We start from the raw sequence: 57671 nt of genomic DNA on the forward strand, positions 1-57671 counted from the left end.
TACCTTCTGAATTGCTGGAAAGAAGACCAGACATAAGAGCGGCCGAACAAAGCGTAGTTGCGGCCAATGCTATGGTCGGTGTAGCTACCACCAATCGATTTCCAAGTCTGTCATTGACCGGACGCTTCGGCCGTGAAAATGATGAGCTGGGTGAGTTTCTTAAGTCACCCTACTGGTTTATAGCGGGCGATGTGCTGGCACCAATATTTCAGGCTGGTAAGCTCAAGGCTCGTCAAAAAGAATCGGAAGCACGACTCGAACAAGAAGTATATGCCTATCAGCGATCTGTACTACAGGCATTTCAAGAGGCTAATACGGCTATTATGACCTTCAGAAAAGCGAAGGAGGTATACGATGCTCAAGCCAATCTTGAGGATGCTACCCGTAAATACCAGAAGCTGGCTGAATTGCAATACCTCAATGGTGTTATTAACTATCTGGATTTATTAGATGCTCAGCGTAATTTATTCGATGCGGAAATAAAACGCAATAATGCCCGGCGCGATGAACTGCTTTCAATGGTTTATCTTTATAAAGCACTAGGTGGTGGGTGGAACCTATAAGCAATAATTTGCCAGTGTTTCATAAAGCTATTACGAGTACTATAGGGTGTGAGAAATATTTCATAATACTATATGTTAAATAGCATTGGCGCACTCGCTCTATTGCGCTATATATTTTTCTTAGTTATTTTGATGATATTAAATAGATAGCCACTTTGGTAATGTTATTGATAATAGATTTGCTGTATATGAGACGTGTTTCGAGAATTAAAGCAATAATGTTGGTGGTTTTATATGTCTGCACTTTACAGGTGCAGGCAACTGAAAAAGATAGTATTCAGCAGAAAAAAAATCTGAGGTTTAGTATCCTTGGCGGTCCTGGCTATACACCTGATTATGGATTGGTCATTGGAGGAAGCTGCCTTTTCACCTTTTCTACCAATGTGGCAGATACCACCATGAAACGATCAGTTTTGCCTGTTGCTTTTGCCTATATGACCAATGGGGGTGGCAGTATGATTGTCAGACCACAATTGTTTTTTAATGAGGATCGCTTCCGGATTTTCGGGCAGTTCAGCATGAATAGTACCCTTGATAACTACTATGGAGTGGGCTATGAAACCAATTCCAGTACCGATAGGGGGGAGAAAACCACCCAATACAGAAGTGTCGGGTTTAAGATGAATCCTATTTTCTTATTCCGATATAGTGACACAAACTTGTTTTTAGGCGCGTCAATTGATGCCGGCAAACGTTCAATGGAGGAACCCAGCGAGGGAGTGATAAACGATCCGCATTTTATTGCACAGGGAGGAACTACTGAAGGACTTAGCTTTACTAATGTTGGTATTGGTGCCAATATCAGTTACGACACCCGTGATATACCGGCTAATGCTTATTCTGGTATGTTTGTCGAAGTTTCGGCGACGTATTATCCGAAGGCAATAGGAAGCACAATGGAATATGGTGTTTACAAGCTGGATTATCGCCAATTTAGAGAATTAAAGATGCTGGGAGAAAGGCGTGTATTAGCCTGGATGCTAAACGGACGATTTACTTCAGGTGATGTGCCCATCACTGAAATGTCGCTGGTTGGTTCGCCTTTTGACTTACGTGGGTATTATTTGGGGCATTATCGCGATCGGAATGCCTTGATGTCAGTCGTGGAGTATCGTCACATGTTTAATGCTGGTGATGAAACTAGGTTTAGAAGACTCCTTTCCAAATGTGGCTTTGTGACATGGGGTGGAGTTGGTTCTGTTAGTGATAAGTTTATGGATTCAAAGCATCTGCTGCCAAACTATGGCGCTGGTTTACGTATTGAAGTGCAGCCACGCATGAACTTCAGACTGGATGTAGGTCGGGATCCGACAAATAAGCAAAACCTCATCTATTTTAACATGACGGAGGCCTTCTAATAATATGCCGATGAGAATAACTAAAAAAGGCCACCTGTTGGCAGCCTCCATATGATTATACATTAACTGTTATCTATTGTCTGAATTGAAAAACGGTTTCAACAACTGCTAAAACGATTGCTCCACTTACAATGGCCAGTACGCCAATCAAGAAAAACTTTGCTAGTATCATATCATTTAGTTTTTAATTGTTTGTTACTGATATTGCAAGTGCCATACCAAAAAACACACATAGGCAGCTGGCTTAACATTCTTTATCAAATCACTTGCGTTTTTAAACTTTTCTAACGAATGATGAGCAATAGCTTTAGTATATCCTCATATAAAAAAGTCCCCAAGGATACCCTTGAGGACTTCATTATATAGTAATAAGTTTTGGTTATTAGTGACTTATTGTTTGGAGATCCACATTCTGGTAGTGATGAAATGACTACCATTTCCTACCTGGCCATACTCACTAATTTGGCGCTGTATGGCAGCCTCGATGTTTTCTGTGTTATTGGTTCTTTCCGCATTTGGATAGTTAATACGGCGAGGACGGTGTCCTTCTGTATCACCTCCATTGTGGAAAGGTTGACTAGTAAATTCACTGGTTGGAATCTCCATAGCAAATGCAGGATCTTCTACTTGCTCAGCAGTATACACAGGTATTTCGGTGAACTCAGTACCCGGGTAAGGAATCCCTTGAGGGATGATTGACAGGTTGGTGCGGTTCCAAAGAGTAAACGCATCGTAGGCAAAAGTGGTCATTAGCGATTTCCAACGCTCTCTCCAGATTAACTCCAGATCAATGGTTTCATCCATAACCTTGTCCATGTACTCAGCCTGCAAACCTTCGTAGCTCAAATCAGTACCTTCAGTAGCCGATTGCATAGCCAGGTATGTTTGAGGTGAATTAGATCCTTTCTGGAAGAGAACTGGATACTTTTCGAAGGTAAGCTCCATTGCCTTTTCCAGGTTAGATGCTACATCACCAGGTACGTTCCAGCCTCTTTCTTTGGCCTCAGCCAAAATGTAGTATGACTCGTCGCCACCAAATACTACAATAGGAGCTTCTCTGTGACCAACAGTTTCCGGGTTAATACCAGTTAAAGTATGGTATTGGGCATAATCGGCCGTGTGTGTATTTAAGTCAACGAACCAGTCGCCACCCACTTTAGTTTGATTACCATCTTCACCCTTTACGGCATACATAGCACGGATGGATAATGACTCGGTTCCTCCTGCCTTAACAGGCATAAAGGTGACTGGCTTCCATGGTTCACCGTATTGGGGTGCTTCCTCAAAAGCATCAAAGTTGCTCATACCTGTCCATGCCGACCAGTCGCTGTTATTAATAACCTGAGATGCCACATAAAAGATACGCGGATCGCGGTTGCGTTGCGCCAGACGCAGCCATTTCTCACCAACATAGGTATGTCCCCACTTGGTTGCGTTAGCTCCATTAATGTGGTTACCCCAATCACCACCGTTTACGCTGGTTTGAAGTATAAATGCATCTCCTATTTTAATGGAAGTGATGAATCCGGCTTTGTTATTGGCTGCCTCTTCAACTGTTGAGCGGGCCCATGATTCATCGGCAGCAGACGCATTCATGCCTAATCGCATGATTAAAGAGTTAGCGGTTCTGGCCCATGCCTTGTTTCTTTCCATCTCATCCAGATTACCAAAGAAAATATCATTCTTCGGCAGGAATGGTTCAGCATCGGTTTCCATTAATATATCACGGTGCTTCTTCAGGCTGTCTACCATCGACTTATAGATATCTTCCTGGCTGTCAAATTCAGGATAGAAAGAGCCTGTATTATAAGCATTACCGGCGTCGTGGTATGGTATATCGCCATACATATCGGTTAAGCGCTGAAATACAAACTGCAAGGAGATGTTAGCAATGGATGTCTTTGCCGTATTGTCATTTTCTTTATCAGTGTCGAGGTTTTTAAGTAACTGCACCCCGTTTTTCACTGCATCCTTATACATCTCTACATATTTGGCTTCATTATATTGATCATTGTTGCCATCGAAAGCTTGTCCGGTTCTATATGCCGATTGCACAATGCCTGATAATGGACCAGCCATAATCATGTTACCTCTCAGTTCTTCATGGGGCGTTCCGTTGTAACGCATCCAAACACGGGTTAGCAATAATCCCGGATCAATTTTCTCGCCCTGGTTAGGGTCGTTGTTGATTCTTTCAAAATCATCGGTACAGGCTGCCGAGAATAGCATTACGGCAGCGAGTAGCATATATGTTATTTTATTTCTCATTGTTCTTAGAATTTAATGTTCAAGTTGAATCCGTAAGTTGTTGGCAGGGCCATGTTACCCATTTCAACACCTGCACCACCATTAGCAATAGAGAAAGTAGCTTGTGGATCGATGTTATCAGTAGCACGCCATACATAACCCAGGTTTCGTACAAATAAACCTGCTGAAGCGCCTCTCATGAAGTTAACATTGTCGAACAGCTTCGATGGTAAGTGATACGTTATGTTGATTTCCTGGATAGCCACATAGGATGCGTCATACACAAATTGCTCATCTATATTGGCTACTGATTGGTAAAACTCCTGTGGCGTTGAGCTGGTGCCCTGTCCGTCAAGGATAGAAGGATACCAAACACCGCCATCGTAGCCATCACGATCTAATGTGCCTTGATGGCGACCGGTTGAGTAGGCCTGTGCTTCTGTTTGAGAATATACTTCTCCACCAAATTTTGCATCCATCACAAATGTAGCTGACCAGTTTTTGTACTGAAACTGGTTGACCCAGCCAAGCATTACTTTATGGTAGGCGTTGCCAATAACACTTAATCCATCATTGACCATTGGTCGGCCGTTCTCATCCAACAGGATGTTTCCGGCATCATCACGACGATAAGTAGTACCCATAATCTGACCGTACTCCTCACCAGGACGAGCTACCACACTAACGCTTCCGTTTGTTTCAAATAAGGTTAGCTGGTTAACCCCTTCTGTTAAGCTAAGCACTTTGTTTTCGTTGTAAGCGTAGTTAAGTGCTGTGTTCCAGTTGAAATTCTTGGTTTTAACAGGATCGGCATACAGGCTCATCTCAACACCGGCATTCTGAATAGCCCCAGCATTGATGATGGCATTGTCGTAACCCGCTGATGGCGCTGTTGCAACGCGCACAATCTGGTTGGTTGCTTTTGAGTTGTAATACGCTACATCAAGTCCCAGACGGTTGTTGAAGAACTTAAGATCAACGCCGAATTCATACGATTCGTTCATCGATGGTTTCAGGTTACGGTTGGGTACCGTACCACTGCCGATACCTCCACTTGGTGAATCACCTCCGGCTCCCGGGTGTAAAACGCCATCAATATTATAGTATAAGCGTGTGCGGTAAGGATCGGTATCGGAACCTACTTTGGCCCAAGAAGCACGCAGTTTACCAAACGATAACCAGTCTGGTGTATCCATAATCTCAGTAAACACAAAAGATGAACTAAGAGATGGATAGAAATAAGATGGTTGAGCGTCGATTAGTGTGGACGACCAGTCATTTCGGGCTGACACATCTAAGTACAAGAAGTTCTTGTAACGCAATTGTGCAGTTGAGAAAACTGAGTTGATACGTTTTCGGTTGTAATTCACAAAGCTGGTGGTTACCTCACCAAAACCAGGCTTTTGCATAGATGGATCCGAGAAGCGTTCGTCAAAGATTTGACGCTCATCAAATTCCTGATCCATACGTGCTGCACCCACATTTACAGTGAATCCCCAATCGGTAAAGTCTTTGTTGTACGACAGCATACCGTCGATGTTGGTTTCTGAGTTGATGGCACGTACTTCTGATGCTCTACCTTGTTGGTAGTGAGGTGTACCAATTGGCCAAATAGACTGTTGGTTGAAGAACGTTTTGTCATCTCCGTAACGAACCATCACACTTAAGTCGTTGGTGAAGTTATACTTCGCCTGAGCCATTGACATCACCCGGTCTTTATTATACAAGTGGCTTACTTCATACAGGTTCCAGTATACATTTGAGTTAAGGTTGCCAAAACCAACAGGTAATCCTGTTACCGGATCTTTGTAGTTTCTTAAGTCTGACAATGGCACGTTGTTGGGTGTACCCATCAGGTTGGCCGAAAACGGTGTGTTACCAATCATTGAATTGGTTGAACTCTCATTCACATATGAAATTTTTCCGGTTAACTCCAGCTTATTGTTCAATGCTTTTGTTGAACCGTTCATGGTCAATGTATTTCGGTTGTATTCCGTATTTGGCATCATGCCATTATTCTGCAGGTTGCTATACGACATACGCAGTGTCGATGACTCGGTGTTGTGGTTAATGGCCACGTTGTTGCTGGTAGTTACACCTGTTTCGTAGAAGTTATTTTCGTTGTCGTAAAAACGATACTCCGAGCTTTGACCTCTGTAATCAGTATACTTATTCACATCCGAATATCTGGCACCCCACATACCTGTGTTATCTTTGGCCTCCTGCATCGATGATGGTGCGTTACCAAAGTTACCTTGTCCGTAAACGTTTTGCCAGTCTGAATAAATACGGGCATTTTCAATAGTGGTAGTTGAGTTGAAATCGATGGTTGTACCTTGTGCACCTTTACCAGATTTGGTGGTAATCATTACTACACCATTAATGGCACGCGAACCGTACAAGGCCGTTGCCGAGGCACCTTTCAATACAGAGATGTTTTCGATGTCATCGGCTGCGATACCTGACATGCCGTTACCCGAATCAATACCACCACCGTCTTTACTGTCAGCATTGGAGTATTGGCTGTTGGAGATAGGAATACCATCTACCACATAAAGTGGCTCGTTAGAGCCATCGGCCAATGCATTACCACGGATAATTACCGAAGTAGAACCAGCAGCTCCTTGTCCGGTTGAGTTAATTTGCACACCCGACAGTCGTCCGGATAATGATGACATGGGGTTGGCTGCCTTAGAGCTTTCGAAGGCTTCATCGCCAACTTCTGCAACTGAGTAACCCAGCGCTTTCTTTTCGCGTTTGATACCTAAAGCTGTTACCACCACATCTTCCAGCAGCTCCGAGTCATCTCCTAAGGTTACGTTAATAACGGATTGGCTTCCAACTGCAATCTCCTGTGCTTCAAAGCCAATAAATGAGAAGACAAGGGTTGCATTGTCATCCTCAATTTCTATCGCATAATCTCCGTCAAGATTAGTGACAGTACCATTCATTGTTCCTTTAATCATGATATTTGCTCCCGGTAATGGTTCCCCGTCATCAGAACTGACACGGCCTGTTATAGTCCGTTGGGCAAAAGCATTGCCTGCCAACAGAACCAAAATGAGCACCCATAAACTTCTCATAAACTGTAAATTATTTGTTAGATAAATTTTTGTGTAATGACATATTTACTCCACAGGCAGTTAGATCCCAGCACAAGTATTAGCATTACTTCGTTATTTTATTAGAATGAGCTAGATTATAGATTCATGCATCTCTCGATGCGTTTCAATAGAAAGGGAGCAAGCCGATAAACAAATGATATGCCAATAATAAAATAGGTAAATAGGTACCACAAAAGTGATGGGGGAAATAATTTTTGTATTTGTTAAGAAACAAACTAAGTCAGGTCTATTGCCAGTCATTTGAAGAGCTTCAAAAACAGCACTATAGTTTATGAGGAGGGGGGTGTATAAATGTTCAACGTTAAAGAATTGTAAAAAAAGCGCAGAACCGTTAATGTTCTTTTAACGGTTCTGCGTTTTTTATCGATAACTTGAATGCACCTGTTTTAATGCACGATTATTTCATTGATTGCTGAAGTTTGATAGCCGATTCGAACAGCCCTTGCTGCGATTTTTCCTTTTGTTATTTTTATTGGCTCAGAATATAACTCCCAAAGGTTAGTGCCAATATTGTCATCCTTTTGGTAGGCAATCGAAGCGCCGGGTGTTGCGCAGGTCAGTGAGACATGTTGGTTGTTGGTACTGAACTGGACAGTTTCCGTTTGTGGCTGAATACCATTGGGCCACATCAGGTTAACCAGGTCATGCTCGGGAATAAAACCTTTATCATTCATCTCTAGTTGCCAATGGCATAAAGCGTTTCTGAGCTCTTCCAGCTTATCCTTATAAGCGGGATGATTAGTCAGGTTATGGACTTCATCCGGATCATGCTTCAGGTCATATAATTCTTCTCTGGGTAGGCTTTGCCGGAAGATATAGCTGGCATCACCATTTAAAAGACCTCGTTGGTTGAGTGCAATCAGTTCACGGGTCATCTCAATTTGCTCCCTGTAATACAGCGGATAGGTATAAGGCTGATCAAGCAGGTAGTTGCGAATGTAAACATAGTGGCCATCCAACACCGATCGGCTCATTTGGGTATGTTCATCAAAACGGTCTGCACTGCCAAAAGCATATTGATGCCCATTTTCGGCTTTGTATGCACCCAAGAAGGCCTTGCCATGCATGTAATCGGGTGGTTGAATGCCTGCCAATGATAAAACGGTTGGTCCTAAATCTATCAAAGATACAATGTCATTCACAACCGTTCCGGCTTGCCTTTTATCCGGAAAACGAACGATTAAAGGAACTCTTAGGCCCGAGTTGCCCACTGCCCGTTTTTGTCTCAGTAGGGGACCGCCATGGTCGCTCCAAAAAAAGATGATGGTTCTGTCAAGCAAATCCTCTTCTTCCAGCTTTTGCAGCCATTCACCAATTTGTGCATCCAGCGCTTCTATGTTGGAATACTTGCGTCCCACATCGCGGCGCACAATCGGAATGTTAGCGTAATAGTCTGGTATGCGTATCACATTGGTGTCAACTGTTAATGGTTCGCTTTGGCGTTTCCAAATTTGCGATTCGTGGGTGATACCATGATTGAATACGGCAAAAAACGGTTGTTCTTTAGGTCGGTGCTGATAATGTGCATCATTGCCCACTTCATCCCAGGCAGTGATGGGGCAATTAAACTGGTAATCGCACTTGGCATTATTGGTACAGAAGTAACCTGCTGCCCGCAGGTATTCAGTGAAACAACGGACCTCTACTGGTGGCACCACCGAGTATTGGGGCACGTTACGACCCGTTTTATCTTTTACTTTTATACTGGTTTGATAATGCTCGTCTTCTGGCGCATGAAATGCCCAGTGATCGCCTGTTCGCATATTATGCGCACCAATGCTGATGGGGTACATGCCTGTTATAATGGATGAGCGACTTGGGGCACAAACACCCACTGTGGCATAGGCTTTACTGAATAAGATACCTTCTTGGGCCAGCCTATCTATATTGGGTGTTTCAATACCATTGGTACCATAAGCACTTATAATGGGACCAATATCTTCGCAGCTTAGCCATAGAATATTGTAGGGCTTCTGAGCACTGCCCTGAAGGCTATATGTTACAACTATTGTAAAAAACAGGATGTATTTCAGGTGTTTCACTATCATGCCTTATCCTTTAATGAATTTGTGTATGCTGCGTTGCTGACCAATGCCTAGTTCAATAAAATAGATGCCTGCGGCCAAGGTAGAGATATCAACTGTATTTTGCACATCCCACTGGCGTATAAGCACCTGTCCTTTGGTATTCAGGATAGTTACTCTGCTAATGGCTTGCGATGCTTTAAAGTGTAATTTATCAGTGGCAGGATTCGGATATATCACCACCGACGGCATATGCTCTTGCTCAATATCATTGGCTTCCGTTACGGTGGTATAGGATATTTTCAAGTCATCTATCCACACTTTATAGGATTGACCAGGTGTCAGACTCATGTTATTGAAGTAAAGAGCTAAGCGGTTGTTGTTGAGCGATACCGTATCGAAAAAGTATTGGTATTCGGTACTGAGGGCATGCCACTCATCAGTTTGTTCGATAGCGCCTGTTTTCACCTTATTCTGTCCTTCAGCATTCGTTCTGGCTTTGTATGAAATGATGAAGTGGCTACCGCCAAAACTTTGCAGGTCGATGGTCTGCAGTTTAATCAGCTGGCCATTATCGGCGTTTGCTTTGGGAGTGAATGTCAGCTCTAATGCATGGCTGCCTTCGTTATTGGAGTCATCCACCACCTTGGCCTCAAAACTATTCAGGTATTCACCTTGCCATAATCGTTCCCACAGTGATTCACTATTTAACCAGTAATCGCCGTTAAAGGCATCATTTAACTGGTAATTTTCAAAATGCTCAATAAAAGGAATGCTTAATGCACCGGCTGACTGGCCGCTCAGAAAGTTATATTGCATGGTCCACCAGTTGCCTGCTTTGGTTTTCAGCTCCTCCACAACAGCCGCATAGGCTGCCTCGTTTGCCAGATTAGTGGTTTCCAGCGGGTCATTCTCATAGTCATACAGCTCAATGGCTTTAATGCGCGAGGCATTCCAATCGCTCAAATCGCTGCGGTCGTTACTGCCTTGCATCCATAAGGTGAGGCGGTAACGATCTGTTCTGAATGAGTAGCTGGAGCCACCTCCTGAGCGGTATTCTGTAACAGCCATATCCTTATTGATTGATTCTCCCATGAGAACAGGTGCGAGGCTTTCACCTTGTAGCTTCGATGAAGGAATATCCAGGCCCGCCAGGTCGCAAAGTGTTGGATAGATATCTACAAACTCAACCGGTGCATGGTGCTGACCGCTGATGCCCTTAGGTGAACTGATAATAAGGGGAGCCCTCGCCGAGTTTTCAAACTGTGTGTGCTTGCCCCACTGGTTGTGGTCGCCCAGGTGATAGCCATGGTCACCAAAGAGAAGGATAACCGTCTTATCAGCCATATTTGTTTCTTCCAGTTTGTCAAGTAGCTTACCCACCTGCGCATCAATATAGGATACACAAGCATAGTAGCCATGAAGCAGTTGGCGCTGGTCGTCGGGTGTTAACAGGCCATCACCCAGAGTGGGATCGTTATAGGTCCACGTGTCAGGTATATCATCGTAACCAATAGGTTCAGGTGTGTGATAGGCATAGTCAGGACTGCCCGTGGCTACTTTCTGAAAGGCAGCCAAGTCGATGCTGCTACTGTCATACAGGTCCCAGTATTTTGTAGGTGCCACAAAAGGAATGTGTGGTTTCTTAAATCCTACAGCCATAAAAAACGGCTGGCTGTTTTGGCTTAATACATCCAGCTTAGCAAGTGCATCCAGGGCAATCTGTCCATCTGTATAGCCATCATCGTCAACGCCTTCGGGGCCTTGTTCGGTGGCAGTGTTAGCTCTTACCCGGTAATTGGTTCCCTGCTTAAAGGGCGGGTAGTGTTCCGGATAGGTGTAGCTGCCAGGTTGCGTGTATGGCACCGTCCAGCTGTAGATATCATGGTGCTCATCCACATTACGCGGATCATATATCTTACCGCATCCGGCCGTTGCGTATCCCTGATTACTAAAATATTCGGGTAGGGTAATCAAATCAGGTCGTTCCTCTCGTAGTTGAGAGCTTAGATTACGGATGCCTGTGCCATCAGGCGTTTGACCGGTCATGATACTGGCCCGAGAAGGTCCGCAAACAGCCCATTGACAGTAGGCCTTGGTAAATACCACGCCTTGCTCGGCCAGTCGATCGATATTGGGCGTGTGTATTTGCGTTTCACCATAGCAGTTTAATAATGGTTTGAGGTCGTCAACGGCAATCATCAGTACATTGTACTCAGGTTTAACCGCCTTGGGTTTAAGCACCAGAAAATTAACACTGTATTTCCTGGCTTCAATCACATGCTTGCTGGTGTACCTTGCTTTATAAGGGGCAATGGTTGCAAAGTCATCGGGTCCTCCGCCAACAGTATTGCCCGATTGTCCGTTGATAAAGAATTTCTTGTCATTCGCCTCAATGCTGTTGGCATAGAACTCATGCCAGTAAATGTCAGCTTCTTCGGCATTAAGTGCTTCCAGATCGAGCTTAACGGTTTTTGCTGTGGCATTGCTGTTGATGATGATAAGTCCTGTTTCACCACTGCTGAAAGTGGAGGCATACACCTGTATATCGGCATTATCTGATGTGCATTTCACCATTTGATCGCCAAAACTCCGATTGAAGTACTGGTAGGGGACATAACTCTGGCGCGGTGTATAATCAGCCTGAGCAGGATCGTCCTTGGCCAGAAAGCCTTTACATTCCTGGGCTGTCTCACTCCATTTCCATTCCGATACCCACAGGTCCACCATGCCATAGCCATGTTTGATGGCTTCGGCCAGTACACGTGTAACAAATATGCCATTGACCATGGTGCAGTTAACAGGGCCGCGCGAGTTAAACTCAGTCATGGCTACCGGGAAGTAATCGCGTGTTTTATCGGTATAATTCTCCACGCAGTTGAGCAGCGTCGTATGCACACTCTCCACTTGAGGCACACTTCCCAATATGTTTTCAGCGGTGGCTTCCTTTACCGAAGTAAAGTAATTATGAACCACCAGAAAATCGGCATGATTTTGCACTTCGGGGAGGAGGGTGCTGTTCCAGTCATCGTCTTCGCGTGTAACAACAGCGCCCACTTTTATCGATGGGTCAACGGCTTTCATGGCCTCGGTAAATACGCAAAAATCTTCGCCATATTCTTTACCTGTGGTAATAACGCCATCTATCTCGTAGCCTTCTTCCCATCCGCCGTAGCATTCATTGCCTATTTCCCAGTATTTGATATTGGCATTCAGGTCAATGTTAAGCTTGCGCACAAAACCGGCGGCATAGTCGGCGGCTTGCTGAACACGGGCTGAACGTGTGCCCTCGCTGGTAATGCCATAGCGGGCATAAAAGTAATTGACCACCACAGTGGCTTCGCTGTTGGCATTGTTTTTAAATTTCACAAACAGCTCAGGCGTCATATTCGCACTTTTGGTGCCGTCAATGGGATTAAAGTCAATGCGGAAGTCGTTGGGAATGATACCATCGTAGAAGTAGATATTGGAACCACTGCCAGCCGGGTAACGCATGGAGCCAATACCAGCATTCGTGTACAGGTGTGTTCGGCTCAGCTGGTCGTTGCCATTGCGAAATGTGGTGTTAACGCCAAAGTGCGTGGGTAGCACATTATTGATAATGGTGTTAGCATCAATACTAATGGTGGCATCGGCATTGCTGGCTAGTTTAAGCTCTATGGGTTTAGAAGTACCCGGCTCTGTAAATGATTTTTCCTGCCAGGTATCGTCAAAAAACTGGCGTTGGGTTTGTGCCTGCAACAGCAGCATAACAGGCCCCAGAATTAAGCCGGCTAGTAAAAGCAGTAGTGATTTATTCATAGTGTGTATTTAAACTGATTGTATTAAAAGGTAAAGCTAAAAACGACTGCTTATTAGTATGTTATGCATATCGTTCTGCCAAGGTTGATAAATCGTTCCAGTTAACATTGAACCATTTTTACACCTTCGCGGAACGATTTGTCAACCACCTGCGTGTGCTTACCTGGATACCTTAGTCGAAGCAAATTTTAAATTCAATTATTATGAGAAAAATTTTTACTCTTTTATTTATCGGTTTAAGCGCATCTATATATGCGCAGACCAATTTGGTAGGCAATGCCAATTTTGAAAACGGTGACGATAGCTGGATTAACAGTGGTGCCGTTAGTCGCACAATTGTAACACCTGGACATGATTCAAATCAGGCTTTTCAAATTGAGGGAGAGGTAAACAAAGGTGCACAGATTAATGGTTTAGAAATTAATGTACCTGTTGAAGCTTATGAAGTATCGTTCTGGGCTAAGGGAAAAGCCGGTGAGATAGCAAAGTTTAAAGTTCTGTTTTCAGATAATAAATCAGTGCTTGTGAAAGGAACATTTGCAGAAACTGATGTTTGGGAGTTCTTTAAGTATACCTATGAACAAACTGAAGTAAAGACGATTAGTAAGTTTATTTTGCAATGTGGTAGTGGGACAGCAGCTGCTCCGATGACTTTTGTGGCAGATGATTTGTTTTATGGCGTGAGTGCAACAGGCGTGGATCCGGTTGAACCGGTTACCCCTGATTATACCAACTTCCCATTTACAGAAGATTTTGAGTCGGCAGATTACACCATTAATGATGAACTGGCTAAGCAGAATGCAACAGATGGTGAAATGGATATGTGGCCAACAACCAACCCACAAGTATTTGACCGTTTCTGGAGAGGTGACAACACTACTGAATATCTGGCAACAGTTGATGCCGATGCAGCCTCAGGTTCAAAGGCGATGAAAATTGCCATTACAACTCTGGAAGGCGCTGACTTCAGATTTAGAACAGTTAACATCCCTGTAGGGACCTATACTGTTTCCTTCAAAGCCAAAACAGATGCCAGTGGGGTTGGGGTTGCTAAATTAGGATTTGTTGAAAACTCAGCCGAATGGAGTGCGTTGACAGCGAGCTACGCTACCTACTCAGGTACCGCAGAGGTGGTGGCTAATCCATCAAGCGGCGTTACACGTCTTATACTTTTTTATACAGCCGATAAAACAGTGACAGGTACACAATCTTATAATATCTGGATTGATGATATTACTATTGAAGAGGGTACAGCTACATCCATTGAAAAAGTGACGAGTGACATCGTTTTTTACCCCAACCCAATGCAATCGGAGCTTCGCATTAAGACCGATGCCAAGGTGAATAAGGTAGAGGTGTTTAGCTTAACTGGTCAAAAGGTGGCAAGTGACTATACCGGCAGTAAGCAGGTGAATGTTGCAGGCTTGAGCAAGGGTGTTTACATTGTGTCGGTGGAGGCCGATGGACAAACCATTCGTAAAAAAGTAACCAAGCAATAGTTCGCTGGATTGATTTTGCTAAAAGGCCTTTGAGAAATCAAGGGTCTTTTACGATTAATAACGTAGATTTATATAATGATAGGGAAAGCAACTTTATTTGTTGTGGCTTTAGTGCTGACATTAGGGGTTCAGGCCAAGCCGCGAAAAACTGACAGGCAACCGAATATCCTCATCTTTTATGTCGATGATTTGGGTTGGATGGATTTAAGCTGTCAGGGCTCTGAATTTTATGAAACGCCTGCCATCGACCAGCTGGCTGATGAAGGCATCCGCTTTACACAGGCTTATACAGCTCATCCGCGATGTGTACCGGCACGTTATGGGGTGATGACAGGGAAATACCCGGCACGGGGTCATGTGCCCGGTCGTGGTGGTTTAGTGGCCGATGATGTCACCATTGCCGAGGCCTTGAAAGAAGGAGGCTATGCCACATTCTTTACCGGTAAATGGCATTTGCTATTTAAGGACAAAGAAGGTAATATGCCCGAAATGCAGGGCTTTGATATTAATGTGGCTGGTGGTGCTGCCGGCTCACCGCCTACCTATTGGTATCCATACCGCAAAGGTGAATCGACGCCTGCAGGTCGCAAGGGCTTGAAAAAGACAGAAATTCACGGGCTGGAAAATGGGCAGGAAGGTGAATACATTACCGACCGCCTCACCGATGAAACAGTTCAGTTTATGCAGCAGCATGTGCAACAAAAGCCCGATGAGCCGTTCTTTGTGTTCTTGTCGCACTATGGGGTACACACGCCCTTTGAAGCCAAACCCGAGTTGGTGGCGAAATACAAGAAAAAGCTTAAGTCGGAAATGAGCTATGACTTACCTGAGTACGAAAAAACCATTACGGGCGATACTAAGCTGCGCCAGGACTTTCCGGTGTATGCAGCTATGATTGAAAGCATCGACCAGAGCATGGCCAAGGTATGCCAGACATTGGAAGAGCTGGGGGTGGCTGATAATACCATTATCATCTTTACGGCTGATAACGGAGGACTGTCCACACGTGGTAATACCCGGCAGCTGGCCACTAGTAACTATCCTTTGCGCTATGGTAAAGGTTGGCTTTACGAAGGTGGTATACGCGAAGCTTTTATTGTGAAATGGCCAGGTGTAACGCCGCAAGGGCAGGTGTCGGATGCCCTGGTGACTGGTACAGATATTTATCCAACGGTGCTGCAAATGGCCGGATTGCCTCAACGACCCAAAGACCACATCGATGGTGTGGATGTTACAGGCGCCATTAAAGGTCAAGTATTTAACAGGGAAACACCCATCTTCTGGCATTCACCCATGGGACGCCCAACCAGCACCGGCGACCGCAACAGCACTGCCGTACGACTGGGCGACTATAAGCTGGTGGACTGGTACGATGAAGGCACCATCGAGCTCTACAATCTTAAAGACGATATTGGCGAGCAGCATAACCTGGCGGAGCAGATGCCAGAAAAGGCCGGTGAGCTGCATCAGCTGGTGAAAGAGTGGCGTGCATCTATTGATGCCGAGATATTGGATCCATCAAAAAACAAGTGGTCGAAAAAGGCTGCACACTAATCACTGTTTGAAATGAAAAAATTTAGTAAGGTAATTATAATGCTGGCCGTTCTATTGAATTTGGCAGCCAGCTGTAAGGCACAAAAACAGCAGCATACCAACGTGCTTTTTATTGCGGTGGATGATTTAAAGCCCATGCTGGGTTGCTATGGCGATAAGGCTATTATTAGTCCTAATATCGATGCACTGGCTAAGCAAGGTGTGTTGTTTGAAAATGCCTATTGCCAGCAGGCTGTGTGTGCGCCCTCACGGGTGAGTATATTCAGCGGCTTGCGTCCCGACCAGACCAGGGTGTGGGACTTAAAAACCAATATGCGCGATGTGAATCCCGATGTGGTGACCTTGCCCCAGTATTTTATGCAACATGGCTATCAAACGGCCGGGGTGGGCAAACTGATGCACGGGGCTAAAAATAATGATCCAGGCTCATGGACCATCCCATATAAGGAAGATAAACACCTGCGCTATGCCGATGGCTATCAGTATCCGGCCAATGGTAAGTACCAGGCAAAAGCTATTCATAAGGCCTATCGCGAAAGCCGTAAGCAAAAGCTGGACTGGAAAGCCACCAATCAGTATCTGAAAAGCAAAGGTTTGTCGCCATCGGTGGAATGCCTTGATGTGCCTGATGATGCCTACGAAGATGGAGCAGTAGCCGTCAAAGGTATGGCTTTGCTGGAAGAGATGAGTGCTGATAATAAACCCTTCTTTTTAGCATTGGGATTTCATAAACCTCACCTGCCTTTTGCCGCACCTAAAAAATACTGGGATATGTATGACAGGGCAAGCATTGAGCAGGCGGCCTTTATGGATAAGGCCAAGGGAGCTCCTGAATATGCCTACCATACCTGGGGCGAATTACGCAATTACTCAGATATACCACAGCAGGGACAGGTGCCTGTTGATAAGCAGAAGGAGTTGATACATGGCTATAGGGCCAGTGTGAGCTATGTGGATGCGCAGATAGGTAAAGTGCTTGAAAAACTGGATGAGCTAGGACTGCGTGAAAATACTGTGATTGTATTGTGGGGTGATCATGGCTGGCACCTGGGCGATCATGGCTTATGGTGCAAGCACTCTAATTTTGAGCAGGCGGTGAAGGCGCCATTAATCATTGCGGCTCCGCAGGTGAGTCAAGGGCAAGTGGCATCAACCATGGCTGAGTTTGTGGATGTTTATCCAACGCTTTGTGAGCTGAGTGGCTTACCACTCGAAGAACACCTGGATGGGGTAAGTCTGCTGCCAGCATTGCAACACGCTGAGACAACAGTGAAGGATTATGCCATCAGCCAGTTTCCGCGAGGTAATAATATAATGGGTTACACCATTCGTAACCAGCGTTACCGCTATACGGTATGGTTGCAAGGTGCCTTTCGCAAACAGCGTGTTTACGAGCAGCCTAAAATTGTGGGTGCCGAATTATATGATTACATCAACGACCCGCTTGAAACTGTTTCATTGGCCGATGATGAGGCGCACAAAGCACTGAAGCAAGAAATGGAGCGACAGCTATTCACTATTTTAAACAATCAGGCCCAATGAAATGGATGCATATAACAGCGTGGCTGCTGATAGCAGGACTAATAATAGCCTGTAAAACAGCTGATGCCCAGGACAAGCTGGTGGAAGCCGATGTGTGTAGTGACCTGATTGTGGTAAAAGGAGCCAATTATGTGTATAAGCAGGATGGTCTGCTGGCCTTCTCACGCTTCTCGGAGGCAACACTTGAGGCGCCACTCAGCGAAGCTCTGTTCAATGCCGATAAGGCACGCACCAACAGTGGTATCCGTTTGCTGTTTAAAACAAATAGCTCGAAGGTAGTACTGGTATTTAAAGCACTGCCCGGACAAAACAGAGGTGCTGAGTTTGCCGTTTATCAGAACGGGGCGCACGAAGAGACGTTTGCCTTTAAGGGCGATAAGGCCAAGGAAGAGATGGTACTGACCATTGACAATCGCTTTGATGAAGCAGCCACATTATTTGAAGTGACGATGCCTAGCTTTGCCAATGTGGGCCTGGTAAAAATGGAACTGGAAGAGGATGCAGCTTTGTTGCCAGTTGAGGAGCCCAATCAGCCTGTTTACCTGGCAGTAGGTAACAGCATCACACATGGCGTGGGACAGGGCTCAGCCACTTTTCTGACCTATCCATACTTGTTGGCTAAAGCCAGGGGGTGGGACTACTATAACCTGGCGGTTGGCGGCGCCAAAATATCACCGGCCATTGCACGCATGACGGCCGAAATGCCCCAGGCTGATGTGATAAGCATCCTGATTGGTTACAACGACCTGATGTTTAATGATAAGACGGTGGAGAACTTTACAACTTCTTACCTGAGTTATCTGAAGGAGATAAGGCATAACCAGCCAAAGGCCAATATTTATTGTATTACCCTGACGCATACACGGGCAACCGGCAATGAGCGCACTGGCCTTACACCCGATGATTTCCGTAAGGCCTTAAAGCACCTGGTGTACCAGTTACAGTCCGAAGGCGATAGTCGTCTGCACCTGATAGAAGGCGATAAGATTACTTCGGAAGCCAACTTAAGGGCCGATGTGTTAACAGATAAAGTGCACTTCAGCATTGAAGGCGCTGCTTTGTTTGCCAAAGAGCTGGAGGCGCTACTGATGCCGTAAGGCAATATTATTTATTACTAACTGTACCAATTCATCCCGGGGTTATTCATTTAACTTCGGGATTTTGTTTTTATAGTAATTACCTGCTCATCAACGCAGCATGGGACTCACTCAATGAGTGAAAGAAAGGATTAGTCTGGAACACATTCTCCCCTTGGGGAGAAATCCGCAGGGCGAGCGGCACTACATTCAGTCAGTTTGTAAACACTAAAAAACCCGCCAGGCTAAAGGTACCTGACGGGCTGGGATATTAGCAAAACAACGTATGAAGCTACGATACTATCAGGTCATCGGCACTGTTGGTCGACGACTTGGGGCTAGGCAGGGAATAACGGGCACGGCGCGCTTCGTCATCGGCATAAATAATTTGTGCCATTTCGCTTACAGGCGTCAGCAAGCGGTAAAGCTCGTTCAGCTTTTCAACACGCTCTTGTGTTAGCAGGCCGCGTTCCTTTTTAAACAGTTCCTGCGCTGTTTCGGCCTCTTGTAGGTTGGCATATAACTGCGGCAGGCTGTCAATCAGTGGCTCGCTGCAGCCAGCTGTTATCAGTTCTGTTTTATAGCTGGCCGTCACCCTGGTAAAGTCATTCATAAATCTGAGCATATTACCCTGGCTTTGACGTGCTTTTCTAATGTCATTAAAGCCAAACTGATTGTGCACAGCCTTATTACCTGGGAAAGCTTTTTTGATAAAAAATTGGATGGTGCGGAAGGCCGTGTTACAAGCAGCCATGGCATCGTGTACGGCCTGTGTTTTTTCAGCCATCTCATCAATTACCACCATATCACTGCTTGAGCCCAGTACCGAATCCAGCGCTGTCTTAAGTAGTTCGGGATAACTCTCGCTGAAGGTGGAGTCAAATGCTTTGAATTGCTCAATGTCTTCGGATATGACTTCCGAAACATTTTTGCCATGCTGCTGCAGCACCGCATCCTGTAAATTGAATACTCTAATAAGTTTCGTCATAGTTTTAAATTTAGTTAAATGATTAAATAGGTAGTTATAGTCAAATAATACATCAGTTTATGCTAAGTTGGTTTTGCACGCCATTTAGTTAATAGCTAAACGGTGATTGTTAAGCCTCAACAAGCCTTAGTTAATGTTCCGCACAATGGTGGATAGCTAACAAGAACTGCCTGAATGTTATTCAGAGTTGGTTGAATGCTAACTTAAAGTGGTGGAGCCTTAACAATGATTGGTGCAATGCTAACAATGGATGGTGGAGTGTTAAAATGACCTGGTGGAGCCTTAATCACTACTGGTTGAATGTTAATCAGAGTTGGTTGAGTGTCAATCAGGTGGTGTTGGTCTTTAACGTAAGCTGGTGCAGAGGCAGCAATCTATTGATTGGTGTTATCGAACCTGGAACGTTGGTCAATAAGCTTGAGTTGGCTGGTAATAATGCATGGAGCAATAATAGCCCTCAAAATTAATGGATATATACACTTTATTAGGGTGTATTGCCTTGATGTGTAATGCAGAAGGGGTCAGTATGTCAAAGAACGGCGCAAAACCTGCTAGTGGCTTAGCTGTTTAATTCTTTAAAATACCGATTAGTTAATGTCCGATGGCAGTTACTGATGTTGTAGGAGCACCAAAACTGACGATGAAGATAAAATAAAATTTACAATAAACAATGTGTACTGTTAATTAAAATGATTTTTAATTATTAAATACCACAATTATGTAGTGCTATTATGCTTTTTTACTAGTTTTATAAAAACAAATGGTGCTTTTGATATACGGTATTGGATGTTGTATATCGATTGGTTGGCGTTTATAAGGAAATGACAGTATACGAATAAATAAAATCTAAGAATCTATTTATGACAAAATTTTGGGAAATTATTATTAGTGCTGTTGTCGGAGCTGGAATTACTATACTAGGAGCAATTCTGACAATGAATATTCAAGACAATCGTACATTAAAAAGCGCTAAACGCTTTGTCTCTATTGAACTTGAGCAAATGAAGTATATACTCGTCGATATTAGAAAACAGGCACTTGACCAAAATGGAACATTAAGTGTTGATGTTATACAAAACAAACTTATAGACAGTCCATCTGATTTTGAAACATATAAAGTGAGTTTAGTTCGAATGAAATCTTCTGAATTCAGAAAGATTAGAAAGATTTATAATAAAATCAACGAATTTGAAGACTTAAGGCAAAAACTGATACAAAAGAAAGAAGATGGAATTGACTTATCATCTATTTCAAATAAAGAGGATTTATCTACAGAAGAAAAGACTCTAAAAAAGTACATGGAAATTTATCTGAATTATTACCTAAATATGGAATTATTGATTAAAGAAGTAGATGAATCATATAAATTGGTAAGATAGATACAAATGCTACAATAATATATACATAATGCAGGACGATTCAGTTAATTTGCACATTAAAGTATTTAATAAATCAAGTAGCGGTTTGATAGCGAAGCGCCTAAAACCTCGCACTCTGCATATTCGAGCCGTTGTACATTTGCTATTCCGCACATAAAAGTAATAACAAACAATAATAACCCAAATTTTATATCATGAACAATACCGTTAATTTAAATTATGGAAAATCCTCAAATCTAATTTTTATTGTTGCAGGACTCATCTTTTTTTTACAGTTAGTTGTACCCTTAATTTCTAAAAATGAAGTAAATCCAATTTATTTAGTTGTTATTAATATTTTACTAGTTGGAGGTGTTGGATTTCTTGTAAGACAAGGTTATAAATGGACTAAGTATTTTACTTTGTTGCTACTTGTTCTATACCTAATTGAAGTTACAGCAATATTGACTGGACACATAACAGATTTAACAACAAAGGTTGCTTCAGTTTCTCAACTATTGCTTTTAACATGGGCTACGATTATTCTATTTGTGAATCTTAAGAAGAAAGTGAATTAACAGAATTAGGTTTTCAGAATGTCCCCCGCTCGGCGTAATTTGTAATTACGTCGAAACAAAAAGGTAGTTTTAAACTACCAGTTAAATTAAACGAAGTTGAGGACTTCGCTTAGCTGGGGTATAGCCTTTCTTACAATGAAAAGTAACTGCCCACAATAGCCGAATTGACAACTTAAAAACCAGACATCAATGAAATACAAAATATTTGCAAACAACGAGCAGGAAGTGGAATCAAATACCTGGTCGAAAGGGGATGAGATAGCGCATAATAGGAAAAGACTGATTGATGATAAACACCTTAATAAACTGTATTGCGATATTTATGAGATTCCGCCGGGTAAAGCCAATTGGCCACTTCATTATCATACCTGCAACGAGGAGGTCTTTTATATTATTGCGGGGCAAGGAGAGGTGCTAACAGGCAGCGAAGTGTTACAAGTGAAGCCTGGCGATGTGCTCAGGTTTCCGGCTGGTGAAAAAGGAGTGCATCAATTGAAGAATACATCCGATAGCGAAACACTAAGATATTTAGACTTTGGAACAGTCAACCTTCCTGATGTTGTATTTATGCCCGCCGATAATAAAATTGAACTATTCTCAGGCGAATCAGGGCAAGATAAGATGTGTTCCTATAAAGATTTGTAATCGTTTTATGGCTAAATGGTTCGACCACCATTCACATAACAACCTGTACTTATTAAAAAATGCAGCCGGTGTTTTAAACAATTTCGTTCAGCAGCAGTTATTGAAATACTGAATGATTAAACTGGCTGTGGTACAATGGATATAACCTTAAAATACACTATCATTAAAGACAAGGAGCTGGTGGTTGAGGTATTAAAGGGACCTGTCAAACTAAATGACTACATCAGTTTTAAAACACAGCAGATAGCAGATAAAGATTTCAATCCAAACTATAGCTATATAATTGATATCAGAGCTGTTGATATTGTTTTTTCCAAAGAAATGGAGAAACGCATGAAGGAGTACCTGGCATTTGTTGCTCCTATTGATGCACTGGCACAAGAAAAGAGAGTAGCCATCATAACCAATACGCCAGAGCAGGTGGTGTACTCAACGATTCATCAAACACTGGACAAGCGTCGAATTGATTACGGTATCTTTTCAACAAAGGACTCGGCAATAGAGTGGTTAAATCTAAATAGTGATGATTTAAGTATGGTTGATTGATGTCGGTTAGTTCGCTATCTTCTTATTATTTATGACCCGAATATTATAATACATATACGGCTTTCTTTGTTAAGGTGCGGATTATGAGTCTTTTGTGGTCTTATCTAATATCTGGCAATAAGCACAAAATCACTGTGGATTAATTGCACTTATTCATCTACCTTTAGTTCGTATTTGAACAAACTAACTTTATACGTATTGATTATGAGAACAATTTTACTCCTGGCATTATTGTTTATGGGCAGCTATGTGTCGGCTCAAAACATCATGATTTATCAACCCGGCCCAGGCGCAAACAATGGTAGCGACGAAGGTGGCTTAACTGGTGGTAAAGACACTTGGGTTAACCGCTATTCACCTGGAGATAACAAGGGAGGTTTAGATCATGTTTTAACCAGCCCGCGTAGTAGCTGTAATGAAAGTGATTATAAGGGTTACTTTAAGTTTGATGTGTCCACCTTACCAGAAGAGGTTAATGCCGTTTATTTTGGTGTTACACATATTGAGCATACCAGTTATTGCTACAGCAATTGTACAGCTGATTTCTATTTTTACCTATGCACCAGCGATTGGGATGAGATGAGTTTGGTGCAAAACAACCTGCCCACAGAAGAGTCTACGGCCTTCTTTGGTCCGCTTGCCATTTCATACCCTAATAATCTGGGCGTGCAAGAGTATGATATCACTTCGGCCTATAACTACTGGAAGGAGAATCCGGAGTTAAACTTTGGTTTTGTGGTGTATTCACCAACAACGGGGTGTAATAATGCATCGGTATATTTTGGTGTTAAATCATCGGATGATGCAGTTGAAGCCAATCGTCCTTATCTGAAAATTGATTACTCTGGTTCAACGGCTGTGCATGATTTGGCGAAAGCAACTACTGTTGGGCCCAATCCTTTCACCGATTTTATAAACCTGCCGGCAGCTGGTGTAGTCAATTGTTACCTAACAAATTTAAATGGTCAGAAAATGGATGTAGGATATAGCCAGGGCGTTAAGCAGCTTTTCACTGCTCACTTGCCCAGAGGCGTATATCTGTTGCATTTAGAATTGGAAGGACAAAGTATTACGCATAAGTTGATAAAGCGTTAACGCTAATTTGTTTTCAGAGAGGTTGTGAAAATTTCAACTCAGGATGGATGTATTGATGAGTTTAGGGTTATTTAATCAATAAGCACTTATCAAAGTTTTAGAAATAAAGAGCCAGTAATTAATTCACTGGCTCTTTGCTTTATTACTAACTCTCCAGCATCGTCTGTACAAATTCCGATTCCTGCACAGATTCCTGCATCTGCAGCACTTTCCAGCCGTCCTCTCTTTTTACCCAAACCAGTGAAGTAGCACAATCGGGGAAATGTAGGGTGGAATCTGGAAAGAAGAAGGTGCCACTGGAAATGTAGGTGACTACTGCAGTATCGCGCGACAATACTTTAATATGCTCAACCCTGAAATTGTATTGTGCTTTTTGCGCCGGTACAAATACTTCGTTGGCTTCTTTTATAAGGCCTGCATGGTCCAATATCTTACCATGGATGCTGATGTAGTTAAACTCGGGTGTAGTAATGAAGTTCTTAAAAGCAGCTTTTGCATCTAGCTGGCTCATACCTTCGCGCATCTCTTGTATAAAGGTCATAATTTCAGCGCTGATGGCAGCTTTCTCATTGGAGCTGAGCAGCTGCTGTTTGGTCTTAGCGGTCATTGTTTTCATCATTTCACAGGTTTAATTAGTAATTATTGTGCAACTAATTGCTTATACTCACTATTCTCCTGTTGCAATGTCCGCCCTATATTCAAAAAGGATATCATTATTGCAGATATCAGCTGTAAAGTTAAGCTGCTTTTGCACCGACGTCAAAAGAATATTCCATAACCACTGCAGCTAACTATTGTCTTTAACCCAAAAACCTAAACTCCCAACCCTAAACCCTAAACCCTTGTACTACCCTCTTAAATACTGGCTGGGCGTTACGCCAAAATACTTTTTAAAGGTCTGGCTAAAATACTTAGGGTCGGTAAAGCCAATCATATAAGCCGTTTCGCTAATGTTTTTCCCTTCCTCCTTCATGATGCGGGCCGCTTCCTGCAACTTAATGGTCATCAAAAACTGCTGGGGCGACACGTCGGTCATCGATTTAATTTTGCGGTAGAGCACAGGGCGGCTCATGCCCAGTTCACGGGCGGTATTCTCCACCGTCAGCTTTTCGCTGTCGATGTTATTAATCACAAAGGCTTTAATCTGCTCCAGAAATACCTGGTCGGTGCTGTTGGTGGATACTTCCTCAACCTTTGTGGAAGGCTCCAGGAACTTTTGCTTTAATAGCTGACGGTTCTTAAGTAGATTGGCTATCTGTACTTTCAGCAGCTTAATGTCAAAAGGTTTCTCCAGGTAGGCATCGGCGCCGTGTTCCAGTCCTTCGCGTTTATAATCAGGTGAGTCAAGGGCCGTCAGCAGCACTATAGGTATATGGCAGGTCGACAGTTCACCTTTGAGCTTCACGCAAAGCTGGTGGCCATTCATTTTAGGCATCATCACATCCGATACAATGATGTCCGGCATTTCTTCCGTTGCCAGCGTATAACCTTCTTCACCATCGGCCGCTTTCAGCACCTGGTACTGACTGCTTAGCTCAATGGCCAGGTTGTCGAGCAACTCAGGATTGTCTTCCACCAGCAGCAGTTTGGGCCCCGTGCTATTGCTTTCGGTTACTTCAACCGTGTCGGTATAGATAGGGGTTAATGTGCTCTCTTCGCTTTCAAAATGGCGTATCTCTTCAGGGTTATAATGTTTGTCTCCCAGCGGCAGTTTCACTGTAAAAGTGGAACCTTTGCCGTATTCACTCTTAAAGCTGATTTTCCCTTTATGCAGTTCAACCAGCTGCTTGGTAAGCATTAATCCTACGCCACTGCCCACCTCTTTGGAGTTGATGGCATTGGTAGCCCTGTAGTAGCGTTGGAAGATATTCTTTTGTTGGTTGGTGGGGATGCCTTCACCCGTATCTTTCACATGGATGATGGCGTATCTGCCACTCAGTTCGGTGACGATCTCAATATGGCCACCCATTGGGGTGTACTTGAATGCATTGGACAAGAGGTTGAACATCACCTTCTCCATCTTACTACGGTCGAGCCATAGCGAAGTAGCATGTTCATCCAGCGAGGCAGTAACGGCAATTTGTTTCTCAGTGGACAGAGGAGCAAAGGATTCAAGACGTTCTGTAATAAACTCATTGAGGTTTGTTTTCTCCACCTGTAGCTGCATCTTCTGCAAGTCAGCTTTCTGAAAATCCAGCAGCTGGTTCACCAGGTTGGTTAGTCGGTCGACGTTACGCTTCACCAGGTTCAGATTGCGCTGCTCCGATTCGCTTTTGCCACCTTCGTCCACCATCTTTTCTACCGGCAGCTTAATCAGTGAAAGAGGGGTGCGTAAATCGTGTGCAATCGAAATAAAAAATTGCTGTTTCTCAGAGGCATGGCGCTCCTGTATAATGATGTGGTAATAGTGCATATTAAGCAGTATCAGCCCTATCAGTATTAGCCCATAAAGTACATAAGCCAGTGGTGTTTTCCAGAATGGTGGCGCTATGCTAATCTGCATGGTCTTCACCTCTGGTTGCCACACGCCATCGTCGTTGGTTACCATTAACTTAAGCGTGTAATTACCATGTGGCAGCTTCGAGTAGATGGCTTCCCGAACGGATGTTGGACCGTTCCATTGCTCTTCAAAGCCTTCAAGCGTCCATTTATAGCTCACCTTCTGCGGGTTGGTGTAGCAGATGGCCCCAAATTCAAAGCTCAATGAGTTTTGGTCGTGTTCTAGTTTTAATGTCTTTTGAGAATTTATATTCTCGCGTAGCGGACCATCAGCTTGTATCTGCAGCTGTTGGCCAAACAGGCTTACATTGGTAATGAGGGGTGTGGTTATCTGTGCCGATTTAGTGATCTGTTCCGGGTAAAACCATGATATGCCTTTTGGACCGCCAAATATCATCTGACCCGAGGAGTGCAGGCAGGCCGCATTCTCCGAAAACTCAGTATTGGCAAGTCCATCGCTGATGTTATAGTTGTCAAATACCCGTGTTGAATCATTGAAAACAGAGAGTCCGCCTGTTGAACTGACCCACATGCGCGCTTGCTTATCCCACAACACACTGCGTATATAGCTCGATGGCAGGTGAGTGTCATCATACTGTGTAAGGGTATTAGCAGTTATATCCCATTCCAGCAATCCATACACATCGGTACCTAAAAACAGGTTACCGGTGGTCGGGTGTACGTTCATGCAAATAATACGGCTTTTGAGCAGCAGGCTGTTGGTAGGCCGGCTTACTTCAAGCGTTTCCTTATCAACAATGAATAAACCAAAAAGGGTGCCTATGAGTACCTTATCGTTGTATTCGCACAAGGAGCGCACATTACTGATGTTAACCATGTAAGAGCTCTGTTGTTGCTCATCAATGATGCTTACACCACCCCAGATACCGCCTGTCCATATACGTCCCTCGCTATCGCACATCACCTGGTACAGGTGGTTGGTTTGTGTTTGATAGGGGCCGGGCGATGTTTTATGGATGGTCTGTTTCTTACCCGTTTCTGGATTTATCTTTATGAGTCCGCGCCCATAGGATGCCACCCAGATGGACTCGTCCATACCTTTACACATCGACATCACATGAAAAGGTTTTTCAATCGTCTTTTTTAGTGCCGGTATGTGTTTCCATTTCGATTGTTGCGGACGATAAACACTAATGCCCGTCTTGGTGCCAAACCACAACTGGTCCTCATGTTCTACAATAGCATTAACTACATTGTTGCGCAAGCTGCTGTAGATGTGAGGGATGTGTTGCGCCACATGAAACTGTTTTTTATTGGGATCGGCAATGTTAATACCGCCACCGTAGGTAGCTACCCAAAGAATATTATCATGGCTGTAATAAAGCTCATAAACTCCATTGGATGATAATGAGTTGAGGTTGTTGTCGTCAGATATGTATGTTTCTTCAACAGCCAATGCCTTATCTGTAATATACAGGCCAACCCCATCCAGTGCTACAGCATAGTGTCGTCGGTCGGGTGTGGGGATAATGTCCGTAACCGGGTAGTTCTTTTCATTGTTGCCAAATCCCTGACTAGCCATTAAAATAAGTTCATGCCCTTTCACCTGACATTTTAATATCTGCGAGTTCCGTGTACCAATTAATAGGGTATCCTGGTCATGGTGCAGGGACATAATATCAATGCCATTGAGTTTATCTGTCAGATCATCATCTGTTTTAATAGCCACAAGAGTTCTGGTTGATTTATTAAGCAGGTATAAACCCTTGGTTGTGGCAATCCATAAATGCTCCTTATTGCAAGAGGTAATTTCGTTTACGCCTTGCGTAATTTGTTCAACAGCCGATATTTTTGAGGTGTTGGTGTCAAAGTGATACAAACCACCGGTGGTGCCAATCCATATGTTCTCTTCATCCTCCGACAGGATAGCATAAATATTGAATAAAGCATCGCTATGCTCAAAAGGCAGTACTTTATAATAGCTGTCTTTTTTACGATCGTAGGCATACAGGTTGCCGTTTTTGGTGCCGCACAAAATATCATATTTGTCTGATAGCACCAGGCAGTTGATGATGTCATCGTTGGTGAACAGACCATCGGGGGAGGAAAGCGAGTAGTGCTTGATATCGGCCCCGTTAAACTTATCAAGGCCGTTATGAGTAGCCAGCCACATAAAGCCTTCTTTATCCTGAACCACCGAAACAACCCGACTGTTTTTCAGTCCCTCATCAACCGACAATTGTTGAAAACTGTAGTTAAATTGGGCCCATACCGGAGCAGTTAAAGCATATAGCAGAAGTGTGCTGATGAATAATATGCGCTTTGAAAATAGCATAGATATATATGTTGACAAGCTTGTTTTCCTTATTTATATACCAAATATAAGCAATAAAAGTTGCCAATATACTTTGAAAACAGTTGCGAATAAAGAAAGAACAGGTCGGGAGTACAAATGATTCATATAGGTAGTGAGAATCGTTCGCATTATGCCATTTTTTAACTATCAGGCGCATATGCCAGGCAGAGAGCCAACAACTCGGCAGAGGGTTCCATTGTATACAATTGGTTATTTGTGTGAATGTGGAAGATTGATTTCTGCTGAATATGAATGATTTATTGTTGTGTTCTACTCGTGGATGAAAAAAACCGAACCATATTCCTACCCTTTGGGAACGATTTCTATATCTTGTATCGCATCATCGGTCAGTAATATTGTAACGTAATTATTGTATCAAAAATCCAGGTTTTGAAACAAGCCGGTAAGCCTTAATAGTGGTTATGTCATTATTCCCCTATTGTTGATTGTCGGGTGGTTTCAACTGACCTTTGAAAAAAATCTAAGCAGATGAAAAAATTGATGTTAGGCTTAATGGTCTTATTCATATCTGTTATCAGTTTTGGTCAAAATGGGCAACAGATAACAGGTAAAGTCACCGACACCAATGGTGAAGCTTTACCCGGTGTATCCATCTTTATTAAGGGTACAACCACCGGTTCAATTACCGATATCGACGGTAATTACTCGTTAGCTATTCAAAATGATGGAAGTGTTCTTGTTTATTCCTTTATTGGGTTTAAAACACAGGAAATTGAAGCAAGCGGTAAGACTATTATTAATGTAGTGATGCAGGAAGATGTAACTGACCTGGATGAAGTTGTTGTGGTTGGTTACGGTGAGATGCGAAAGAGTGATGTAACTGGTTCAATAGCATCAGTTCAGGCGCGTGACGAAGTGGCAAGGCAGTATCCTTCTGTAGATATGTTGTTACAGGGACGTGCTTCGGGTCTTCAGGTGGTAGGCAATGCTGGTAGCCCGGGTGGAGCTGTGAGTGTGCGAATAAGAGGAACAAACAGTTTAAGAGGAAATAATGAACCGCTGTATGTAGTGGATGGTGTTATTATTAGTACTGCCGGAACAGAGGTAAGCGATCCATCAACTGATGCCAACGAAATACAGGCGCAGCAAAATGGCTTAACTGGGCTTAATCCGAGAGATATTGAAAAAGTAGAGGTGCTTAAAGATGCTTCAGCAACGGCTATTTATGGTTCGCGTGGTGCCAATGGTGTGGTAATGATTACGACCAAAAGTGGTGCTGGTAAGAAAGGTAAAGCAACAGTATCGGCCTATGGAACGGCAGAATGGAATGTTATCTATAAGGACATTGATGTGTTGGATGGGATTGGTTTTGCCAACTATCAGAATGAATTTGAAGAACTATCAGGTAATAAGCCTCGCTACCATGTTGAAGGCAATCAGGTATATGCACTCACATACGATGAAAATGAACAGCCTGTAATAGGAGGCCTTTATGACCAGGTTAACTGGCAGGATGAAGTGTATGAGATGAGTTTAAGTCACAACGAAGGCATGGCTATCAGGGGTGGTTCAGAGAAAGGCAACTACTATTTCTCTGCAGGCTTTTCTGATCAGAAAGGGATTGTTGAAACGACTCGTATCAAACGCAGTGATTTGCGTTTAAACCTCACACGTGACATTAGTGATCGTTTAAAGATGGATACCCGTGTAAGTATGATGTATCAGGATGGTACATTTGCGCAGGCAGGTAGCAAATCGGGAGGTAATCGAAGCTTTACAAAGCAGGTTTTGGGTTATCGTCCACTTATTGGAGAGGTTAATGAAGATGATTTGGATTTAGATATTTCTAATCCATACTCATGGCTGACCGATTTTGATGATAAAACAAAAGAATTGCGCATCAACTCTACGGTAGCATTCACCTACGAAATAATGAAGGGCTTGAAGTATAAGATCAATACAGGTCTGGATTACCGTAAGAAAGATCGTAGTAAGTTTTATGACACGGGTGTTTTTGTTGGACAGAAAGAGAATGGTTTGGCCAACTACTCATACCTGGATCGTTATGCTTACGTTATTGATAACCTGTTGATGTACAACCGCCGTTTTAATAAGGTGCATAACATCAATGCAGTCGCTGGTGTAACCTACGATGGTGTAGATACTCAAAACAAAATCTACGAAGTTGCCAACTTCCCGGATAAGAGCCTGAGAGCTGATTATCCACAAGCCGGACAAACAATCTATCGTCCATTTAGTATTCTTATGGCTGAAGAAGCTATCTTCTCAGCTCTTGGTCGTGTGAACTATTCATACAAAGATCGTTATGTGTTAACAGCCAGTTTCAGAGCTGACCAGTCTTCAAAATTCCGTCCGGGTAACCAGTGGGGTTACTATCCTGCAGCTGCTTTTGCATGGCGAGTGATGGAAGAGCCATTTATCAAAGATTTGGACTTCTTTCACAACCTGAAACTTAGAGTGGGATGGGGGATGACTGGTAATCAGGCTATCTCACCATACCAAACGCTTGGTACCTATAATACAGCCTATTATGTGAATGCAACGAATTCAACTGTTGTGGGTAATGTGCCGGCGCGTATTCCTAATCCGAATCTGACTTGGGAAACAACAGAGCAGTACAATGCTGGTATTGATTTAGGCTTTTTTAAAGGGCGTTTAAATGCAACTGTTGATGTGTACTATAAGAACACAGAAGATTTATTGCAGGAAATTGAATTGGGTCCATCCAATGGTTTTGCAAATATGTTTATTAACCGGGGTGAGATTGAAAACAAGGGTATTGAATTTAGTGTTGATGGATTAGTATTGAATAAGAAAGATTTTAGTATTGATTTGGGAGCTAACTTTTCGTTGAACCGCAATAAAGTAAAGAATCTGGGACTGGCACCAACCAATGTTTGGATCAACGGCCAGGAATCATCAGAGGTATTTTACTTTGGCAGCAGTGTGTCAACAGGTACTTACTTTAAGCAGCCAGCCAACATTTTTATGGAAGGGCAACCAATTGGTATGTTCTGGGGATGGCAAACCAATGGTATCTACCAGGATGAGACAGCTGCAGCTGAGGGCGCAACCTTTAATGGTAACCCTAACCAGGCTGGAGACGTGATTTTTGTAGACCAGAACGGAGATGGCAATATCGATGATATGGATAAGACATTAATTGGTAATCCAAATCCTGATTTTACTTATGGCTTTAGCCTGAATGTGAGGTACAAACGATTAACATTGAGCGCCTTATTTGATGGTGTGTATGGCAATGACATTATTAATGGATATAATATGGAATTGGCCTATGCCGAAGGTAATAGCAAAAATATCCTGACCGAAACTTATGAGCAGGCCTGGCGTGTTGATGCACCATCCAATACTTATCCACGTCTTGGGTATGCCTACAACGAGTACTTATCAGACAGAATTGTTGAGGATGGCAGTTACTTCCGCCTGAATAACCTGACTTTGGGTTACGATATTCCGGTTGATTGGACAAGCGTTGTAAGCAATCTGCATATTTATGGCTCTTGCCGTAACCTGTTTACAATTACCAATTATAGTGGATATAATCCACAAATTACCAGCTTCCTGAACGATGGAAGTATCATGGGTGTTGACTGGATTGGAACACCTGATGTACAGACATATCTAATTGGAATGAACATTACTTTCTAACCAGGAAAACTTAGAAAAATGAAACGTAATTATATCATATATACACTATTATCCTTCTTAATGACATGGAGCGCCTGCACCATGGAAGAAGAACCTAAATTTCCAGCTGCTGACAATCTGTTTAGTAGTGTGGAAGGAGCTAATACCGTGCTTAATGGTTGCTACTCTGCAATTGCGGACTTTAACTACTACGGTGCTGATTTTATGCATCTGACTTATTTTTCATCGGGCTTATATACATCCAACCGTGATGCCAGTTTAAATGATATTCTGATTTTTCAACAGACACCATCACTTAATTTTGTTGAGAATGTTTGGAAGTCATCCTATAGAGTAATCGCACGTGCCAACGACATCATTGATAATCTGTCGCTTGTTGAGCTGGCGGATGTGGACGAGCAGAATAATATTTTAGGTCAGGCTTATTTTCTGAGGGGTTTGACATACTTTAACCTTGTGCGTATTTATGGTGGTGTGCCATTGATTACTAAGACGGTAACTTTTGAAACCATAAACCAGCCAAGGGCCAGTAGTGATGCTGTTTATGAGCAGGTGATCACAGACTTTGGAATGGCAGCTTCTCTGCTTAAGGATACGGATTCTCAATACGATGGGCGTCCTGCGGCTCCTGCGGCCAACATGCTGCTGGCTAAAGTGTACATGACTTTGGCAGGCAATAAAACAGCTGGCGAAACGGATTACTGGCAAAAAGCCTATGATGAGGCCATTAAGGTATATGGTAAGTATTCATTAGTGGCAGATTATCGCACGCTCTGGAATGAAACCACCAGCAATATTACCTCGGAATCAGTGTTTGAGATTATGGGTAACGAAGAAAATACCTTACGCCTACATCAATTATTTACAGCATCAAATGGTAATGCCGGTCGCTCAGTTTGGGGGCGTATCAAACCAAATATTGAATGTTACGATTTACATGCAGATAAGTACGCTGATGATCCTCGCATTGCAGCCACTTTTAAATCTGAGTGGGTAAAGTATTTGGCCAACGGAAATACACAAATCATTAAATCATATCCATTTTTTACCAAGCGTAATAATAAGGATAAGAGTTACCCATGGTTGAATAAATACTATATCAACGATCATACAAAGATGAATTACAACACTAACATGAATTTTGTACCATTCAGGTATGCTGATGTATTGTTAATGTTGGCTGAGATTGAAAACGAACTGAATGGTCCGGATAATGCGTACGCATATGTTAATGAGGTACTGGCACGTGCTCGTGCTTCGGCTGATGTGGCTGCAGTGGAACCTGCAGATTGGACTGGTATGACACAGGAGGAATTCAGAGCAGCTATCATGATGGAGTACCGTTATGAGTTGCTGGGAGAAGGACATGAGTGGTTCAATGATCGTCGTCGTGGTTACGAGTATTTCAAAACCAATGTGGTGGATGTTCACAATAATCATCCTGGTTATGATTTCAATGTACAACGTGATGTTGAGTTACCTGATAATTCGCGGAATATGCTGATGCCTATACCACAATCGGAAATCACTGCCAATCCAAATATCAGTGCGGCAGACCAAAACCCGGGCTACTAACATAAGCGTTAAAGTCTTATAATTAAAAATATCGAGATGAACCGGAGTGACTAGCTTATAGTTAGTCACTTCGGTTGACATCTCTAACAACCTGGCCCAGTCACAACTGTCAAAAGGAAAGATCATGTTTAAATCGTACCATATATTAGTCTTAATACTAATGATATCCATAGTGGGGTGTCACAACCAAACGAAAACGGAGCCACTTTATTTAGATGCTACCGCACCCGTACCTGAGCGTGTTGAAGATTTGCTTAAGCGCATGACGCTGGAAGAAAAGGTAGCGCAAATGTGCCAGTATGTTGGACTGGATCATATGCGACAGGCCGAAAAAGACCTGAGCAAGGAAGATATGGAGAAAAGCGACGCACAGGGCTTTTATCCAAATTTACATTCAAGTGATGTGGAGCGTTTGGTGGAGCAAGGCATGATAGGTTCATTTTTACATGTGGTGGATGTTAAAGAGGCCAATTATCTGCAGTCGCTGGCTCAAAAGAGTAGGCTAAAAATTCCTTTGTTGATTGGGATTGATGCCATCCACGGAACAGCTTTGGTAAATGGTGCAACTGTATACCCAACACCTATTGGACTGGCCAGTACCTGGGACACGGCATTGGTTAAGAAAATGTCGGTGGAAACAGCAAAAGAGATGCGTGCCACAGGTGCCACCTGGACCTTTACACCGAATGTGGATGTGGCGCGTGAAGCCCGCTGGGGCCGTGTTGGCGAAACATTTGGGGAAGATCCTTTCCTGGTAGCCGAAATGGGTGTTGCCATGATTGAAGGTTTGCAAAATACAACACATCCGGATAGTTTCAATGTGATAGCCTGTGCCAAACACCTGATTGCCGGAAGCGAATCGGTGAATGGCCTTAATGGTGCACCTACCGATTTATCCGAAAGAACTATCCGAGAGGTGTTTTTACGGCCTTATAAAGCAGCGGTTGATGCCGGCGTTTTTTCTGTAATGACTGCACATAATGAGTTAAACGGTATTGCCTGCCACGCCGATGAGTGGATGATGACCGATGTATTACGCAATGAGTTGGGCTTCGAAGGTTTTATTGTGAGTGACTGGATGGATATTGAGCGACTGGCAACCCGTCATTTCGTTGCTGAGAACCAAACAGAGGCTTGCTATCAAACGGTGAAAGCTGGTATGGATATGCACATGCATGGCCCCGATTTTTTGGAACCTATTGTGGAGTTAGTGCAGCAAAACCGCTTGACTGAAGAGCGTATCAATGAAAGCCTTCGACGACTGCTGGAAGCAAAATTCCGTCTGGGTTTATTTGAAAATCCTTATGCCAGTGAAACACAAACTGATGCAGTCTTATTTAACGAAGCACATCAGCAAACAGCCCTGGAAGCCGCTCAAAAATCAATCGTTCTCCTGAAAAATGAAGGCCGTTTATTACCACTGCAGAAAGGACAATATAAGAAGGTATTTGTTACAGGGCCTAATGCACATAACGAAACCGTTTTGGGAGACTGGGCTTATCAACAGCCTGAAGAAAATACAATCACCATCCTGGAAGGCCTGCAACAAACTGATGAAAGCGCCAGAATTGATTACTTAAACGTAGGAAATAATCCTAATGATGTGACTGAAAAGCAAGTGAAGGAAGCCCGATTGAGAGCGCAGAAAGCTGATTTAGCCATTGTGGTGGTTGGTGAAAACTCATTCCGCTGGGATTGGAACAATAAAACCTGCGGGGAGAATTCAGCCCGTTCAGATATTAAATTGGGAGGACTGCAGCAGCAGTTGGTTGAAGCTGTATATGCATCAGGCACACCTACAATTGTTGTTTTGGTTAACGGGCGTCCACTCGCTACCGAATGGATAGCTGAAAATGTGCCGGTAGTAGTAGAAGCATGGGAGCCTGGTAGTTTCGGAGGGAAAGCACTTGCCCAGATACTGTATGGCGAAGTGAATCCATCGGCCAAGCTACCCATTAGTATTCCGCGTAGTGTTGGACATCAGCTGGCCATCTACAATCATAAACCTTCCCATTATTTTCACAAATATGTGGATGCTCAATCAGGTCCTTTATTTCCTTTTGGCCATGGTTTAAGCTATTCCGACTTTATTTATCAGAACCTGCGATTATCTAAGGAGACGATCTCAGCCGATGAATCATTAATGCTGAAGGTGGAAGTGACTAACACCTCTGATGTGGCTGGTGAAGAAGTGGTGCAGGTGTACCTTAATGATAAATATTGTCCGGTTACACGACCAGTAAAAGAATTAAAGGCATTTCGCCGAATCCGCCTGGAAGCCGGAGAAACGGCACAGGTAACATTTACAATTACACCGGATATGTTACAGTATCTGGACAAAGATTTTAAACCCGTCATCGATGAGGGTGAGTTTACAGCAATGGTTGGTGGTTCATCCGCTGATAATAATTTGCTTACAATACCCTTTTTCGTAAAATAGATGAGTATGAAGAGCTTTCGAAATATTATAACAGGGCTTCTTTTAATTGTTGGTGTCCAATTTATTACAGCGCAAAACTATAATCAATATGGATTTGTGTCATCCTCGGAGAAGTATGTGTTTTTCGGGAAAGATTTAGCTGGCAAGCCATTTGTACTGCAAAGTGAAGATGGTCAGGAAGTTATTAGCGGTAAGTTAACCGCAGCCAGTGAATGGCCCTACTCCGGTACCAGCGTTTGTTGTGCCGATGTGTCAAAATGGACCAGGGAAGGACACTACCAGTTGTTGGTGGATGGGCTGAAGCAACCTACACCTGTACTGATTCAGAACGACAAGTATACCAAGCTGGGTAGTGCCTTGGTTAAGTCCTTTTACATGGCGCGTGTATCAGTTCCTATTGAAAAGCAGTATGCCGGAGTTTACGCACGTCCTGCCGGGCACCCCGATGATAAAGTGATTGTTCACAAGTCGGCCGCAGATGCTCTTCGCCCCGAGGGAAGCACGATTGTATCGCCGGGTGGCTGGTACGATGCCGGTGACTACGGTAAATACATTGTGAATTCGGGTATCAGTACTTTCTCGTTGCTGCATTTATGTGAATTATTTCCTGAATACACGCAAACCATCCAGCTGAATATTCCTGAGAGTGGTAATGGCGCTTCTGATGTACTGAACGAAGCAGTAATTAACCTTAAGTGGATGTTGACCATGCAGGACCCGAATGACGGAGGTGTTTATCACAAGCTGACGACCAAACGCTTTTGCGGGATGGTGATGCCGCATAAAGATCCGCTGCAACGCTACGTTGTGATGAAAACCACAGCGGCCACACTGGACTTTGCTGCAACCATGGCCAAAGCCAGTCGTGTGCTTAAGAACAATGAGCAGACTTATACCGGATTAGCCGAAACCTGTCGCAATGCCGCGCAGAAAGCCTGGGAATGGTGCCTGGCGAATCCGCAAGTATATTATGTGCAGCCAAAAGATATTTCAACAGGGGAGTATAGGGATGATTCGATTGATGATGAGTGGTTTTGGGCGGCAACAGAATTGTATCTTACAACAGGTGAAGCCACTTATAAAAAGCACATCAATATCGGGCAACAGAAATTCACTGTGCCTCAATGGGGACGTGTTAATACCCTAGGTTTATATAGCTTGCTTAGTTGCAGTGAAGGTAAAGAATTAGCTAAAGAAGTCGGTAAAGCCATAGTTAAGCTGGCTAATAAGTATTTAGCAAACTATAAAGCTTCGGCTTATCGTGTATCCATTGTTAAATTTCCCTGGGGCAGTAACAGTGAGCTGGCCAATGAAGGGATGTTACTGATGCATGCTTATTTGATAAGCAATAAAACAGAATACCTTCAGGTAGCAGATGCTGCTGTTGGCTATCTTTTGGGAGCTAATCCGCTGAACCGTTCCTTTGTAACCGGCTATGGAAAGCAACCACCTATGAGAGTGCATGACCGACGCTGTTCAGCCGATGGCATCGATGCACCCATTCCGGGTTTATTGGCAGGCGGACCGTCCAAACAAGCACAGCACGATTGTGGTAAGGACGCTTATCCTTCTGCTTTACCAGCTTTGAGCTACCTGGACGAGGAATGCAGTTTTTCAACCAATGAGGTGGCCATTAACTGGAATGCAGCAGCCAGCTTTTTAGTGTTGGGGCTCGATGCTATTTATCAATCAGAAGACTAATGCGATGCGACAATTAAGATATGTAATACTACTCTCTGTCATCCTGTTGGGTGGATGCTTGAAAAATGTTCAGGCTCAGCAGCAACAGCCCAATATCATCTTCTTTATTGCCGATGATATGACACGTGATATGTTTAACTGTTTACCCGAGGGCAAGGGAAAGAATCTGACACCCAATCTGGATAAACTGGCCACTGAAGGCACCCTGATGATGGGACAGCATGTAAGTGCCACGGTTTGTACACCCAGTCGCTTCAACGTGTTAAGTGGCAAGTATGCCAGCCGTGCCAATAACCCCAAGGTACTGAATCAGGTTAAGAAGAATGGTGGTCAGCGTGTGGTGGAGTGGAATACGCACATCATGCCGGGTGAAGCCAATCTGGCCAGCTTATTACAGTCTGGTGGATACACCACTGGGGCCGTTGGTAAGAACCATGTGTATGAAGTGCATGATTATAAAGTTATGCCATTGACTGCCGATGCAGGCGATGCTAGAGTGATGAAGCAGCAACTGGCTAACTACAAGGCTACGCAGCAAGCTTATTATGCCTGTGGGTATGATTTTGCCGACGGTTTATTCTACGAGAACCCGGATTTTAACGGACCACGCGCACTGGCTGTACATAACCTGGATTGGTCCACCGAAGCGGCATTAAAATTTATTCATCAGATCAATGAGAAGCCTTTTTTCCTGTATTTTGCAACTACTTTGCCACATGGTCCTCTGGAAGCAGAACGCGCATGGAACGCCGACCGGACGATTACGCCAATTGGTAAGCTGGATAAGGCGCCGCAGGTAATGCCACATCAGTCAACCATACCTGTGCGATTGAAACAAGCCGGTAAGCCGGTGAACGATCGTAAAGCCAACCTCCTGTGGATGGATGATGCTCTGGGTGCTTTGATTCTGAGCCTGAAAGAGAAGGGGGTGTATGACAATACCATCATCTTTTTCTTTAATGATCATGGGCAGTATGCCAAAGGGACTGTTTATCAGGGGGCCACGGCCGATCCAAGTATTATATGGTGCAGTAAAGGTTTTAAAGCTGGTGCCGTTAACAAGTCGCTGGTATCAAATGTGGATTTTACGCCCACGATATTAGAACTGGCTGGTATAGATTACAATAAAGCAGATTTTGATGGTCGCAGTTTCGCCCGTGTGCTCAATGGCCAAGAATTGGAGGACAGAGGATCCATGTATTTCGAAATTGGCTACTCAAGAGGGGTTCGTAAAGGCAACTTCAAATACCTGGCACTACGCTATCCTGCATGGGTGAACCAACTGACTGCTGAAGAAAGGGAGACTATTCTGACCGAATACAATCGGAAGCTGAAAATCAGAGGCAAGGGACCGAATAATACTGATCCTGCCAAACCATTCGGTCATGTACAGATTGTGCCGGGAGGCGGAGATGCTGAGTTTCCGGCCACGCAACGTTATCCGCACTATGCTGATGCTGACCAGTTGTATGACCTGGAGAATGATCCTAATGAACAGGTCAATCTGTACAATCATCCCGACTACCAGGAGGTGGTTAAAGCGATGAGAAAAGAATTGAAAAAGCACATCCAATCAATCCCGGGAAGTTTTGGTGAATTTAAAAGCAAGTAATGATGAGAACACGATTAAGATATACATTGATAGCGGTGGCATTGGTAGCTGTTGGCATTCTTAATGCACAAAAGAAAACCAATGTGTTGTTTATTGCGGTGGACGATCTGAAACCACTGATAGGTGCTTACGGCCATAATGAGGTGCAAACGCCTAATATAGATGCATTGGCCAAAGAAGGAGTAGTGTTTACCAACGCCCATTGCCAGCAGGCCGTATGCGGACCTTCACGAGCCAGTATTTTTACAGGTATGCGCCCCGATTATACCGGTGTAAGAGATCTAAAAACACGCATGCGTGATGTGAATCCAGATATACTGGCTATGCCTCAGTATTTCAAAGAGAATGGCTATGCCACAGTGGCAGTGGGTAAGATTTATGATCCGCGTTGCGTTGATAAGGAGTATGACGGACCATCGTGGAGCATACCTTACCGCGAAAGCTCAAAATATACTTATCCTGAAGCTTATGGTGAACCGGGACTATCATACTATGCATTAAAGGAAAATCAGGATAGGGTAAAGGCTCTGGAAAAGGAAGCAGCCGAAAAAGGCGAAAAAAATATGCATAAGTATGTATCCGATCGCTTTAAACCATCAACCGAATGTGCTGATGTACCTGATGAAGCCTACATGGATGGGCAAATTGCCAACAATGCTATCAAATACATGGATAAGCTTGCCAAGGACGACGAGCCATTCTTTTTGGCGGTTGGTTTTAAGCGCCCTCACTTGCCATTTGCCGCGCCTAAAAAATACTGGGATTTGTATAAGCGGGAAGATATCAGGGTAGCTGCCTATCGTGATGCAGTGAAGAATGGTGTGGATAAAGCCTATCATAACTCAGGTGAGTTATATTCATACACAGATATACCGCCATTGGCCTCTTTCTCAGATATTTTCACTGATAATCTGCCAGATGAGAAACAAAAGGAGTTGATACATGCCTACTATGCCAGTGTATCTTTTATTGATGCACAGGTGGGTAAACTAATGGACAAGCTAAAGTCCAAAGGCTTGGATAAGAATACGGTAATTGTATTGTGGGGCGATCATGGCTGGCATTTGGGAGACCATTCGTTGTGGTGTAAGCATACCAATTTCGAACAGGCCACGCGTGTGCCATTGATCATTAAAAAGCCTGGCGGCGCGTCCGGAGAAAATCAGTATCCGGTAGAGTCCTTGGATGTGTTTCCAACACTATGTGAAGCCACGGGACTGGATATCCCAACTCAATTGCAGGGTAATAGTCTGCTACCGGTTTTTACAAAAGTTGATAAGCAGGTAAACGACTATGCTGTTTCGCAGTTTGGTCGCGGACAAACACAAGGCTACTCGCTACGCACAGAGCGTTATCGTTTAACCTTGTGGATGAAAAACAACTGGCACACCGACCAGCCTTTTAGCAAGGGCTTAATTGAAGCTGGTGAGCTGTATGACTATGAAAAAGATCCCCTGGAGACCGAAAATTATTATAAGCATTCCGATTACAAGAAAGTCAGGGCCGATCTGATGCAACAGTTTGAAGCATTTGTAAGCATTCAAAATAAAGAGATTAACGAACTGAGGTCGGGGAGTAAACCAAATGCCGAAGCCAATGATTTATCATTCGGACCGGAGCTAACCAATAACTGGAACTCAGTGGCACGCAAAGGTGCTGATGCCATTTTTCAATTAAATGGAGATAAATTGGTGGTTGATGTAAAAAAGTTGGGTGAGAAGCCCTGGGATTTGGCTTTGATTTACAACTCAACTATTGAGTTGAAAGAAGGACAGCGTATCGTTTTAACCTTTAACTACCAGGGTCCTGAAATGAAGATTGGTATGGGGCCTGTGCACGACAAGCGAGTGACTAAAGTGGTTAAACCATCGCAAAAAGTAAAGGTACAGACCATTGAACTGGAGGCAACAGCCAGCGGTGCCTGGCCCTTGAAGATGCAGTTAATGGGTACTGGTCGCTATGAATTAGGGGAGATTACATGTAGCATTCAATAAACACAGACAAATGAAGTATTTTTTATTCTATAGTTTATTATTACTTGGGGTATTGAGCGCCTGTTCAACTGCTCCAACAGAAGATATAGACGAAATTAAGGTAGAAAGGGTAGAAGGAGCCAAACAACGTAATGTTATTTTCATTCTGACCGATGATCACCGTTATGATTACATGGGTTTTACAGGCAAGGTGCCCTGGCTCGAAACACCCGAGATGGATAAGCTGGCCAGCGAAGGCGCCTACATGAAAAACGCCTTTGTCACCACCTCATTGTGCTCGCCAAGCCGTGCAAGTATATTAACGGGCCAATATTCACACGTTCACACCATTGTGGATAACGTGGCGCCAGATCCGGGGAACCTGGTGTATTTTCCGCAGTATCTGCAAAAAGCCGGTTATCAAACCAGTTTCTTTGGTAAGTGGCACATGGGCGATGAACATGATGATCCGCGACCAGGATTCGATCATTGGGAAAGTTTTAAAGGGCAAGGGGATTACTATGCACCAAATTTGAACATCAATGGTGAACGTGTCCAGTACGATGAGGACACCTACATCACCGATTTATTAACCGAGCATGCTATTGAGTGGCTGGATAAACGAGATACTGAAAAACCATTCTTCATGTACTTGTCGCACAAGGCCGTGCATGCCTTGTTTAAGCCGGCCAGGCGTCACGATGGTGTTTACGATGGCAAAACCATTGAAAAACCGGCCACTTTTGCACAAACAGTTGGAGATGACTACCAGGAGCTGAAATGGCCTGAGTGGGTGAAGCAACAGCGTCACAGCTGGCACGGGGTTGATTACATGTATCATGGTAAGAATGGTACATTTGATGAGAACCTGCAGAAGTATTGCGAAACCCTATTAGGTGTAGATGAGAGCATCGGTACCGTTATGGAATGGTTACGCGAGAACGGTCTGGATGAGTCAACCATGGTGATTTACATGGGTGACAATGGTTTTAGCTGGGGCGAACACGGCTTGATTGATAAACGCCATTTCTACGAAGAGTCGGTGAAGGTACCAATGCTCATCCGTTGTCCTGAACTATTTGAAGGTGGTAAGAACATTGAGCGCATGGTACAAAATGTTGATGTGGCACCAACTATTCTGGAGTGTGCAGGCGTTAAAAAGCCTGAATATATGCCTGGTCATTCAATGGTTCAGTTGTTGCAAGGAAATGAGGAAGGCTGGCGTACACGTGTGTATTACGAATACTTCTGGGAGTACGACTTCCCGATGACGCCAACGGTGTTTGGTGTGCGCACCGACCAGTACAAATACATGCGTTACCAGGGTATCTGGGACCAGAATGAACTATATGACATCATCAACGACCCGGACGAACAGTACAACCTGATGGGTGACCCCGCTTATGCCGATGTGGCAAAGCAGCTGGCTTCCGACCTATACGACTGGCTGGAGCAAACGCGCGGAATGAATATTCCGCTGAAGCGCACGGTGAAGCATCCTTACGGAGATTATCGTCATCCAAATCAGTACTAATCGATAAGCGAGCCTCCGGAGGCTCGCTTTTTTTCATTTATTCAGCTATGAAACTAAGAACATTAATTGCAGGACTTTTAATAGGCGGACTGTTTTGTGCTTGTCAGAATTCACAACAAAAGCAGCCACCCAATATCATTTTTTTTCTGGCCGATGATTTAGGCTGGGCCGATGTGGGCTATAATGGCTCACAGTTCTATGAAACACCTAATATCGATCAATTGGCCAAAGAAGGGATGGTATTTACCAATGCGTATGCCACTCATCCGCGTTGCGTCCCGTCGCGATACTCCATCATCACTGGTAAGTATCCTGCCAGGGCGCAAATGCCTGGTCCCGGTGAAGGTAAACTGAATGTTCGTCCCGGTGATGAAGGCAAACTAAAGGCTAATGAGCAAACCATTGCATCGGCTTTAAAAGAGGCTGGTTACGCTACGTTCTTTGCCGGTAAATGGCATCTAGCCACTTCTGGCACATTACCACAGGATGTTGGTTTTGACGTGAACATTGCAGGAGGGCATGCCGGCTCGCCAATATCCTATTTCTATCCCTACAATGAAGGCCCTCAGAAAGGTAAAAAGGCACCTATTGAAGGTTTAGAGGATGGTGTAGAAGGGCAGTATCTAACGGATCATTTAACTGATAATACCATCGGATGGCTGAAGCAACAGCATGAAGAACAACCAGAGCAGCCTTTCTTTGCGTTTGTGTCGCACTATGCCGTGCACGAGCCGCTACATGGAAAACCTGAGCATGTTGAGAAATTCAGAAATAAGTTGTTAACAATGAGCTACGAAGGTGAAGCCTTTATCGACGAAGGTACCGGCACCACAAAAATGCATCAGGATGATCCGGAATACGCTGCCTTGATTTACAGCATGGATGAGAGCCTGGGGCGTATCCTTAAAACTGTTGAAGAAATGGGAGAGGCAGATAACACGGTGCTCATCTTCTTTTCGGATAATGGTGGCTTATCAAACCGAGGCTTTAATCCACGACGAGTGGCCACCTCCAATCAACCGTTGCGGGCCGGCAAAGGACACCTGTATGAGGGTGGTATTCGTGAGCCAATGATAGTGAAATGGCCAGGGAAAATACTTGCAGGTTCACAGTCTGAGCATATTGTCATAGGAACCGATTTCTTTCCGACTATCCTGGATATTGCCGGTCGAGAGCTATTGCCGCAAGCCCATCTGGATGGCAAAAGTTTTAACGTAGAACTCCAGGGTAATAGTGAGCAAAATGCAGACAGACCAGTTTTCTGGCATTCACCTGTAAGCAGACCACATGCAACGGGTGATATCAACAGCTCAGCCATCAGACAAGGCAATTATAAGCTCATTGATTTTTATGACGAAAAGCGAGTAGAGTTATATGACTTATCAACGGATTTAGAGGAGAAAAATGATCTATCGGCAGAACTTCCGGGTGTTAAGCAAAAACTATACTTTAAGCTGAAGAACTGGCGTGACTCGACCGGTGCCTATATAGCAGAATGATAATAACAATGCAGCACTAATAAAAAAGAGGGAATGTATCAGCAGTCCCTCTTTTTTGTTTTAAAATCCTTCCAGGTATGTTATCAGGTTGATATCGGTGCCTGTTAAGTCAAGGCGTTTGCGTAACCTGCCTCTGGCCACTTCAACACCTCGTAGTGTCTGATGCGTAATAGCTGCAATCTCCTTTGATGTCATATTCAGCCTGAGCAATGCGCATAAGCGTTCTTCTGAAGGGGTTATCTCAGGATGTTTAGCCCTGATTTGCTCATAAAAATCGTTATGAACCTGGTTGAAACGCAATTGGAACTCTTGCCACACTTCATTATCGGATTGAGACTGTAAATTATAAATAATCTGCTGCAAAGGTTTTTTATTGGCGTCTTTAAGATTGTCCTTAAGGCTGATAAGCTTTTTGGCTACGTTGTTGAGTAACTCATTTTTTTGCACCAGGTACATCACATTTGTGGTTAACTCTCTGTTTTTGGTTTCCACCTCCATTTCAAGCTTGGTATTTTCCAATTCTACCTTTCGCTTTTGCATTTTAAAAATGATCATCAGCAGTACGGCAATCAGCAGTATGGCAGATAAAATAGTTACCAGTAAGGTGTAGAATGACCTGATACGCGACTTCTCCAACTTATTAGCCTCTTCTATTTTTTCTACTTCATAGGATATTTGTAGCTGGGAAAGCTGATTCACCTTTTGTTCATTAATCAGACTGTCACTAACCAGTTTATACCTTTTATGCTCTTCAAGGGCTTCTTTAAGCAGTCCTTTGCTTTCATATATTTCATACAAAAACATATGGGCCACTTTCTGTGGTTCGAGTATATTAATTTCTTTGGCAATGTTTAAGGCTTTCCTGGCTGCCCATTCGGCACTATCCAGCTCATTAATGTTTGAATAGTAGTTGGACAGGAAATAATATGACTTGGCAAGACCTTCCAGTTCATTATCCTCCTGTCTGATTTTAATGGCCTTATTTAGGTAACGATAGGCAGTAGGATAATCTTGTTCTATTATCTCAATCTTACCCAGGTTATTATAGATGGAACTGATGATGTGTCTAAAACCTATTTCTTTGGCTACCTCAAGCGCTTTCTCGTAATATAATTTTGCTTCTTTTCTATTTCCCAGGCTTAGATTGGCACTGGCAATGTTGTTGTAAATCTGCGACTGATACCTTCTGTATTGCGCTTTATCTTTTTGGGTGCAAAGGTCAAAGTAATGCAGGGCCTGTCGATAATAATTTATTGATTTTGGATAGTTCTCAATCCGGTCATATATCATACCGGTATTGTTGTAGCTTCTAACCAATCCCACATTATTTTCTATTTCGGCATAGTTCTCAATGGCATTCAGGTAATTTTCAAGCGCTTCATCATAGTTGCCCAAAAAATAGTTGCTGGAACCGTTTTCAAGTTGGAACTCTGGCAGCCATTCCTCTTTTTCTTTGTTTATAGCCGTTTGTTCCCCTTGCGTTCCAAACAGCAATGACTTTTTTAGGTCGTATTTTCTGGTGAGTTTAACCAGTTCCAAAAGAATAGCTAACCTTTCATCAGCGTTTTGCGACTTCTCAAGCTTAAACGTAAGGCTGTCTTCCTTGACTATATCATTAGCTAATACATTATGCTGGCTAAGCACATAGATACACAGATACAGCCATACATTTATTGAATATGGTAATAGTTTCTTCATTCTTATCCCTCCCGATGGCGACTAAAGTACTTAATAATTCCTAAACAAATAGAATGCCGCAATAATGTGAAATATAGTCAAAAAATAGGCATGAGAGGTGTTAAAGTGCAATAAAACAAAGATATAAGATTATAAAAGAGAGGTAATTTTCTTTGATTAATACCGTTTTGCCACCCAATGCTGAGGTTTTGTGACGTAAATGAGAAGTTCTGAGAGGGAGCTTTTTTTGATGTCTTAAGGCTAAAACCCCTGTTTTGTATCGAAACCAAAAAATGTCTAACAAATTATTAAAACCCGAGATGTGCCGAGAGATAACTGATAAAGAAATAAACCGACTAATAAAGAAGCGCGAAGAAGAGAATAAAGTATTCAAGAAGCTGCTTAAACAACTGGAGTCGACTAATAAAAAAGCGAACAAGAAAAAACTTCGATAATTAAATCAACAAAAATCTATAAAATGAATACATCTACTCATGTTAGAAAGTTCATGCTGTTGCTAATGAGTGTTTTTATATTCACAGTTGCGCACACACAGCATTTACAGACTTACAAAAACGGAAAGCTACAAGGCGCTTTTAAAATAAAGCTAAAGCCGAGTCTGGTGGTTGAGCCAAGCGGGCTTAAGTCCAAAACAGTTAGTGGCTATTCTGAAGTTGGCATTAAAGCTGTTGATCAGCTGAATATGCAGTATGAGGCCGTGAAAATAGAACGCCTCATACCTTATTCGTCTAAACACGATATAAAGCACCAAAAGCATGGCTTGCATTTATGGTATAAAGTAGAAATTGAAACCGAAGCACAGCTGGAAAGTGTTATTAAAGCCTATGGCATTTTAGCAGAGATTGAAAAAGCTGAACCATTTTACGAAAAAAGCCTGGTGCCACATAACCTGAGGATGGCACCTAAATCAATGCTTAACGCAGTGGCTACAGTCAGTGAGTCACCATTTGATGATCCGCAGTTTAATGAGCAGTGGCATTACCATAATACGACTGATAATCCTGGTACACCGGGTTCGGATATTAACCTGTTACGTGCTTGGAATCGCCAAACGGGAGATCCTGATATAGTTGTAGCAGTCATCGATCAAGGTGTGGATTATAAGCACGAAGACCTGGCTGCTAATATGTGGGTAAATGAAGCTGAGTTGAATGGCACGCCCGGCCAAGATAGTGATGGTAACGGTTATGTTGATGATATATATGGGTTCGATTTTGTGAATATGAATGGTGATGTGCAACCATTACCTCATGGAACGCACGTGGCTGGTACTGTTGCTGCCGTTAATAACAATGGTATTGGAGTGGCTGGTGTAGCCGGAGGATCAGGTAACAATGATGGTGTGCGCATCATGTCTTGTATGATTATGTCGGAGAACTCGGCAGGTAGTGCTGAAGCGGCCTTTGTATATGCAGCTGATAATGGTGCTGTAATAGCTCAGAATAGCTGGGGCTGGAATACTCCTGGCGTTGTTGAGCAATCTATATTGGACGCCATCGATTATTTTATTGAAGAAGCCGGACAATTTGAGAATAGTCCCATGAAAGGTGGTGTGGTCATTTTTGCAGCAGGTAATAATGGCGATGAAGGTGAATACTGGCCTGGTTGTTACGAAAAAGTAATTGCTGTAGCAGCAACCGGACCAAACAATAGGGTAACCAGCTATTCAAATTATGGTGACTGGTTAGATATCTCAGCCCCCGGAGGTGATGTGATGGATGGGCAGGATCATGGTGTATTAAGTACTATGCCAGATAATAATTACGGTTTTTACGATGGTACATCCATGGCGTGTCCGCATGTGTCGGGTATTGCAGCTTTAATTGCCTCGGAATATAAAGGTCCTGAGTTTGATGCCAGTCAACTGACAACCAGGTTGCTTGGTGGTGTGAATGTGATAGACACCATGGAAGTAAACAAACCATGGGCTGGTAAGGTTGGGCTTGGTGCTGTTGATGCTTATCTGGCACTACTTGAAGATAATGGTTTAGCACCTGGTGCCATTACTGATTTGACACATGACGGTGTATCAGGTACATTCACCTTACTGAAATGGACTGTACCTGCCGATGAAGACGATGATCAGCCTCGCTATTTCCATGTATATTATTCCGAAACACCTATTGTAAGTGATAACCTGCAAGATATAGAATATGTGCGCATTAATTCAGTTGCTGATGCTGGTGACGAGTTTGCCTATCAGTTAGAAAAGCTTAAAAAGCATACCACCTACTACCTTGGTGTTACTGGCGTCGACCGCTGGGGTAATGAAGCAGAGTTGTCAAATGTGATAACCATTACCACTAACAACGGGCCTGATATCACTTTGGATAAAAGCAATATCAACTTCAGTATTGATGTTAAGGCAGATACATTGTCACATCAGCAGTTTACAATCACCAACACAGGCGAGGGTTTGCTTAACTGGAATATCAGACAAAACCATGTTGAAAACATTGACATATACAGTCAGACAAACGAGCGTATACCTTATAAGGTCAATTATACAGGAGGGACAACAGGTGTTGAAGCACACAACTTGTCACAAACAGCTTCAATTGAGCCATATGCTCAAAAGCCCACCCTGGGATATATGTATTACTACGATCCTGATTATCTGCTTGAGACCCTTATAAAGTTTGGGGAATCTAACGATGAGTTAAGTAATTCGTCTGCCACCTACTTTAAAGTGACTAACCCTGATGGCTTTAACCTGACAAGTGTACAGGTTGGTTTAAATTTTGAAAAACTGTCTGAAGAGCCCCTTTATCTTGAAGTATATAAGGGTGGTGATATTAATAGTGCAAAGCTGATTCACTCGCAGACATTTTATGTGGGAGAAGAAAATTATTACATCGATCACATCATCTTCAACAAACAAATGTTTTTTAACGAGGGTGACGAGTTTTATATTGTATTTCATATTCCGCCGGGACACCGCTTTCCATTTCTCGCTGCTCAGGCCTACAACATGGCTGTAACCGATTATTCATATTACAGCAATGATCAGGGAGTGACCTGGAACAAAATAAAGGATATCTACTACGACTACACCAAGGTGTGGGTGGTTATTGCAGTTAATGAACTGGAGGCACTTGAACCCTATTTGGAGATTTCTGAAACAGCGGGTTACCTGAACGCCAATGAATCAAAAACCATTGATTTAACTGTTAATGCAGCAAAATTGATCAATGGTAATTACGAAACCAACCTGCAGGTATTCGGACAAGGATATCCTGATCTTTGGGAAGATCTAACCCTGAATTTTGAGGTGAATGGTCAGGATAGCCGCATGGAAAGTGATGATTTGGTTGATTTTGGCAATGTTTTTATTGGTACCGGAAAAGAACAGAGTATTACTATTTATAATAAAGGATTGGGAGCGTTTGATAATGAATTCAACTCACTAAATGTGGAAATCAGTCATCCCGACTTTAAATTGATTGGCAATGCGCCAAAGGTGATTCCGGCTGAACGTTCTGAAGAGTTGACTTTATATTTTACTCCAACAACCGAAGGTGCTATCAATGCAACGGTGAAGGTGAGTGATAAAACAGGAAAAGTACACACCTTTAGCTTATATGGTGCTGGTACCTGGCCCGCCAAAGCCGTCGTAAGTCCGCCTGTAAGTGAATTTACGGGCATGGCACTGGGTGATGCGTTTGAAGGTAGCTTCCAATTACGTAATGAGGGTGACTTTCCATTACGTTACTATGTACCTAAGTTTGCTGATGGCTCCAATATGCCGGACTTTGATAAGAATTCAATCCACAATTTCGGTTATGTAGCTGGTGAGAACATACCAGCGCCGGGCGAAGAAGCCTTTGTATGGGACGATATTCAGTTTACCGGTAAAGATATTACCGATCTCTTCCGTCTCGATGGCTCTGTTATGTTAACCGAGGCTGAGATGGGCTTCCGCTTTCCGTATTTTGGAGAAGAATACGACACCTGCTATATCTCCAATTGGGGGGCTGTATCTATGGCCAATAATGGTTGGTTCAATGCCAAACCGGCAGGATATAAAAATCCGGCTCAGCCTTCCAAGCTCATTTCTGCCTGGGGTATGCCTTTCAGTTTAGACAAGGGCGGAAAAATTTACTACCAGTCTCTGCCTGGTAAGTTCATTATTCAGTATCAAGGGGTAGTACACGAGAGTTATAATTACGATAGTAGTTCAAGTAATGGCATTGGCTGGTTAGAGGAGCCAATAACTTTTCAGATTGTACTGCATCAGACAGGCGATATTGATTTTAACTATAAAGATCTGGGCGAAGTATTGGGGACAAGAGATTTAGGTTTTAACAGGGCTTCAACGCTGATTATGATTGAAGATCAGTCTCTGGATGACCGAATTGTGTTAAACGGTTATGGTACAAAGGCCTCTGATCCGTTTATTCTGAATACTTTCCCAACCACAGGTCATCAGATTTATTTTAAGAACCCCGGATTTGGGGTCGTTGATGAAATAACTAATGCCTATGGAACGGTTCCTGTAGGGTCATCAGTTGAGATTCGTTATAAAGGTTCAACAGAGAAACTGTATCAGGCCGATTTTGATGAGCGTATTAATATTGTAAGTACGGATCCGGTTAATAACCCGGTCAACCATACTATCAAACTGAATATTACAAGTGGTGGCCAGGTAGACTTTGTCTTCGAACCTCAAATGCTGGATTTTGGGAATGTATTCCAGCGAGCCATAAAAGAAATTAACCTGCGCATAACCAATGAAGGGCGGGCTATTGGAACCATTACTGATGTAGCGCTCGAAAATGGATTGTTTACTGTAGATGGCTATTTGCCTGCCATGCTGCGACCTAATACGGTTTCTGATTACACAGTTACGGTAAATGCTACTGAACTGGGTATTATTAACGATGTGTTGGTGGTAACAGATGATGAAGGTCAAACCTACCGCATACCGGTTACATGTAATGTAGTGGATGCACCTGTTATTTCTTCTGGATTGAATGAAATAAATACATCGCTTAAGCATGGTGATTCAACGGTTGTGCGTCTTGATATTATTAATTCGGGCAACAACCCAATGCAAGTAACACCATCGGCTAACGAGTGGCTGTTTGCGTGGCCAGATGATGGTTCTGAAGTTAGCAGTAATTTCGACTACACCTATACCATCGAACACAATACTGATTCGCGGTATCTAAATTGGAGCACTGCTATTAAAGATGGCACTAAGCTCGATGTGACTGATGAGATCTTCAATCCGGATAAATTCTGGATGACTGTTCCATTGCCCTTTGAAATTGCTTATTACGGCGAGAAGTACGACACTATTTATATTGGACATACAGGTGTTATTACAGTTTTGCCTGATCAACCATCAAGAGAATGGGGACCAGATCACTTTATTCCAAACGAGTCGCTTATTAATGGTTACCTGGCACCGTTATTCGGATTCAATGGAGTATCTAATCCTGAATTTTATCCAGAGACTGGTATTTATACAAAAGAATACAACGATAAGTTTGTCATCCGTTTTCAGGATTTGGGTTCCAATGGAGGAGGCTCAGCCGTAACCGTGGAGGTATGGCTGTTTAAGAGCGGTATTATCAAATACATGTATGAGGTGAATGAGCCTGAAACAGCCAGAATTCTAGCTTCGTTAATCGGTATTGAGAATCAGGATGGCACGAAAGGTATTCAGGTGTCGGCTCGTACAATGGGAATTATTAAGAACGGAACCGTAGTTACTTTCTTACCAACCAAATCATATACAGTTCCTGCTAACAGCTCACAAGCTTTCAATGTACATCTGAATGCAAGGTCGCTGTATGATGGTACGTATACCGATAACCTCAGGTTTACGAACGATACGCCGGATAATCCTGAATTCAGCATCCCTGTTACCATGGAAGTAATTGGTGAGAATAATGTGCTGGTGGATGATACACTCGATATGGGTGAGCTGATGATGATAGAGCACGATAATACTGATTATACCTCGCCATACAAGCGTTACGACTTTGATTTCACCGTAAAGAATGAGGGGACACGCGCGGTTCAGATACGTAATGTGAAGTTGAAGAATGGTTTTAACTATGCCATAACCATGGGCGACGATGATAAATTTGGTACAGGTAGTGCTGCAGATGGATGGGTAGATATCTCTCGCAAGTTGATAAACTACAAGCTTAAACCGAATGAGGAAGAAACCTTCCGTTTAAGAGTGTATCCATTAGCTGAAGCCGAAGTGATCGATACAGTGATGGTGTATTGCGATATTGAAGAGGAAGCCATAAAAGTACCGGTTTCAGGAGTGTTTACATTGCCTCCGGTGATTAATGTGCAGACCGAAAGTATCGAATTATATACCGATACAATCAATTACATTGATAGTCGCAGTATTGTGTTTGATAATCTGGCTGGTTCAGCTAATCTGGAATATGAAGTGGGTATCGCATTTAAACGCGGAACAGCTCCACAAACTGCCGCAGTGCCAATGACTGCTATGCCAATGCCTTCGGAAAATATTAGCAGATTAAAAGTTGAAGAGCGTAAGGAAGAATCAGTTGCTCCACAGCTGAAAAGCACAATGGCAGACTTTAACCGTGTACTTCAATACGAACAAGCAACTACTAACGAAAGCTTGGTAGGATTCGGCGAAAGCACGCTGAATTTTACGGCCGCTACAGGTTTTTATGCGCCTGAAGATGGTTTTAATCTTTCTCATGTGCAAACCTGGTATGCATGGGGCGACATGTTGGATAGTGAGATAAAGGTACAGATTGTTGGAGGTGGAGAAACTTTAAGCGAATGTCAGTTATTGTATGAGCAAACCTATCAATATGTGGCAGAAAGTGCTTCTTCAAACGGGGCATTAATAACCATACCTCTCGACGAAAATGTGTTCTTTTTCCCCAACGAAAAATTCTTTGTGGTATTTATATTTGATTTTAATATTACTTATCCCTTAGGAACTATAACAACTGCTGAGTCGGTATCTAATCGCTATTATTTTGGTGATGGTGAAAATATGTTTGAAACAGTTGAAGCGGGTTACAGTACCTTAGGCTGGCTGGTGCGTGCAGCTGAGATGGAAGCCGGTGGATTAACCTGGTGTACCATCGAATCAGATAAACTTGGCTCACTGGCTCCGGGTGAAGAAGGTGTTATTGACCTCTCGTTTAATTCTACCTATGCCGAACAAGGTATAAACCAGGCGACAATCATAATCAAAAGCAATGATCCTTACAAGCCTCAGGTAGAAGTGCCGGTTAGCTTAACGCGTAATAAGGGCCCACAGTATGCCGATGGTAATGAACTGCGCTATAGCATTAATGAGGCTGATACCTTGAACTATGTGTTGAAAATACATGATGAGGAAGGCGACAATTTTACCATTACTGTGCCTGAAGTCAAAACATACTTTGCCTACACCCTATCAGGCAATGAAGTGGAGATAGTTTTCACCCCTGATTATGATGGCGAAGGATTGCATGAATTTGTGGTAGAGGCTGAAGATAGCTATGGCAATGCCACCCAGTTTACACTGATAGTGAGTGTGGCCAATGTGAACCGTGCACCCATGGAGGTGATAGAAATTGGAGAGCGTACCTATGCCATTGAAACAGAGGATGCCTATGTACTTAACTTATCCGACTACATACAGGATCCGGACGGGGATGAAGTGTTTTTCGAAACCACTTACGAGGTTTCCAGTGCAGTGCAGATTATGAGTACTAACGCTTCATTGGCCTTTATGCCTGTTTCACCAGGCTATGTGTACATGAATGTGAAAGCTACAGACAGCCAGGGCGCAGTGTTAGAAACCGGGTTTCCGGTATTTATTGAGCACCGTACGGGTATTGATGATGAAAACTACCAGGGATTGAAGCTGTATCCTAATCCGGCTGATGATGTGGTATACCTGCATATGAATGATCAGCTGGCCGATATTAGCCATGGTGAATTAATAAGTTCATCTGGTGAAGTGGTGATGTCATTTAAGCTGGCCGAACAGGTGGATAAACACACCCTGAATGTGAGCAGAGTAAAAACCGGTGTGTATATGCTCAAGCTCTACACCGATTCAAATGTATTAGTTCATAAACTCATTAAGCGTTAACTATTATTCTCCATGCTTCATTAAACCCATGGAGCATGGGGAATACCTTAAAATATCACCCGGTTGCAACGGCAACCTATTATTAATCAATTTAATCAATGAAAATCATGAAAAGATTTACTATGTTATTACTGGGAGTCTGTTTATTCAGTTTCTCAATTAAGGCACAAATGGTCCCGACAAATGACTTATCCTTAAAAAAAACACTGACGGGTAACACTGTGTCTGAAATTGCGCCTTATGGCTCGGGTTTTATTATGGTCTCAACTGACGGTACAAACGATTTTATTACGTCTACTACTGATGGAACCAATTTTATGGATGTTGAAACATTGGAATTAGGCAGTGCTAAAAGGTTAGCAGGCTGGGCTGATTCTGATAAGGCGTTTTATCTAGGGCATAATACAAGTGAGACACCTGATGCTGGGAAGGAGTTGCGATTGTTTGACGGTACATCAGCCAGCTATATTTTTAACCACGATCCTGTAGCGAATGATCTAAACCCGGTTACAAATGTGTTAAGAGTAATGAATGGAGACTCATATTATTACCATTACTTATGTGCTGGTACTTGGTCTCCTGCAACAGGAACACCAACGAAGGGTTATCTGACAGATGGAACAGATGGTGGAACGTTTGACCTCATTGCTCCTGAAGGCGGATTTGGTCCTTCTGATGAAGCACTTGCAAATGGAAAGTTTGAAGGAGCGGCTTTTAACGGGAAATTATATTACGAAGGTAAGAATGAGCCACTTTTGGGATTTGCTATGTCATCGTTGTATGCAGCTGATGGTGTTAACTTAACAACGGTATATACACATGATAGTGATGTTGAAGGTTTATCAAATATGATAGCAACTTCGTCTCATTTATATTTCTATTCAAGTGAAACTTATACAACTTCTGGTAATGCCCGTGTTTTTGCAATGGGTACTGATGATGAAGTAAGCTTGGTTACCGAAGCATCAGGAACCGAGATTTATTGTTTAAAGCAGATAATGCCGCAAACCTTAGGCAATAAAGTATATGCAGTTGCGGTGACGACGGCAGGAACTAAGCTAGTTGAGATGAATGGTACAAGTGCTCAATATTATCACTTGAATAACGAAAGCGAGTCTGATAATATCGTTGATATGGTTGTTTCAGGTGATTATGTGTATGTATTAGCTTCCACTACTGGCAACGAAACAGAGTTGTTCGTGATTAAACCATCAAGTGTGGAGCCAGCCTATGTTAATGCAATGGCTGAAAATATTTCACCAAGCGATAACTTTAGTATGCTAACAGCCATTAATGGGGGAGTGGCCTTCACTGGTAATGATTGGGTGTATGTATCTTCTGGTAACCCGGGCACAACCAAATCATTAATGCCTCAGAAGGCAGGTATTACTAACCTATTCAGTACTGCTGATAAGCTTTATGTATTTGCTAATAATGGTGCAGATACTGAGATTTATGAGTATACACCAAATTTTAGTTCTAAAACTATTACGATTACAGTAATGGAAGATGGCACTACAACAGGCATACAGTATATGAGTGTAAGCTTAACCGATGGTTTGGAAAACTATAGTGGTTCGACAGATGCAGACGGCAATACTCAGTTTTCTGATATCCCATACGGTAATTATGAGGTCAGTATAAATGGTGGATCCTATGTGCCTTATGAAGGTTTATTATCTGTGAATGATTTCTTTGGTGATAAGACTTTCTACGTAGTTGTGGGAGCTAACTTCATGATTAACGTGTATGATGCCGCTACAAATGCACAGTTGGCTGATGTAACAGTGGAATATGTAAACACGGCCGATCAGTCATCTTACAGCACTACAATTGTTGAAAACAGAAACATGTATATGAACAATATCCTTACCATACCTTATGGTACGTACAATGTTACAATAACCAGGGTTGGTTATACAGCCTATACAGAAGAAGGTGTTGTTGTCGATGCAAATACGCAGATGGTTAATTACAATATCAACCAGGGTTTCATTTCATTCTACGTTCGCCTGTTTGATAATTCTCGTATGCCAAATGAAACAGAGGTACCAGCAGCTGGTGGTGGTACTGTTACATTAACAAATACAGATGATCCAACGATGAGTTATGAGGCGAGTGTAATTGAAGTTCCTATGGATGGTTATGTTGTGTATATGTCAAGTTTTGAAGATATTCCATATGGTAATTATTCAGGTATTGCAACAGCTGATGGTTTCGAAGATGCATCTTTTACACTTGTGCTTAATGATGATTCAAACTTCCCTCCTCATCCGGCGGTTTATATGGATCCAATCCCAACAGGTATTGAAGATACTGAGTTAACTAAGGTACGAGTTTACCCTAATCCAGCAGATGACTTTATTCAGTTGGAATCGGCTAATGCCATTCAGTCAGTAGAAATCTACTCAGTAAATGGCACCAAAGTAAAAGCGCTGAATAACGAGCAAATTACGCAAATAAATATATCTGAATTACCAAAAGGTTTATACCTGGTTGCTACCACAGATAGCAACGGACAACGACAAATTACAAAAATCAATAAACGCTAATTTGTGCCGGACCCAACTACCCTTTCAACGGAGAGGGTAGTTGTTTTTACTCATGCTGAGCTACTGTTATTGGTCAGCTAATGGCTGATAATTGCTACTGGCATACACGCCATCAACAAAAACAAAAAATGGGAATCGCCAAAACCAAAAAACTACTTTTTAAAAGCATTAAATCGATTAAGCTCCATGCCGTTTGTCGGTACAAGTAATGGCAATTGAACTAAAAATTAAACAGATGAAAAATAAGTATTTGATAGTATTAATGTTACTTCTGCCCTTAATGTTGGCATGTGAGAAAGATAAAAATGAAGATACCACTCCTCCGGTGGCCGATATTGCTTTGCCAACCGACAATACACTTTACTATCGTGGCAATACCCTCATGTTCACCGGCTATTTTACCGATGATGTAGAATTGAAAGAATGTACCTTTTACCTAAGCCAGGGCCTTAAAGCCACTCGCGGATGGGATGCTCCATGGCAACCCGAAGCCCAAACCTTACCGTTAACTGGGAAAGAAGACAAACTG

At 43.0% G+C, this 57671-nt stretch carries 32 protein-coding genes (2 of these 32 cut by a window edge); 24 read left to right on the forward strand and 8 right to left on the reverse strand.

The window, feature by feature from the left end:
- A protein-coding gene (locus KDU71_RS12425) for an efflux transporter outer membrane subunit (RefSeq protein ID WP_212191400.1) crosses the window boundary here: on the forward strand, nucleotides 1–563 show its 3' end. It extends 841 nt beyond the left edge of the window; only the last 563 of its 1404 coding nucleotides appear in the window; the start codon falls outside the window, past its left edge; its stop codon occupies nucleotides 561–563.
- Between the two features lie 188 nt (nucleotides 564–751).
- Nucleotides 752–1921 carry a BamA/TamA family outer membrane protein gene (locus KDU71_RS12430; RefSeq protein ID WP_212191401.1) on the forward strand — a complete coding sequence of 390 codons (1170 nt, stop codon included), beginning with the start codon at nucleotides 752–754 and terminating at the stop codon, nucleotides 1919–1921.
- Between the two features lie 390 nt (nucleotides 1922–2311).
- Here KDU71_RS12430 and KDU71_RS12435 read toward each other — a convergent pair whose 3' ends face one another.
- The 4 genes from KDU71_RS12435 to KDU71_RS12450 all read right to left on the reverse strand — a co-directional run bounded on the left by KDU71_RS12435 (nucleotide 2312) and on the right by KDU71_RS12450 (nucleotide 13118).
- Nucleotides 2312–4189, reverse strand: a complete 1878-nt coding sequence (locus KDU71_RS12435) for a SusD/RagB family nutrient-binding outer membrane lipoprotein (protein WP_212191402.1) — start codon at nucleotides 4187–4189, stop codon at nucleotides 2312–2314.
- A 5-nt stretch (nucleotides 4190–4194) separates the two neighbouring features.
- Entirely contained in the window at nucleotides 4195–7251 is a 3057-nt protein-coding gene (locus KDU71_RS12440) for a SusC/RagA family TonB-linked outer membrane protein (RefSeq protein ID WP_212191403.1), read from the reverse strand.
- Between the two features lie 428 nt (nucleotides 7252–7679).
- Nucleotides 7680–9341 (reverse strand): sulfatase-like hydrolase/transferase, encoded by a 1662-nt coding sequence (locus KDU71_RS12445; protein ID WP_212191404.1) that lies wholly within the window; start codon nucleotides 9339–9341, stop codon nucleotides 7680–7682.
- A 3-nt stretch (nucleotides 9342–9344) separates the two neighbouring features.
- Nucleotides 9345–13118, reverse strand: a complete 3774-nt coding sequence (locus KDU71_RS12450) for a sulfatase-like hydrolase/transferase (RefSeq protein WP_212191405.1) — start codon at nucleotides 13116–13118, stop codon at nucleotides 9345–9347.
- A gap of 203 nt (nucleotides 13119–13321) precedes the next feature.
- Here KDU71_RS12450 and KDU71_RS12455 point away from each other — a divergent pair, with 203 nt between their 5' ends.
- The 4 genes from KDU71_RS12455 to KDU71_RS12470 all read left to right on the forward strand — a co-directional run bounded on the left by KDU71_RS12455 (nucleotide 13322) and on the right by KDU71_RS12470 (nucleotide 18810).
- Nucleotides 13322–14617 carry a T9SS type A sorting domain-containing protein gene (locus KDU71_RS12455; RefSeq protein WP_212191406.1) on the forward strand — a complete coding sequence of 432 codons (1296 nt, stop codon included), beginning with the start codon at nucleotides 13322–13324 and terminating at the stop codon, nucleotides 14615–14617.
- A 75-nt stretch (nucleotides 14618–14692) separates the two neighbouring features.
- Complete coding sequence (locus tag KDU71_RS12460; RefSeq protein WP_212191407.1) at nucleotides 14693–16171, forward strand: sulfatase; 1479 nt, start codon at nucleotides 14693–14695, stop codon at nucleotides 16169–16171.
- A 12-nt stretch (nucleotides 16172–16183) separates the two neighbouring features.
- Nucleotides 16184–17713, forward strand: a complete 1530-nt coding sequence (locus KDU71_RS12465) for a sulfatase (protein ID WP_212191408.1) — start codon at nucleotides 16184–16186, stop codon at nucleotides 17711–17713.
- On the forward strand, nucleotides 17710–18810 hold the full coding sequence (locus KDU71_RS12470; RefSeq protein ID WP_212191409.1) for an SGNH/GDSL hydrolase family protein: 1101 nt from the start codon (nucleotides 17710–17712) through the stop codon (nucleotides 18808–18810). Before KDU71_RS12465 ends, KDU71_RS12470 begins: the two co-directional genes overlap by 4 nt.
- A gap of 271 nt (nucleotides 18811–19081) precedes the next feature.
- Here the strand turns inward: KDU71_RS12470 and KDU71_RS12475 are convergent, their stop codons facing one another.
- The gene (locus KDU71_RS12475) at nucleotides 19082–19777 is read right to left on the reverse strand and encodes a hypothetical protein (RefSeq protein ID WP_212191410.1); all 696 of its coding nucleotides are present in this window, start codon (nucleotides 19775–19777) and stop codon (nucleotides 19082–19084) included.
- A 191-nt stretch (nucleotides 19778–19968) separates the two neighbouring features.
- Between KDU71_RS12475 and KDU71_RS12480 the strand changes: the two genes are divergently transcribed.
- The 6 genes from KDU71_RS12480 to KDU71_RS12505 all read left to right on the forward strand — a co-directional run bounded on the left by KDU71_RS12480 (nucleotide 19969) and on the right by KDU71_RS12505 (nucleotide 23999).
- Nucleotides 19969–20244, forward strand: coding sequence for a hypothetical protein (locus KDU71_RS12480; protein WP_212191411.1), 276 nt, complete (start codon nucleotides 19969–19971; stop codon nucleotides 20242–20244).
- A gap of 393 nt (nucleotides 20245–20637) precedes the next feature.
- Nucleotides 20638–21156, forward strand: coding sequence for a hypothetical protein (locus KDU71_RS12485; RefSeq protein WP_212191412.1), 519 nt, complete (start codon nucleotides 20638–20640; stop codon nucleotides 21154–21156).
- Nucleotides 21157–21350: 194 nt separating this feature from the next.
- The gene (locus KDU71_RS12490; protein ID WP_212191413.1) at nucleotides 21351–21713 is read left to right on the forward strand and encodes a hypothetical protein; all 363 of its coding nucleotides are present in this window, start codon (nucleotides 21351–21353) and stop codon (nucleotides 21711–21713) included.
- Nucleotides 21714–21902: 189 nt separating this feature from the next.
- Nucleotides 21903–22358, forward strand: a complete 456-nt coding sequence (locus KDU71_RS12495) for a cupin domain-containing protein (RefSeq protein WP_212191414.1) — start codon at nucleotides 21903–21905, stop codon at nucleotides 22356–22358.
- A 135-nt stretch (nucleotides 22359–22493) separates the two neighbouring features.
- A complete protein-coding gene (locus KDU71_RS12500) occupies nucleotides 22494–22904 on the forward strand; it encodes a hypothetical protein (protein ID WP_212191415.1) in 411 nt (136 codons plus the stop codon).
- Nucleotides 22905–23108: 204 nt separating this feature from the next.
- Nucleotides 23109–23999, forward strand: a complete 891-nt coding sequence (locus KDU71_RS12505) for a DNRLRE domain-containing protein (RefSeq protein WP_212191416.1) — start codon at nucleotides 23109–23111, stop codon at nucleotides 23997–23999.
- 145 nt (nucleotides 24000–24144) lie between these two features.
- On the opposite strand, the gene KDU71_RS12510 is transcribed toward KDU71_RS12505, so the two are convergent.
- Nucleotides 24145–24618: a nuclear transport factor 2 family protein gene (locus KDU71_RS12510; RefSeq protein WP_212191417.1), complete on the reverse strand. Its 474-nt coding sequence runs from the start codon at nucleotides 24616–24618 to the stop codon at nucleotides 24145–24147.
- Nucleotides 24619–24846: 228 nt separating this feature from the next.
- Entirely contained in the window at nucleotides 24847–28794 is a 3948-nt protein-coding gene (locus tag KDU71_RS12515) for a hybrid sensor histidine kinase/response regulator transcription factor (protein WP_212191418.1), read from the reverse strand.
- A gap of 510 nt (nucleotides 28795–29304) precedes the next feature.
- Between KDU71_RS12515 and KDU71_RS12520 the strand changes: the two genes are divergently transcribed.
- The 8 genes from KDU71_RS12520 to KDU71_RS12555 all read left to right on the forward strand — a co-directional run bounded on the left by KDU71_RS12520 (nucleotide 29305) and on the right by KDU71_RS12555 (nucleotide 44800).
- Nucleotides 29305–32466 (forward strand): SusC/RagA family TonB-linked outer membrane protein, encoded by a 3162-nt coding sequence (locus tag KDU71_RS12520; protein WP_212191419.1) that lies wholly within the window; start codon nucleotides 29305–29307, stop codon nucleotides 32464–32466.
- Nucleotides 32467–32484: 18 nt separating this feature from the next.
- Nucleotides 32485–34041, forward strand: a complete 1557-nt coding sequence (locus KDU71_RS12525) for a RagB/SusD family nutrient uptake outer membrane protein (RefSeq protein WP_212191420.1) — start codon at nucleotides 32485–32487, stop codon at nucleotides 34039–34041.
- A gap of 124 nt (nucleotides 34042–34165) precedes the next feature.
- Complete coding sequence (locus KDU71_RS12530; RefSeq protein ID WP_212191421.1) at nucleotides 34166–36481, forward strand: glycoside hydrolase family 3 N-terminal domain-containing protein; 2316 nt, start codon at nucleotides 34166–34168, stop codon at nucleotides 36479–36481.
- 6 nt (nucleotides 36482–36487) lie between these two features.
- Complete coding sequence (locus KDU71_RS12535; protein ID WP_212191422.1) at nucleotides 36488–38182, forward strand: glycoside hydrolase family 9 protein; 1695 nt, start codon at nucleotides 36488–36490, stop codon at nucleotides 38180–38182.
- 4 nt (nucleotides 38183–38186) lie between these two features.
- Nucleotides 38187–39794, forward strand: a complete 1608-nt coding sequence (locus tag KDU71_RS12540) for a sulfatase family protein (RefSeq protein WP_212191423.1) — start codon at nucleotides 38187–38189, stop codon at nucleotides 39792–39794.
- Complete coding sequence (locus KDU71_RS12545; protein WP_212191424.1) at nucleotides 39794–41788, forward strand: sulfatase; 1995 nt, start codon at nucleotides 39794–39796, stop codon at nucleotides 41786–41788. Before KDU71_RS12540 ends, KDU71_RS12545 begins: the two co-directional genes overlap by 1 nt.
- A gap of 10 nt (nucleotides 41789–41798) precedes the next feature.
- Nucleotides 41799–43301: a sulfatase family protein gene (locus KDU71_RS12550; protein WP_212191425.1), complete on the forward strand. Its 1503-nt coding sequence runs from the start codon at nucleotides 41799–41801 to the stop codon at nucleotides 43299–43301.
- A 47-nt stretch (nucleotides 43302–43348) separates the two neighbouring features.
- The gene (locus KDU71_RS12555) at nucleotides 43349–44800 is read left to right on the forward strand and encodes a sulfatase (RefSeq protein WP_212191426.1); all 1452 of its coding nucleotides are present in this window, start codon (nucleotides 43349–43351) and stop codon (nucleotides 44798–44800) included.
- A gap of 60 nt (nucleotides 44801–44860) precedes the next feature.
- Here KDU71_RS12555 and KDU71_RS12560 read toward each other — a convergent pair whose 3' ends face one another.
- Complete coding sequence (locus tag KDU71_RS12560) at nucleotides 44861–46498, reverse strand: tetratricopeptide repeat protein (protein ID WP_212191427.1); 1638 nt, start codon at nucleotides 46496–46498, stop codon at nucleotides 44861–44863.
- A 272-nt stretch (nucleotides 46499–46770) separates the two neighbouring features.
- On the opposite strand from KDU71_RS12560, the gene KDU71_RS12565 reads away from it, so the two are divergent.
- The 4 genes from KDU71_RS12565 to KDU71_RS12580 form a co-directional block, all read left to right on the forward strand.
- Nucleotides 46771–46932 carry a hypothetical protein gene (locus tag KDU71_RS12565; protein ID WP_212191428.1) on the forward strand — a complete coding sequence of 54 codons (162 nt, stop codon included), beginning with the start codon at nucleotides 46771–46773 and terminating at the stop codon, nucleotides 46930–46932.
- Between the two features lie 23 nt (nucleotides 46933–46955).
- Nucleotides 46956–54590: a S8 family serine peptidase gene (locus tag KDU71_RS12570; protein WP_212191429.1), complete on the forward strand. Its 7635-nt coding sequence runs from the start codon at nucleotides 46956–46958 to the stop codon at nucleotides 54588–54590.
- Between the two features lie 107 nt (nucleotides 54591–54697).
- Nucleotides 54698–57142 carry a T9SS type A sorting domain-containing protein gene (locus KDU71_RS12575; protein WP_212191430.1) on the forward strand — a complete coding sequence of 815 codons (2445 nt, stop codon included), beginning with the start codon at nucleotides 54698–54700 and terminating at the stop codon, nucleotides 57140–57142.
- Between the two features lie 235 nt (nucleotides 57143–57377).
- A protein-coding gene (locus KDU71_RS12580) for a DUF4625 domain-containing protein (RefSeq protein ID WP_212191431.1) crosses the window boundary here: on the forward strand, nucleotides 57378–57671 show its 5' portion. 129 nt of this gene lie beyond the right edge of the window; the window shows 294 of its 423 coding nt (coding positions 1–294); it begins with the start codon at nucleotides 57378–57380; its stop codon lies beyond the right edge, outside the window.

The sequence above is a fragment of the Carboxylicivirga sediminis genome (assembly GCF_018156225.1).
GTDB lineage: Bacteria > Bacteroidota > Bacteroidia > Bacteroidales > Marinilabiliaceae > Carboxylicivirga > Carboxylicivirga sediminis.

Excerpts from the sequence above, each read along its gene's own strand:
- KDU71_RS12500 (WP_212191415.1), top strand. The coding sequence starts at position 22,494 with ATGGATATAACCTTAAAATACACTATCATTAAAGACAAGGAGCTGGTG.
- KDU71_RS12515 (WP_212191418.1), bottom strand. The coding sequence starts at position 28,794 with ATGCTATTTTCAAAGCGCATATTATTCATCAGCACACTTCTGCTATAT.
- KDU71_RS12520 (WP_212191419.1), top strand. The coding sequence starts at position 29,305 with ATGAAAAAATTGATGTTAGGCTTAATGGTCTTATTCATATCTGTTATC.
- KDU71_RS12535 (WP_212191422.1), top strand. The coding sequence starts at position 36,488 with ATGAAGAGCTTTCGAAATATTATAACAGGGCTTCTTTTAATTGTTGGT.
- KDU71_RS12560 (WP_212191427.1), bottom strand. The coding sequence starts at position 46,498 with ATGAAGAAACTATTACCATATTCAATAAATGTATGGCTGTATCTGTGT.
- KDU71_RS12525 (WP_212191420.1), top strand. The coding sequence starts at position 32,485 with ATGAAACGTAATTATATCATATATACACTATTATCCTTCTTAATGACA.
- KDU71_RS12455 (WP_212191406.1), top strand. The coding sequence starts at position 13,322 with ATGAGAAAAATTTTTACTCTTTTATTTATCGGTTTAAGCGCATCTATA.
- KDU71_RS12495 (WP_212191414.1), top strand. The coding sequence starts at position 21,903 with ATGAAATACAAAATATTTGCAAACAACGAGCAGGAAGTGGAATCAAAT.
- KDU71_RS12505 (WP_212191416.1), top strand. The coding sequence starts at position 23,109 with ATGAGAACAATTTTACTCCTGGCATTATTGTTTATGGGCAGCTATGTG.
- KDU71_RS12575 (WP_212191430.1), top strand. The coding sequence starts at position 54,698 with ATGAAAAGATTTACTATGTTATTACTGGGAGTCTGTTTATTCAGTTTC.
- KDU71_RS12475 (WP_212191410.1), bottom strand. The coding sequence starts at position 19,777 with ATGACGAAACTTATTAGAGTATTCAATTTACAGGATGCGGTGCTGCAG.
- KDU71_RS12510 (WP_212191417.1), bottom strand. The coding sequence starts at position 24,618 with ATGATGAAAACAATGACCGCTAAGACCAAACAGCAGCTGCTCAGCTCC.
- KDU71_RS12465 (WP_212191408.1), top strand. The coding sequence starts at position 16,184 with ATGAAAAAATTTAGTAAGGTAATTATAATGCTGGCCGTTCTATTGAAT.
- KDU71_RS12430 (WP_212191401.1), top strand. The coding sequence starts at position 752 with ATGAGACGTGTTTCGAGAATTAAAGCAATAATGTTGGTGGTTTTATAT.
- KDU71_RS12470 (WP_212191409.1), top strand. The coding sequence starts at position 17,710 with ATGAAATGGATGCATATAACAGCGTGGCTGCTGATAGCAGGACTAATA.
- KDU71_RS12450 (WP_212191405.1), bottom strand. The coding sequence starts at position 13,118 with ATGAATAAATCACTACTGCTTTTACTAGCCGGCTTAATTCTGGGGCCT.
- KDU71_RS12565 (WP_212191428.1), top strand. The coding sequence starts at position 46,771 with ATGTCTAACAAATTATTAAAACCCGAGATGTGCCGAGAGATAACTGAT.
- KDU71_RS12540 (WP_212191423.1), top strand. The coding sequence starts at position 38,187 with ATGCGACAATTAAGATATGTAATACTACTCTCTGTCATCCTGTTGGGT.
- KDU71_RS12570 (WP_212191429.1), top strand. The coding sequence starts at position 46,956 with ATGAATACATCTACTCATGTTAGAAAGTTCATGCTGTTGCTAATGAGT.
- KDU71_RS12435 (WP_212191402.1), bottom strand. The coding sequence starts at position 4,189 with ATGAGAAATAAAATAACATATATGCTACTCGCTGCCGTAATGCTATTC.
- KDU71_RS12440 (WP_212191403.1), bottom strand. The coding sequence starts at position 7,251 with ATGAGAAGTTTATGGGTGCTCATTTTGGTTCTGTTGGCAGGCAATGCT.
- KDU71_RS12530 (WP_212191421.1), top strand. The coding sequence starts at position 34,166 with ATGTTTAAATCGTACCATATATTAGTCTTAATACTAATGATATCCATA.
- KDU71_RS12550 (WP_212191425.1), top strand. The coding sequence starts at position 41,799 with ATGAAGTATTTTTTATTCTATAGTTTATTATTACTTGGGGTATTGAGC.
- KDU71_RS12485 (WP_212191412.1), top strand. The coding sequence starts at position 20,638 with ATGACAAAATTTTGGGAAATTATTATTAGTGCTGTTGTCGGAGCTGGA.
- KDU71_RS12545 (WP_212191424.1), top strand. The coding sequence starts at position 39,794 with ATGATGAGAACACGATTAAGATATACATTGATAGCGGTGGCATTGGTA.
- KDU71_RS12445 (WP_212191404.1), bottom strand. The coding sequence starts at position 9,341 with ATGATAGTGAAACACCTGAAATACATCCTGTTTTTTACAATAGTTGTA.
- KDU71_RS12460 (WP_212191407.1), top strand. The coding sequence starts at position 14,693 with ATGATAGGGAAAGCAACTTTATTTGTTGTGGCTTTAGTGCTGACATTA.
- KDU71_RS12555 (WP_212191426.1), top strand. The coding sequence starts at position 43,349 with ATGAAACTAAGAACATTAATTGCAGGACTTTTAATAGGCGGACTGTTT.
- KDU71_RS12490 (WP_212191413.1), top strand. The coding sequence starts at position 21,351 with ATGAACAATACCGTTAATTTAAATTATGGAAAATCCTCAAATCTAATT.